This window comes from Bartonella sp. B35(2025) (genome assembly GCF_053794465.1).
In genome coordinates this window covers 230,686-288,356 of record NZ_CP200035.1, presented here as the reverse complement: position 1 = coordinate 288,356, position 57,671 = coordinate 230,686, and the positions used below count along the sequence as shown (strand labels likewise).

48 protein-coding genes and 1 pseudogene (2 of these 49 only partly in view) are annotated in these 57,671 nt (G+C 35.5%); 13 read left to right on the top strand and 36 right to left on the bottom strand.

Annotated elements, in window-relative coordinates:
• The 5 genes from V4P56_RS01150 to cyoE all read right to left on the bottom strand — a co-directional run.
• Positions 1-386, bottom strand: the 5' portion of a protein-coding gene (locus V4P56_RS01150; protein WP_455482268.1) for a YqgE/AlgH family protein. It extends 199 nt beyond the left edge of the window; 386 of the gene's 585 nt are visible here — the first part of the coding sequence; the start codon lies at positions 384-386; the stop codon falls past the left edge of the window.
• 895 nt (positions 387-1,281) lie between these two features.
• The gene (rnhA, locus tag V4P56_RS01145; protein ID WP_455482267.1) at positions 1,282-1,749 is read right to left on the bottom strand and encodes a ribonuclease HI; all 468 of its coding nucleotides are present in this window, start codon (positions 1,747-1,749) and stop codon (positions 1,282-1,284) included.
• A 5-nt stretch (positions 1,750-1,754) separates the two neighbouring features.
• Positions 1,755-2,714 (bottom strand): homoserine kinase, encoded by a 960-nt coding sequence (locus tag V4P56_RS01140; RefSeq protein ID WP_455482266.1) that lies wholly within the window; start codon positions 2,712-2,714, stop codon positions 1,755-1,757.
• Between the two features lie 23 nt (positions 2,715-2,737).
• Complete coding sequence (gene ispH / locus V4P56_RS01135) at positions 2,738-3,769, bottom strand: 4-hydroxy-3-methylbut-2-enyl diphosphate reductase (RefSeq protein WP_455482265.1); 1,032 nt, start codon at positions 3,767-3,769, stop codon at positions 2,738-2,740.
• A gap of 191 nt (positions 3,770-3,960) precedes the next feature.
• Positions 3,961-4,896: a heme o synthase gene (gene cyoE, locus V4P56_RS01130; protein ID WP_455482264.1), complete on the bottom strand. Its 936-nt coding sequence runs from the start codon at positions 4,894-4,896 to the stop codon at positions 3,961-3,963.
• Positions 4,897-5,271: 375 nt separating this feature from the next.
• Between cyoE and V4P56_RS01125 the strand changes: the two genes are divergently transcribed.
• Both V4P56_RS01125 and tldD read left to right on the top strand, forming a co-directional pair.
• Complete coding sequence (locus V4P56_RS01125) at positions 5,272-5,850, top strand: invasion associated locus B family protein (protein ID WP_455482263.1); 579 nt, start codon at positions 5,272-5,274, stop codon at positions 5,848-5,850.
• A 112-nt stretch (positions 5,851-5,962) separates the two neighbouring features.
• Positions 5,963-7,381 (top strand): metalloprotease TldD, encoded by a 1,419-nt coding sequence (tldD, locus tag V4P56_RS01120; protein ID WP_455482262.1) that lies wholly within the window; start codon positions 5,963-5,965, stop codon positions 7,379-7,381.
• 50 nt (positions 7,382-7,431) lie between these two features.
• On the opposite strand, the gene V4P56_RS01115 is transcribed toward tldD, so the two are convergent.
• From V4P56_RS01115 to V4P56_RS01080, 8 genes are all read right to left on the bottom strand, one after another.
• Positions 7,432-8,685, bottom strand: coding sequence for a class I SAM-dependent RNA methyltransferase (locus tag V4P56_RS01115; RefSeq protein WP_455482261.1), 1,254 nt, complete (start codon positions 8,683-8,685; stop codon positions 7,432-7,434).
• Positions 8,675-9,427: a TlyA family RNA methyltransferase gene (locus V4P56_RS01110; RefSeq protein ID WP_455482260.1), complete on the bottom strand. Its 753-nt coding sequence runs from the start codon at positions 9,425-9,427 to the stop codon at positions 8,675-8,677. The genes V4P56_RS01115 and V4P56_RS01110 overlap by 11 nt, the downstream gene beginning before the upstream one ends.
• A 1-nt stretch (position 9,428) precedes the next feature.
• Positions 9,429-11,351, bottom strand: coding sequence for a 1-deoxy-D-xylulose-5-phosphate synthase (gene dxs / locus V4P56_RS01105; protein WP_455482259.1), 1,923 nt, complete (start codon positions 11,349-11,351; stop codon positions 9,429-9,431).
• Positions 11,352-11,578: 227 nt separating this feature from the next.
• On the bottom strand, positions 11,579-11,833 hold the full coding sequence (locus V4P56_RS01100) for an exodeoxyribonuclease VII small subunit (RefSeq protein WP_455482258.1): 255 nt from the start codon (positions 11,831-11,833) through the stop codon (positions 11,579-11,581).
• A gap of 7 nt (positions 11,834-11,840) precedes the next feature.
• A complete protein-coding gene (gene ribB, locus V4P56_RS01095; RefSeq protein ID WP_455482257.1) occupies positions 11,841-12,953 on the bottom strand; it encodes a 3,4-dihydroxy-2-butanone-4-phosphate synthase in 1,113 nt (370 codons plus the stop codon).
• A 15-nt stretch (positions 12,954-12,968) separates the two neighbouring features.
• A complete protein-coding gene (aroC, locus tag V4P56_RS01090; RefSeq protein WP_455482256.1) occupies positions 12,969-14,057 on the bottom strand; it encodes a chorismate synthase in 1,089 nt (362 codons plus the stop codon).
• A gap of 143 nt (positions 14,058-14,200) precedes the next feature.
• The gene (gene fabI / locus V4P56_RS01085) at positions 14,201-15,019 is read right to left on the bottom strand and encodes an enoyl-ACP reductase FabI (protein WP_455482255.1); all 819 of its coding nucleotides are present in this window, start codon (positions 15,017-15,019) and stop codon (positions 14,201-14,203) included.
• 125 nt (positions 15,020-15,144) lie between these two features.
• Positions 15,145-16,047, bottom strand: coding sequence for a DnaJ C-terminal domain-containing protein (locus tag V4P56_RS01080; protein ID WP_455482254.1), 903 nt, complete (start codon positions 16,045-16,047; stop codon positions 15,145-15,147).
• Between the two features lie 321 nt (positions 16,048-16,368).
• Between V4P56_RS01080 and pdxH the strand changes: the two genes are divergently transcribed.
• Positions 16,369-16,992 carry a pyridoxamine 5'-phosphate oxidase gene (gene pdxH / locus V4P56_RS01075; protein ID WP_455482626.1) on the top strand — a complete coding sequence of 208 codons (624 nt, stop codon included), beginning with the start codon at positions 16,369-16,371 and terminating at the stop codon, positions 16,990-16,992.
• 491 nt (positions 16,993-17,483) lie between these two features.
• On the opposite strand, the gene ubiA is transcribed toward pdxH, so the two are convergent.
• A complete protein-coding gene (ubiA, locus tag V4P56_RS01070) occupies positions 17,484-18,488 on the bottom strand; it encodes a 4-hydroxybenzoate octaprenyltransferase (protein ID WP_455482253.1) in 1,005 nt (334 codons plus the stop codon).
• 91 nt (positions 18,489-18,579) lie between these two features.
• Here ubiA and purD point away from each other — a divergent pair, with 91 nt between their 5' ends.
• Positions 18,580-19,863: a phosphoribosylamine--glycine ligase gene (gene purD, locus V4P56_RS01065; protein ID WP_455482252.1), complete on the top strand. Its 1,284-nt coding sequence runs from the start codon at positions 18,580-18,582 to the stop codon at positions 19,861-19,863.
• Between the two features lie 439 nt (positions 19,864-20,302).
• Here purD and V4P56_RS01060 read toward each other — a convergent pair whose 3' ends face one another.
• From V4P56_RS01060 to V4P56_RS01030, 7 genes are all read right to left on the bottom strand, one after another.
• A complete protein-coding gene (locus tag V4P56_RS01060; protein WP_455482251.1) occupies positions 20,303-20,830 on the bottom strand; it encodes a DUF6101 family protein in 528 nt (175 codons plus the stop codon).
• Between the two features lie 152 nt (positions 20,831-20,982).
• Positions 20,983-22,392: an FAD-binding oxidoreductase gene (locus tag V4P56_RS01055; RefSeq protein ID WP_455482250.1), complete on the bottom strand. Its 1,410-nt coding sequence runs from the start codon at positions 22,390-22,392 to the stop codon at positions 20,983-20,985.
• A gap of 2 nt (positions 22,393-22,394) precedes the next feature.
• On the bottom strand, positions 22,395-23,357 hold the full coding sequence (locus V4P56_RS01050; protein WP_455482249.1) for an L-threonylcarbamoyladenylate synthase: 963 nt from the start codon (positions 23,355-23,357) through the stop codon (positions 22,395-22,397).
• The gene (locus tag V4P56_RS01045) at positions 23,354-24,025 is read right to left on the bottom strand and encodes a ribonuclease HII (protein ID WP_455482248.1); all 672 of its coding nucleotides are present in this window, start codon (positions 24,023-24,025) and stop codon (positions 23,354-23,356) included. Before V4P56_RS01045 ends, V4P56_RS01050 begins: the two co-directional genes overlap by 4 nt.
• A 264-nt stretch (positions 24,026-24,289) precedes the next feature.
• Complete coding sequence (locus V4P56_RS01040) at positions 24,290-25,156, bottom strand: 4-(cytidine 5'-diphospho)-2-C-methyl-D-erythritol kinase (RefSeq protein WP_455482247.1); 867 nt, start codon at positions 25,154-25,156, stop codon at positions 24,290-24,292.
• Positions 25,157-25,442: 286 nt separating this feature from the next.
• Entirely contained in the window at positions 25,443-26,291 is an 849-nt protein-coding gene (locus tag V4P56_RS01035) for a S49 family peptidase (RefSeq protein ID WP_455482625.1), read from the bottom strand.
• 198 nt (positions 26,292-26,489) lie between these two features.
• Complete coding sequence (locus tag V4P56_RS01030; RefSeq protein ID WP_455482246.1) at positions 26,490-27,281, bottom strand: tRNA1(Val) (adenine(37)-N6)-methyltransferase; 792 nt, start codon at positions 27,279-27,281, stop codon at positions 26,490-26,492.
• A 283-nt stretch (positions 27,282-27,564) separates the two neighbouring features.
• Between V4P56_RS01030 and V4P56_RS01025 the strand changes: the two genes are divergently transcribed.
• The 4 genes from V4P56_RS01025 to glyS all read left to right on the top strand — a co-directional run bounded on the left by V4P56_RS01025 (position 27,565) and on the right by glyS (position 33,638).
• Positions 27,565-28,581 carry a polyprenyl synthetase family protein gene (locus tag V4P56_RS01025; protein ID WP_455482245.1) on the top strand — a complete coding sequence of 339 codons (1,017 nt, stop codon included), beginning with the start codon at positions 27,565-27,567 and terminating at the stop codon, positions 28,579-28,581.
• 94 nt (positions 28,582-28,675) lie between these two features.
• Positions 28,676-30,370, top strand: coding sequence for a tetratricopeptide repeat protein (locus V4P56_RS01020; RefSeq protein WP_455482624.1), 1,695 nt, complete (start codon positions 28,676-28,678; stop codon positions 30,368-30,370).
• A 101-nt stretch (positions 30,371-30,471) separates the two neighbouring features.
• Positions 30,472-31,416 (top strand): glycine--tRNA ligase subunit alpha, encoded by a 945-nt coding sequence (locus tag V4P56_RS01015; RefSeq protein WP_455482244.1) that lies wholly within the window; start codon positions 30,472-30,474, stop codon positions 31,414-31,416.
• Positions 31,416-33,638 carry a glycine--tRNA ligase subunit beta gene (gene glyS, locus V4P56_RS01010; RefSeq protein WP_455482243.1) on the top strand — a complete coding sequence of 741 codons (2,223 nt, stop codon included), beginning with the start codon at positions 31,416-31,418 and terminating at the stop codon, positions 33,636-33,638. The genes V4P56_RS01015 and glyS overlap by 1 nt, the downstream gene beginning before the upstream one ends.
• A gap of 294 nt (positions 33,639-33,932) precedes the next feature.
• Here glyS and V4P56_RS01005 read toward each other — a convergent pair whose 3' ends face one another.
• The 8 genes from V4P56_RS01005 to V4P56_RS00970 form a co-directional block, all read right to left on the bottom strand.
• Positions 33,933-34,427 carry a F0F1 ATP synthase subunit B gene (locus tag V4P56_RS01005; protein ID WP_455482242.1) on the bottom strand — a complete coding sequence of 165 codons (495 nt, stop codon included), beginning with the start codon at positions 34,425-34,427 and terminating at the stop codon, positions 33,933-33,935.
• 11 nt (positions 34,428-34,438) lie between these two features.
• Entirely contained in the window at positions 34,439-35,005 is a 567-nt protein-coding gene (locus V4P56_RS01000; RefSeq protein WP_455482241.1) for a F0F1 ATP synthase subunit B, read from the bottom strand.
• 134 nt (positions 35,006-35,139) lie between these two features.
• On the bottom strand, positions 35,140-35,370 hold the full coding sequence (locus V4P56_RS00995) for a F0F1 ATP synthase subunit C (protein ID WP_004855165.1): 231 nt from the start codon (positions 35,368-35,370) through the stop codon (positions 35,140-35,142).
• A 54-nt stretch (positions 35,371-35,424) separates the two neighbouring features.
• On the bottom strand, positions 35,425-36,183 hold the full coding sequence (locus tag V4P56_RS00990) for a F0F1 ATP synthase subunit A (RefSeq protein ID WP_455482240.1): 759 nt from the start codon (positions 36,181-36,183) through the stop codon (positions 35,425-35,427).
• Between the two features lie 7 nt (positions 36,184-36,190).
• Positions 36,191-36,616 carry an AtpZ/AtpI family protein gene (locus tag V4P56_RS00985; protein WP_455482239.1) on the bottom strand — a complete coding sequence of 142 codons (426 nt, stop codon included), beginning with the start codon at positions 36,614-36,616 and terminating at the stop codon, positions 36,191-36,193.
• Positions 36,617-37,311: 695 nt separating this feature from the next.
• Positions 37,312-38,757: a ribosome biogenesis GTPase Der gene (gene der / locus V4P56_RS00980; RefSeq protein WP_455482238.1), complete on the bottom strand. Its 1,446-nt coding sequence runs from the start codon at positions 38,755-38,757 to the stop codon at positions 37,312-37,314.
• 4 nt (positions 38,758-38,761) lie between these two features.
• Positions 38,762-39,433: a DUF2659 family protein gene (locus V4P56_RS00975; protein WP_455482237.1), complete on the bottom strand. Its 672-nt coding sequence runs from the start codon at positions 39,431-39,433 to the stop codon at positions 38,762-38,764.
• Positions 39,434-40,052: 619 nt separating this feature from the next.
• Complete coding sequence (locus V4P56_RS00970; RefSeq protein ID WP_455482623.1) at positions 40,053-41,825, bottom strand: SLC13 family permease; 1,773 nt, start codon at positions 41,823-41,825, stop codon at positions 40,053-40,055.
• Positions 41,826-42,240: 415 nt separating this feature from the next.
• Between V4P56_RS00970 and V4P56_RS00965 the strand changes: the two genes are divergently transcribed.
• Together V4P56_RS00965 and nhaA are read left to right on the top strand one after the other, a co-directional pair.
• Positions 42,241-43,929 (top strand): hypothetical protein, encoded by a 1,689-nt coding sequence (locus V4P56_RS00965; RefSeq protein ID WP_455482622.1) that lies wholly within the window; start codon positions 42,241-42,243, stop codon positions 43,927-43,929.
• A 149-nt stretch (positions 43,930-44,078) separates the two neighbouring features.
• Positions 44,079-45,437 carry a Na+/H+ antiporter NhaA gene (gene nhaA / locus V4P56_RS00960; protein WP_455482236.1) on the top strand — a complete coding sequence of 453 codons (1,359 nt, stop codon included), beginning with the start codon at positions 44,079-44,081 and terminating at the stop codon, positions 45,435-45,437.
• Between the two features lie 868 nt (positions 45,438-46,305).
• Here nhaA and V4P56_RS00955 read toward each other — a convergent pair.
• On the bottom strand, positions 46,306-47,562 hold the full coding sequence (locus tag V4P56_RS00955) for an aspartate kinase (RefSeq protein WP_455482235.1): 1,257 nt from the start codon (positions 47,560-47,562) through the stop codon (positions 46,306-46,308).
• A 195-nt stretch (positions 47,563-47,757) separates the two neighbouring features.
• On the opposite strand from V4P56_RS00955, the gene ubiG reads away from it, so the two are divergent.
• Positions 47,758-48,501: a bifunctional 2-polyprenyl-6-hydroxyphenol methylase/3-demethylubiquinol 3-O-methyltransferase UbiG gene (gene ubiG, locus V4P56_RS00950; protein WP_455482234.1), complete on the top strand. Its 744-nt coding sequence runs from the start codon at positions 47,758-47,760 to the stop codon at positions 48,499-48,501.
• 25 nt (positions 48,502-48,526) lie between these two features.
• Here the strand turns inward: ubiG and grxC are convergent, their stop codons facing one another.
• Both grxC and V4P56_RS00940 read right to left on the bottom strand, forming a co-directional pair.
• A complete protein-coding gene (gene grxC, locus V4P56_RS00945) occupies positions 48,527-48,781 on the bottom strand; it encodes a glutaredoxin 3 (RefSeq protein WP_455482233.1) in 255 nt (84 codons plus the stop codon).
• A 49-nt stretch (positions 48,782-48,830) separates the two neighbouring features.
• Positions 48,831-49,618: pseudogene (locus V4P56_RS00940) on the bottom strand (ComF family protein).
• A 194-nt stretch (positions 49,619-49,812) separates the two neighbouring features.
• On the opposite strand from V4P56_RS00940, the gene V4P56_RS00935 reads away from it, so the two are divergent.
• Positions 49,813-50,682: a methyltransferase domain-containing protein gene (locus tag V4P56_RS00935; RefSeq protein WP_455482232.1), complete on the top strand. Its 870-nt coding sequence runs from the start codon at positions 49,813-49,815 to the stop codon at positions 50,680-50,682.
• A gap of 42 nt (positions 50,683-50,724) precedes the next feature.
• On the opposite strand, the gene V4P56_RS00930 is transcribed toward V4P56_RS00935, so the two are convergent.
• From V4P56_RS00930 to V4P56_RS00915, 4 genes are all read right to left on the bottom strand, one after another.
• The gene (locus V4P56_RS00930; protein WP_455482231.1) at positions 50,725-52,080 is read right to left on the bottom strand and encodes an L-cystine transporter; all 1,356 of its coding nucleotides are present in this window, start codon (positions 52,078-52,080) and stop codon (positions 50,725-50,727) included.
• A gap of 454 nt (positions 52,081-52,534) precedes the next feature.
• Positions 52,535-52,948 carry an 8-oxo-dGTP diphosphatase MutT gene (mutT, locus tag V4P56_RS00925; protein ID WP_455482230.1) on the bottom strand — a complete coding sequence of 138 codons (414 nt, stop codon included), beginning with the start codon at positions 52,946-52,948 and terminating at the stop codon, positions 52,535-52,537.
• A 133-nt stretch (positions 52,949-53,081) separates the two neighbouring features.
• Positions 53,082-54,320, bottom strand: coding sequence for a bifunctional glutamate N-acetyltransferase/amino-acid acetyltransferase ArgJ (gene argJ / locus V4P56_RS00920; RefSeq protein ID WP_455482229.1), 1,239 nt, complete (start codon positions 54,318-54,320; stop codon positions 53,082-53,084).
• A gap of 129 nt (positions 54,321-54,449) precedes the next feature.
• Positions 54,450-55,403, bottom strand: coding sequence for a peptidylprolyl isomerase (locus V4P56_RS00915; protein WP_455482228.1), 954 nt, complete (start codon positions 55,401-55,403; stop codon positions 54,450-54,452).
• 416 nt (positions 55,404-55,819) lie between these two features.
• Here V4P56_RS00915 and secA point away from each other — a divergent pair, with 416 nt between their 5' ends.
• Positions 55,820-57,671, top strand: partial view of a preprotein translocase subunit SecA gene (secA, locus tag V4P56_RS00910; protein ID WP_455482227.1) — the 5' portion only. 866 nt of this gene lie beyond the right edge of the window; 1,852 of the gene's 2,718 nt are visible here — the first part of the coding sequence; its start codon is at positions 55,820-55,822; the stop codon falls past the right edge of the window.

Sequence of the window (57,671 nt, the reverse complement as noted above, 5' to 3'; positions counted from 1 at the left end):
TGAGGGCCTTGCTCACAACTAATTGCTTTCAATATATCAATGGTTGCAGTAAAGTAGATTTTATCTGAAACGGGAACAGTCTCTTCACAGGTGTAATCATCTGAATGAAGTACAAAGCCGCGTGAAGGATCAACAGGTCCACCATAGCGTACAGGAAATTTTTTTATTGGATCAGAAAGATATTTTACCTGAGTATCGTTTATTACCCCAAGATGAAACAAAAGCTCTGGAAAATCAACATGATGTAATTGATTGAGAATAATTCCCATAGCACCAGCATCAGAATGTGCACAAATATAAATAACAGAACGAATAAATCGTTTATCATTCATTCCAGGCATTGCTATGAGCAACTGCCCATTTAAAAAGCCGTTACGCTCCTTCATAAGCCTGTTATTCTCCATTAGATGTTAAAATTTAATTTAATTAATACAAAAAGAAAATAAAACTCAAATAAAAAAATTCAAATCTTGACAAAGCTATAAGGCATCTAAATTGTCTTTCATAAAAAAATTTTATTCATTTTAGGCTTAATATTTATTTTTAGAATTATTTTACTTCTCAGTAAATACTCAAACAGAACAAAAATTATACCTTCTTGCAAAACCTTAATATAAATCAGATAGGTTAAATTAAATTAGCTATAAACCATCTCTTTTTAAAATAAGAAACGATCTTATTGAAATTATACTAGATTAAGTGGAAGTTACATTAGCGTAATCTAAAAAATTCAGGCATGGCACCATTTTTTAGCTTTAATCAACAGATTTTTTATAAAATTTTATTCCACATAACAGTTTTATAAAACTAAAAACAACTCGTCATTATGTTATAAAAGTAAAATTAGATTATTCTTTAATATCACTGATTTAAGCCAAAATTTAAATAGCTCTCTAAATTTTTTATTATGTAATAAATCTTGTATTCCATTTTCTGTTAATTTTAATTTTTCACCATCTTCTCCAAAAAAACAAACATTTTCCTATATTTTTCTTAAAGAATACCCCCACTATCCTACTCTATATAACATATTATAAATTTAAATTAGTACTGAAAAAGACAAAAATATTCTCTTTGCAAAAATACAAAGCAACAACAAATCATATCTTTATTTCTTTATTTTTAGATAGAGAAGAAATATAAATTGAGTCAGTAAAAGAAATTAAAAATTTTTTATACAGTTTCTGTTAAATGGTACACCTTAGGTAAAATATTCATATTCCACACGCAGCAAAACTGTATTGCAGCTTTGTAATAAAAAAGAAAATTTTTTCCCAAAAACTATACTGAAAAGTACCCATTTTTACGATATTCCGCAATTGCCTGACGTGCAAGCTCATCCGCACGCTCATTATCTGGATGGCCAGCATGCCCTTTTACCCAATGCCATCTGATGACATGATAAGAACAAGCACTCTCAAGAGCTTGCCATAACTCCATATTTTTAACAGGCTTTTTTGACGCAGTACGCCAATTATTTTTTTTCCAACCCTCAATCCACAAAGATATACCGTTACGCACATAAACTGAGTCTGTATAAAGATCGACTGAACAAGATTCTTTCAGTGCTTTTAATGCACAAATTGCTGCCATCAGTTCCATTTGATTGTTAGTCGTGTGTGCTTCTCCACCATAAATCTCACGTTCACGATTATTCCAACGTAAAATCGCTCCCCACCCCCCAATTCCAGGATTACCTGAGCAAGCACCATCCGTATAGATTTCAACTACTTTTTTTTGATTTAACATAAAATTTAAAAACCAAATTCACTTAGCGAATCTACATTACTGAAAAAACAAAGCTTGTGCCAATATTCCCATGGATCTTTCTTCACTACAAAACTATCTGATGGTGTATTGAACCAATCATAAAGGCGTGTAAGTAAAAAGCGTAAAGCTGCACCACGTGCCAACAAAACAATCATATTTAATTCTAAAGGTACCAATGGCCTAATTTTTTGATAATTTTCTAGCAACCTACGTGCTTTAATCAGATTATAAGAACAATCATATTCAAAACACCAAGCATTCAAGCAGATAGCTAAATCATAAGCCAAAAAATCATTACAAGCAAAATAAAAATCTATAATACCAGAAAGACGATGATTCAAAAAAAATACATTATCGGTAAATAAATCAGCATGAATAATACCCGTAGGTAAATTTGATGGCCAATTTTTTTCTAAAAAAACCAACTCTTTATCAATTTTTTTTCCAAATTCTTGCAATAAGGGATCTTTTTTTTCTTGGCAACGCATCCATAATGATTTCCACTCTACAATAGAAAGAGTATTTTTGCGGCTAAGTCCAAAATCTTGCCCTGCTAAATGCAGTTGTGCCAAACCAGTACCCACTTCGCAACAGTGATGTACATCTGGTTGGCGAATCCATACACCTTCAAGAAAAGTAATAATAGCGGCAGGACGTCCTGATAATTCACCAATTGTCGTACCATCATTTTGCATAACGGGCTGAGGACAAGAAATTCCCCGCTGTCCTAAATGCTGCATAAGTTTACAAAAAAAAGGTAAATCATTTTTTAAAATACGCTTTTCATAAAGTGTTAAAATAAATCTTCCTTCCGTTGTATGAAGCATAAAATTTGAATTTTCGATACCTTCGGCTATGCCTTGATAAGACAAAAGACAACCTATTGAATAATGTGTTAAAAACACCTTCAAATCATTCTGATTAATCTCGGTATAAACTGCCATTATTCTACTTTCATTTTAAGCATTTATGCATCATAATTTTTGCTTCCCGTTGTTTTAACTGTGCCATTAACAAAAGCCATATCTTGAGACGTTAAAACAGTATCACGTAATTCACGATTAACTAAAAACCTTTCTGTTTCTACTTCAGATTCAGCTAATTCGATCTTAACATCATAACGCTTACGAAAAGCTGTAATAATTTCATCAACGATAATTTCAGGAGCAGATGCCCCAGCTGAAAGACTAACAACTGAAATAGAACCCAAATGATCAAAATCAATTTCATTAACATGTTGAACTAAAATAGATCGACGTGCACCAAATTTTTTAGCAACCTCTACCAAACGTTGCGAATTGGACGAGTTTGGTGCACCAACAATCAAAAACAAATCACTTCCTAATGCCGCTGCTTTAACAGCATTTTGTCGGTTCGTAGTAGCATAGCAAATTGATTCGGCAGCAGGTGCTTTCAATGCAGGAAAGCGCCTTTGTAATACATCAAGAATCATTGCCGTATCTTCAATAGAAAGTGTTGTTTGGGTTACAAAGCCCAATTTATTGGGATCATCTGGCTGATAATGCAAAGCATCTTCTACCGTCTCAATCAACGTCACAGCCCCTTTTTCAAGCTGTCCCATTGTTCCTATCACTTCAGGATGACCAGAATGGCCAACCAATATAACATGACGATCATGGCGCCTATGCCGTATTGCTTGTTTATGAACCTTAGAAACCAGTGGGCATGTTGCATCAAGATAGAATAGATTATAACGATGCGCTTCTTCCTGTACAGATTTTGGTATACCATGAGCAGAAAATATAACAGGTTGACCACGATGCTCTTCTGGAATCTCATCAAGTTCTTCCACAAAAATGGCTCCACGCTGCTGCAATCCCTCAACCACATAGTGATTGTGTACAATTTCATGGCGCACGTATACTGGAGCACCATATTTTTTTAACGCAAGAAGAACAATCTGAATAGCACGATCGACTCCTGCACAAAATCCACGTGGGCTACAAAGACGCATTGTTAAAGGAGAAAGTACAGACATAAACTATCCTTAATATCTATAACTTTGATCACGTATTCAGGCAAACTACAGTTATGTACTACACAAGCAATGAAAAGGGAAAAAGCTGCAAATACCACTCACTTTTAGAATAACACTATATATATGACACACTGTTATGATATTTTGTGCAAGTAAAATTACTTTAAGTTTACTTTTCAAATTTTACTATACTAACGAACAATAAAATAGCAAACAAGGGATTCAATTAAAAGAACCCCGAATATAGCAGCCAAATAAAATAAAGAAAAGAAAAAAACCTTTTTTGCCATTAAAATAGTTACTTCATGCGTATCAGCTTTCCACAAACCATAAACAAAATAAGTAAAAATAATGCTCAAAATTGTCGAAAAAATACCATAAAAAATCCCTGCAAAGCCGGTAATATAAGGTCCAGCAGCACAAATTATCATAAGAATAGTATAGAATAAAATCTGTTTTTTTGTTGCACGTTCACCTCGCACATTAGGCATCATAGGAATACCTGCCGCACCATAATCAAGAGATGAAAATAAAGAAAGAGACCAAAAATGTGGCGGAGTCCACATAAAAATAATTAAAAATAATAAAAAGCTGTCAATACTCACTGTACCCGTTGCGGCAGACCACCCAATCATAGGTGGAAAAGCACCAGATGCACCACCAATTACAATATTTTGTGGTGTGATACGTTTTAGCCAAATTGTGTAAATAACCACATAAAAGAAAATCGTAAAAGCAAGAAAAAATGCTGAAAACCAATTAATAAAAATTCCCATAAACAAAACTGAAAGTAGAGAAAGAGCTAAACCAAAAACAAGTGCTCTACCACGACTAATTTTACCAGTAGGAATAGGACGATTTTTAGTACGTTCCATTACTGCATCAATGTCAGCATCATACCACATATTAAGTGCTCCCGCACTACCACCGCCAACAGCAATACACAGGATTGCTAAAAAAGCACAAAATGGATTCATGGAAATGGGTGATACAACCAATCCTACTAAAGCTGTAAATACAACAAGCGACATCACCCGTGGTTTTAATAGTATGATATAATCATAAATATTCGATTCTGGTGGGATAGATTTACCACGTGTAGTCGATGATTCTCTTGAAACAGACATTCCACTCAAAGACCTTTTCAATTTTTGTCATTCAAAAGTAGATACCATGCAGCATAAAAGAATGAAAAATTAATATTTCTGTGCTTTTGAGAACATATAGGATACCTCTCTCTTAATGTATCCACTAAAAATAGAGCGGTAGTATTTATAGCAAAAATATATTTTTTCAATATACATCGATTTCCTACATTTCAAATATTTTATAGAAAAATATACTCCATCCAACCTCATTAATGCATGTTAAAGGTTCTATATCCTATAAGATACTGTTTTTGCATTTTTCTTTTATTTCATTAATATATATTAATATATTTTAGTGGATACTAACTTTGTGTTATAATTTTAGGTCAAGAATTCACTTTTTAGGAAAAATTTATGTACAATAGCATTGTGCTGATTCAAATAGGAATTTCTTTGGTGCTTTATAAATTACTTAAAAAAACTTTCTTTGTTGGTACAATTATTTATATATCTTGTAACATTTTTACCAATCATGCTGTTGCACAAAAATCTGACATACAAAATATCCCCAACCAACAAACTTATGGTGCATGGATAAAAGTTTGTTCTCTACCACTGGGTACACCTAATATACAATGTGAAGCTGTACAAAACGTATATATACAAAATCGCCCTGATATTAACCTCCGCATTACGTTTTATAAATTACCTAAAAATCAAGGAGCTTTAATGCGTGTTATTGTTCCAATTCAAGTTGAACTGCGCCTTGGTGTTGGTATAAAAATTGATGGTAAAGATATGGAAAAAATAGAATATCGTCGTTGCCTTGGTGATAATTGTGTTGCTGAAGCTCTTCTTAAAGATGATGTTTTAAAGTTCTTCTTAGAAGGAAAAATGGCCACTTATTTTATCTTTACAACCCCCGAGCAAGGAATCGGAGGACTCGTTGATCTTCACGGTCTTAGGGATGCTTATGATGCTTTGCCACAATAATAAAAATTATTCACAAATATTGACTAATCCGTACATTAAATAGCTTTTTTATAACTTATTAAATAAAGTAAATGGAAAATTTTCGAGTATCGATGAGAATAGGATAATGACTATGAAATCGCTGATTGATCATTTTGATATCGCTTCCACAAAAGTGCAATCACTTGTAGAAGAAACTCTTCATAAAGCTGATGATGGTGAACTTTACCTCGAATATGTAGAAAGTGAAGCACTTTTATTTGATAATGGTCAGCTCAAAAATGGCTCATTTCATAAAGATATAGGATTTGGTCTACGCGTTGTTGCCGGAGAAGTGACAGGATATGCACACTCTGGAGAATTATCAGCTGCTGCACTCAAACATGCTAGTGAAGTCGCTAAAGCCGTTACCTATAATAATCATGTGGGATCTTATAGCACAGCACCAAAACAAACAAACAAAAAACTCTATCAACCAAATAATCCTCTCGATACTCCATCATTTGAAGAAAAAAGTATTCTTTTACAAAAAATTGACACTTATTTACGCAACAAAAATGATAAATTACATCAAGTAACCATTTCTCTTTCCGGTTCACTACAGCATGTTGAAATTTTACGTGCTGACGGGCGTTTTATCCGTGATATCCGTCCTCTTGTACAGCTTGCAATATCTGTAGTTGTAGCTGATGGTAATCGACGTGAAAATGGCTACTATGGATGTGGTGGACGACAAGTATTTAGCAAATTCATCAGCGAAGAAAATTGGAAAAAAGCTTCCGATGAAGCTCTACGTATGGCTTTGGTAAATTTAGAAGCAGAAGCTGCACCGGCGGGAACATTCGATGTAGTATTGGCTAATGGATGGCCTGGTATCATGCTTCATGAAGCTGTTGGACATGGTTTAGAAGGTGATTTCAATCGCAAAAAAACATCTGCTTTTTCTGAACTTCTGGGTCAACAAGTTGCAGCAAAAGGTGTGACAATCGTTGATGATGGTACTATTCCTGAATGTCGCGGTTCAATCACCATTGATGATGAAGGAACACCATCAGGTTGTAATATTCTTATTGAAGATGGGAAACTTGTTGGTTTTATGCAAGATAGGCTCAATGCTCGACTTATGGGTGTTCATCCAACTGGAAATGGACGACGTGAATCTTACGCACATATACCGATGCCACGGATGACTAATACAATAATGTTAGGAGGAGATAAAACTCCTGAAGAAATTTTATCCTCACTAAAAAATGGTATTTATGCTGTTTCATTTGGTGGAGGACAAGTTGATATCACTTCTGGAAAATTCGTATTTGAATGTACCGAAGCTTACCGAGTAGAAAATGGTAAAATTGTAGCACCAATTAAAGGTGCAACCCTTATAGGAAACGGACCAGAAGCGATGAAACGTATTACATTGATTGGTAATGACAGTAAACTCGATAATGGTGTAGGTATGTGTGGAAAAGCTGGGCAAAATGTCCCTGTTGGCGTAGGACAACCTCATCTACGAATCAATAATATGACGATTGGTGGAACAGAAATTTCATAAATCCTACTAGATGTGTTTAACTAAATAACTTTTAGTATCTTGTAAATAAGCTAGAATTTCCAGCCCATTTTTGTTGTACGCTTACTCAAAATAGCGATAATTTCAACATGCGGTGACCATAAAAATTGATCAATTGGTATAATTTTTTCTATTGTATAGCCACCAGCAACAAGAAGAGATACATCACGGGCGAACGTGACAGGATTGCATGAAATAGCTACTATACGCGGAATCGTTGTCTTAGCTAATTCATGTACCTGTTCTTTCGCACCAGCACGTGGAGGATCAAAAACAACGCTATCAAATCGCTCAAGTTCCTTTGTAGAAAGTGGACGACGAAAAAGATCACGTTTTTCACAAGTTACTGTTTTTAAATTAGTCGCAAAACGTGCTGCACAATCTAAATTTGCTAACGCTGCCCCATTACTCTCTATTGCATGAACATTCATCTTTTTAGCCATACGCAAAGTAAAAGTTCCCACGCCTGAAAATAAATCAACAGCATTCTTTGCTTTTTTTAAATGATTTAAAATAATATCACTCATGATATTTTCTGCTTCAACAGTCGCTTGAAGAAAACCACCAGGAGGAAGCTCAACACAGATATTCCCAAAATAAACCAATGGTTTTTCTTGTTCAACTAAAACTTCACCTTCAACGGATAAACGTGTGATTCCACGAGAAAGAGCTGTATAAATCACTTTTTGTCGAATAAATTCATCCCGTACAGCACAACCATTTAAAGCAACATCCAAGCCATTCTCAACAGACGTTATTGTAACATGAAAACGTTTAGTATCATTGCTTAAAAGAACGCAAAGCGCCCTAATATCATCTAATTTAGATATAATCTCTGGACGCGTAATTGGACATTCTTTAAGATTTACAACATCATGAGATAGATAATAATTAAAACCAAATCTATAGTTTTGCTGAATTAGTGATGATGTTAAAGTGATGCGTCGGCGATTATAATGTCCACAGTCAATTAAAGGAGAAACCATAACATCAAGCCCATACCTTTTCAGCATATCAATAACTAATTGTCGTTTCCAAGAACGATAAGCATCAGGATGCCAATGCTGAAGCATACATCCTCCACATTTCTCAAAATGCTGGCAAATAGCATCAATACGTTTTAATGATTTTTTTTTAAAGGCAATAAGTTTTCCATATTTTCCATGTAAAAAAATGTCAACAATTTCCCCTGGTAAGGTAAAAGGAATATAAACTAAACCATGCGAAGTTTTGGCAACACCATGACCGCTCGCTCCAATATGATCAATGATCACGCTACTCTTCACTCTTTTTTTCTCCGAACAACAAATATTCTAGGTTGCCATCACTACCAGCAATAGGTGAAGGAAGTAAATCTTTTGCAATCCAGCCTATTTGAGTATTTAGCCAGTCAAAAAGCTCTTCAGCTGTTTTTTTTGCTATTAATGGATCTTTCAATATCCCTCTTTTTCCTATACCTTCTCGACCAATTTCAAATTGAGGTTTTACTAATAAAACTGCTTGAGCTCCCTTTTTGGCAAGAGACAAAGCAGGAGGTAATGCAAGCTTGAGAGAAATAAAACTAACATCTGAAACTATTAGATTAATCTCTCGGCCACCTAAATGTTTCTGTTTCAAATCTCTAACATTCAAGCCTTCTAATAAAGTTACTGCACTGTTACCAGATAAGCACGCATCAAGTTGATTATGACCAACATCAACAGCAATAACATGTGCTACACCACGTTCCAAAAGGACTTGCGTAAAACCACCTGTTGATGCACCAATATCAAGAGCAGTTATTTTAGTTGTTATAATTGGAAATGAATCAAGCGCACTGATTAATTTTAACGCTGCTCGTGAAACATAGTTCTTTGCAGGATCACAAACTACAATTTTTGCATCATCAGAAATGAGTTGCCCAGCTTTACAAATTATTTTTCCATCGACATTAACTGTTTGCCGCACAATCGCATCTCGTGCCCGTGAACGCGTAGTAAAAAAAAATTTTTCAACTAGAAGAACATCTAGCCTTTTTTTAGCGGCCATTTCATACCCGCATTTTCCGCACTGTCCGAATTTTATATCCTAAAATATTAAAAACGGTGTTAACGATACTAGCTGCATCAAGCCCAATACGTGAAAGAACCTTTTTTGGTGAACCATGATTTAAATATTCATCGGGAAATTTTAATGTGCGAACTTTTAAACCATATTCTAAAAGCCCTTCTTGCGCTAAAAATTGTAGTAAATGCGCTCCAAACCCACCCATTGCACCTTCTTCAATTGTTACTAATACTTCGTGTTCACGTGCCAAACGACGCATCAAATCTTTATCTAAAGGTTTTGCAAACCGTGCATCTGAAACAGTTGTAGATATCCCCTCTTTCTCTAACACATCCGCTGCTACCAACACTTCAGACAACAGCGTTCCAAAACAAACTAAGGCAACCCTACTTCCCTCACATAAAATACGCCCTTTACCAATCTGAAGCACATCACCCCGCTGTGGTAAATGCATTCCAATACCTTCACCACGTGGATAACGAAAAGAAATAGGCCCTTCATCATAAGCTGCTGCCGTACGTACCATATGCATAAGTTCAACTTCATCAGAAGGAGCCATAACAACAAATCCAGGAAGAGTTGTCAAAAAAACAATATCAAAGCTTCCAGCATGTGTTGCACCATCTGCTCCAACAAAACCTGCCCGATCAATTGCAAAACGTACTGGTAATTTTTGAATTGATACATCATGAATAATCTGATCATAAGCACGCTGCAAAAAAGTGGAATAAATTGCAACAAAAGGTTTATACCCTTCACAAGCAAGACCTGCAGCAAAAGTTACAGCATGCTGCTCAGCAATGCCAACATCAAACATCCTATTGGGAAATTGTTTAACGAAAGAATCAAGTCCTGTTCCAGTTGGCATAGCCGCTGTTACACCAATAATTTTATTATCGTGCATAGCTTCTTCTATTAAAGCTTTAGAAAACACCTTTGTATAAGGAAGAACATTACTTTGTGCTTTAACTTGCTTGCCTGTCACAACATCAAAGCGATTAACACCATGGTATTTATCAGATGATGCTTCCGCCGGTGCATAACCTTTGCCTTTATGAGTTACTACATGCACTAAAACAGGACCGTTGGGATATTCACGAACATTTTTTAAAATAGGTAACAGATACTTTAGATTATGACCATCTATAGGCCCAACATAGTAAAAACCAAGCTCATCAAATAAGGTTCCTCCTACCAAAAGACCACGTGCAAATTCTTCTGAACGACGTGCTTTATCCAAAAAGAACTTTGGTAATTTCTGACTCAAAATCTTTATTTGTTCACGCAAACTTCGGTAAGAAGGACGGGAAACTAATCGTGCAAGATGAGCACTCATAGCACCAGTAGGAGGTGCAATAGACATATCGTTATCATTAAGAATCACAATCAAACGTGCATCCAAAGCACCAGCATTATTCATCGCTTCATAAGCCATACCTGCAGACATAGCACCATCACCAATCACAGAAATGATGTTACGTTTTGTTTCTGCTTTCAAAGCACTAGCTACTGCCATACCAAGACCTGCTGAAATAGAAGTAGAAGAATGACCTGCACCAAATGGATCATAAATACTTTCTGAACGCTTTGTAAAACCTGATAACCCCCCCTCTTGGCGCAATGTGCGAATTTTATCTCTACGACCAGTTAAAATCTTATGAGGATAAGTTTGATGCCCAACATCCCAAATAATCTTATCATCTGGTGTATTAAAAACATAATGCAAAGCAATTGTTAATTCGACAACACCAAGCCCAGCACCAAGATGCCCCCCTGTTATAGAAACAGCATCTATTGTTTCAGCTCGTAACTCATCAGCTAACCTTATCAAATCAGACTCAGGCAATGCCCGCAAATCTTGTGGTAAGCGAATACGATCAAGCAATGGCGTTAATGGCCGAGACAAAAAAAACCCCTCATACTATTAATACAGTGAAATAGCTGACACACACCTTATCTTATTTTGTCCAAAATGTAGTGTATTTTTCATTGAAGTTCTTATCTCTTTAAGATTATCTACAGCTTTCACCATTTTAAACCTATTTTATAAGAAAAAAACTGATAAAATCTAGTTTTACAAATGAAATTACCTTGTCCTCTCTTACACAATAAATATAAAAGAATTCCTTAATATTATTCAGGATCAAGTGGCTCTATACCTTCGGGGTTCCCCATATCTGAAAATTGAATTTTTTCAACTTTAGCTTCAGCTGCCTTTAATAGCCTATCACAATGTTTTTTAAGAGTCTCACCACGCTCATAAAGATCAATTGATTTTTCTAAAGGAACATCTCCACGTTCTAAATCTTCAACGATCCCCTCCAATTGCTTTAACGCCTCTTCAAAACTTAACTCAGCAATATCCCCCTTTTTAAACTCTTGCTTCATACTATCCTCACAAAATATCTGTTCTAGCTATACTAATGCCAAAACCTTCTAAACCAACATAATGACGCTCTTTTGAGGCATAAACAATAACAGAACTAATTCCTAAATGTTTTAAAATCTGTGCTCCCAAACCAATTTGGTGCCATTCTTCTTCCCGCTCAATCGCCTGCACATGATTTTCTAAACTTTCTATTGCCATTTTTTGACTACCAATAGATAATGGGAGACCAACACCAACAGATCCTTCACGCAAATAAACAAAAACCCCACGTTTCTCTTTTTCTACCATACGCTGCATGATAGTTATAATATCTGACGATTGACTAAAAACATCATTCATAATATTTTCACGATGCAAACGTACAGGAATATCCTCACCATCACGGATATCACCAAAGACGATTGCAACATGCTGAACTTCTTCCCAAGGTAGTTGATAACTTTGAACAACCGCAGGACCTACCGCTGTATTAATATGCATTTCCCCAACATGCCTAATCAACATCTCTTTACGCTGGCGGTAAGCAATAAGATCAGCAACTGTAATCATATGTAACCGGTGATCTTGTGCAAATTTTATAACCTCATCTCCATGCTTAACACTGCCATCATCATTGACCAACTCACCAATAACACCAACTGGCGGTAAACCAGATAATTTACATAAATCAACTGCTGCCTCAGTATGTCCAGAACGCATTAGCACCCCTCCCTCATGTGCAATTAAAGGGAAAACATGTCCTGGACGGATAAAATCATTAGCACTGGCATTTAAATTAGCAAGATTACGAACGGTTAATGTGCGATCATGTGCTGAAATCCCTGTTGTTATCCCATGTTTAAAATCAACAGTAATAGTAAATTGGGTACGGTGTGCTGAATTATTATCCAACACCATAGGAGAAAGATTAAATCGTTGTGCTTCTTCTTTTGGCATAGGTGCACAAACAATACCCGTTGTATGGCGAATAATAAATGCCATCTTTTCTTCTGTACAATGAACAGCTGCAACAATTAAATCACCCTCATTTTCACGGTCATAATCATCGGTAACTACAACAATTTCACCACGTTCAAAAGCCCGGATAGCAGAAACAATTTTTTTTTGATCATACACCATTACTTACCTTTTGAATCAACCAACCTGACCGCGATGTCTCAGATAATGATCAGCAATAGCACAAGCAACCATTGCTTCACCAACAGGAACAGCTCGGATCCCAACACACGGATCATGACGTCCTTTCGTTACAACATTCACATCATTGCCATCAGTATCAACTGAACGACGGGGAATCAAAATTGATGAAGTAGGCTTAACAGCAAAACGTGCAATAATTGGCTGTCCACTTGATATTCCACCTAAAATACCACCAGCGTGATTAGATAAAAAAAGTGGTTTCCCATCACTTCCTATCCGCATTTCATCCGCATTTTCTTCACCTACTAAGCGTGCAACTGCAAATCCATCACCAATTTCAACACCTTTAACTGCATTAATAGACATTAATAATGACGCAATATCCTGATCAAGTTTTGCGTAAATAGGTGCACCTAAGCCAGCTGGAACATTTTCTGCAACAATTTCAACAATAGCTCCAACTGATGATCCCGCTTTACGTACTTCATTAATATAATTAGAAAAAACAGGTACTGCTTCTGAATCAGGTGTAAAAAAAGGATTATTATCAACCTCTGCCCAATCCCAACGATTACGATCAATATTATGAGGACCAATCGCTATCACAGCTCCTCGTACAATCAAACCAGGGACAATTTTACGTGCAATAGCACCTGCTGCAACACGCACAGCTGTCTCACGTGCTGAAGAACGTCCCCCTCCACGATAATCACGAATACCATATTTTATATTATAAGTGTAATCCGCATGTCCTGGGCGATATTGACCAGCAATCGTATTATAATCTTTAGAACGTTGATCTGTGTTTCGAATCAACATTGAAATTGGCGTTCCTGTTGTTACAAATGTTGTTTCATCATTTTGAAATATAGCACCAGAGAGCACCTCTACTTGATCTAATTCTTGGCGCTGTGTCGTATATTTTGACTGCCCTGGTTTCCGTTTATCAAGATAAGCTTGAATTTCTGCAAGAGTAAAAACAATTCCTGGAGGGCAACCATCAATAACACAACCAAGAGCAACACCATGGCTCTCCCCCCACGTCGTTACACGAAACAAATGACCAAATGTATTATGCGACATAAAAAACGACCTGTTTTTTCTTCAAATACACGCGATTATAGTATGTACAAAGCTACGCGTAATACAATTTATTCAAAGCTACTATTGACTATTTCAACGTTAATCAAATTACTATGAATAAGCAAAATCTTACAAACTAAACCCTATTCTTTAACGACAGAAATGTCTGGCGCATCAACAGCTTTCATACCTATGATATTATAACCTGAATCTACATGATGTACTTCACCTGTAACAGAGCGAGATAAATCCGAAAGAAAATAAAGAGCGGAATCACCTACCTCTTCAATTGTTACTGTACGCCGTAAAGGAGCATTATATTCATTCCATTTTAAAATATAACGAAAATCACCAATACCAGAAGCGGCTAATGTTTTTATTGGTCCTGCTGATATAGCATTAACACGAATATTTTTTGGTCCCAAATCCACGGCTAAATACTTTACGCTAGCCTCAAGAGCCGCCTTAGCAACACCCATCACATTATAATTAGGCACCACTTTTTCTGCACCATAATAGGTTAAGGTTAAAATTGAACCACCATCTGGCATTAACTTCTCTGCACGCTGAGTAACAGCTGTAAATGAATAAACAGAAATATTCATCGTCATCATGAAATTTGATTCACTGATATCAACATAGCGACCACTCAACTCATCTTTATCAGAAAAACCAATAGCATGAACTAAAAAATCAAGCTTTCCCCATTTTTTCTCTATTGTATTAAAAACTGCATCAATAGATGCACTATCGGAGACATCACAATGACCACAAACAATACCGTTTACTTCCTCAGCTAAAGGCTCAACACGTCTCTTCATTGCCTCACCTTGATAAGTAAAAGCAAGCTCTGCTCCTGCAGTACTAGCTGCCTTAGCTATTCCCCAAGCGATAGAGCGATTATTCGCTAACCCCAAAATTAAACCACGCTTGCTGCATAACAAACCATTACCATTAGCCATTAGCACTGCCTCATTGCTATTAGAAATCAATATTACTTACCTGCCTATGACATAGGTTAACTTTTTCTTCAAGTAATTGGTTCTAAATCGAGCCAAAACTACACTTTTTTATAATCAAAAATATGCTAACCTTTCTGCATTTGCAAAAATTGCTCTAATGCAGCATCACCACCTTCCGGTAACATAATACGAACATGTACATAAAGATCATCTCTTTTACCGTTTTTTAAACGAAGCCCTTTTCCTTTCAGCCGTAAAACACGATCAGAACTTGACCATGCAGGAATAGTTAAAACTACACGCCCCTCCAAAGTCTCAATCTCTTCTTTCGCTCCCAGAACAGCATGCTTAAGGGAAACCGGTAAATCAAGATGAAGCTCTCTTCCTTCAACCCGTAACCGAGGGTGCTTCTGAATGTGAATAGTTACCAATGCATCTCCCGCTTTTCCGTAAGCCACCTCTTCTCCCTGACCTTTTAAACGAATGGTTTGTCCATCTTCAACATAATCCGGGAGCTTAATTTTTAATTTTTTTCCATTTGGAAAAGAAGCTTCCACCTTTTCTGCACCAATTATTTGCTCCAATGTTACCGTAAGATTGGCACGAACATGAGCTCCTTGTTGGGGATGACTGTATTGCGCAGAATTTGAAAAGCTCCCTCCTCTCCCAAACAGATCACGAAAAATATCACTCGCATCAAAACTTGTATCACCTGATGAACCAAAATCAAATCCCTTTGCTTCTCCTGAAAAGGGATTATATTTATTTCTAAAATTTCCACCAGTACTATAAGATTGATAAAGCGGTTTTCCTTCCATATCAATTTCACCGCGGTCAAATTGTGCCCTTTTATCTTTATCGCCTATAATTTCATAAGCTTGATTAATTTCAGAAAACCTTTCTTTAGCTTTTACATCATCCATATTGTGGTCTGGATGATACTTCTTCGCTAATCTTCTGAATGCAGATTTAATCTCTTGCGGTTTCGCGGTGCGATCCACACCTAGAACCGTATAGGGATCACGCATATTATCCTCTTTTCAATCTTTTCGTTTTCAAGATAATCAATTGATACGTTTTTCAATATTCTTTACAACTTTATTAATTATTTCGTAGAATAATTTTTCCTTTATGTTATATGTCCACAAAGAAACTAAAATACCAGATACAATAGATATTTTTATATCTAATATAGTTCATTGCATTTTATGCTCAAGATAAATTAAAATACCATAAAAATACATGACGACATTACCTTTTTGAAATAAGAAAGTACCAGTACTTTATTTCTTCATGACGAAGTTAATCAAAGAATGCCTCACTCATACTCACTGACATTTGGAAAAATTATGAGCAATAAAGCACAAACAGATGATGATTTTATGAAAATGAAAGAACCTTTTACACTTTTCACAAATTGGTTTGAAAAAGCAAAAAAGAGCGAAATTAATGATCCTAATGCTATGGCATTAGCAACAGTTGATGAAACAGGCTTACCTAATGTTCGTATGGTTCTTTTAAAAGATTTCAGTTCCCAAGGCTTCGTCTTTTATACTAACTATGAAAGCTGCAAAGGACAAGAAATTTTAAAATCAATGAAAGCATCTTTAGGTTTTCACTGGAAATCACTACGCCGTCAAGTTAGAATTAGAGGCATTGTTGAAAAGGTTAATACCAAAGAAGCAGATGTATATTTTCAATCACGTCCACGTAATAGTCAAATTGGTGCATGGGCATCCAAACAATCTCAGCCATTAGAAAACGATTTTATCCTCGAAAAAGCAGTTGCTAAATATACTACACGTTATGCAGTAGGAAATATTCCACGCCCACCCCATTGGTCCGGCTTCCGAGTTCAGCCTCTTTCGATCGAATTTTGGTGTGATCGCCCATTCCGTTTACATGATCGCCTACTTTTTACACGTAATTCTATTGAACACGTTGAATGGAAAAAACAAAAACTTTACCCTTAATCCTCCCAATTTTATAATGTGAAACATTTTCCTCCATAACAACTAAACAGTCATGTGCAAAATAAGATTAGGTATTGATTTTAGTATAAACCGGAAAAATGTATCCCTTGTATAACACAGCATTTAGCAAAAATTTCCTGACAACTATATGATTTAGATAAAATCTATAATTATAGGATCATGCAAATAAAAATAAAGTCTTCAGTAAGAGTTCAGCAAATCAAGAGCAAAACATAGAAAATTGAAATATATCCTATACACTCTGTATCCTACTAAAGTAAGTAGCAATTAATGCTATAGCAATTTATTAAAATATTATAATAATAGTTTGTTTTAATTCATTTTTGTAAATTAATAAAATCTAATAAAATAGTAATATTGTATAAACAAAAACTTAAAGTTAGAATAAAAAAATTCTGGTCATAGGACACCAACAGATCTTTCTGTTCTACCACCACATAACACATAATTTTATTTTTATGTTATTATTCCTAAATTACAGGGTGAAGTGCTATCCATATACCACCGCATACCAAACCAGCAAAGATTAAAAACCCAACAAATGAATTTGATTTAAAAAGCTTTAAGCATTGCAAACTGTTATCTATATCAATAACTTTAATTTGAATAAACATGTGGATACTTGCAACAAAAAGCCCCAAAAAGCTAAGAATGGGAACTTGTGCCAAATAAAATGCCAAACTAACTAAGACCACAAAACCACTATACAAAAATATTAGGGCACGCTTAGTACCTTTACCAAAGAGAAGTGCCGTTGAACGTACACCAACAGTGGCATCATCTTCTTTATCTTGGTGCGCATAAATTGTATCATATCCCATCGTCCACAAGACTGACCCCAGATAAAGTAAGACAGGTGCCCAACTCAAACTTCCATGCACAACTGCCCATCCCATTAATGCCCCCCAATTAAATGCTATACCTAAAAAAAATTGTGGCCAATATGTCACACGCTTCATAAAAGGGTAAACTGCAACCGCCACCAATGACGAAATACCTAGAAAAAAACTAAACATATTAAATTGCGATAAAATGCCTAAACCAACCAAGCATTGTATCAATATAAAAACTTTTGCCTGAAACCGACTCACATGACCTGTTGGCAATGGACGAGAACGTGTCCGTTCTACCTGAGAATCAATTTTATGATCAATGAGATCATTCCAAGTACACCCTGCACCCCGCATAGCTATGGATCCTAGAAAAAAAAGAAAGAGATACCAAAACCAATTAACTAATTCTGATAAAAAAGATAATTGAAGCATTTCATAAGAAAGAAAAGCCATGGTTGTCGACCAAAAACAAGGCCACATCAATAACTGCCATCCTATAGGCCTATCCCAGCGTGCTAATTGAGCATAAAACCACAAAGAGCATGGAAGAAAATAGTAGACCCATTGTCTAGAAGATGCATCCATAACCCTTCCTTGATTCTCACAGGATTGAATACGTGCAATATTTTTACTTTTTTTCATCAAATGGTTTCACCTTTAGTCTTGCGATAAAAGTATTTCATTCTTATGACAAGAAAACTGTTTTAATCATCTTTCGTAGTAGGAACAAACAATGAATATTCTTCTTATCGGCTCAGGTGGACGAGAACATGCTTTAGCATGGAAGATAGCAGCATCACCACTACTAACAAAATTATATTGTGCTCCTGGAAATCCTGCAACAATGGAATTTGGTGAAAATATTGATTTGAACATTGATAACCATTCTCTTATAATTGATTTTTGTAAAGCATATTCTATTGACTTAGTGATTATTGGTCCAGAAGCACCATTGGTTGCGGGTATAACAGACTCTCTTAACAGTGCTAACATCTGTGTATTTGGCCCCACTCAAAAAGCTGCTCAATTAGAAGGTTCAAAAGCCTTTACAAAAGATTTATGCCATAAAAATAACATTCCCACAGGAGCTTACCAATGCTTTAACGATGCTTTAAAAGCTAAATCCTATATTCGTCGACAAGGTGTTCCTATTGTTATTAAAGCTGATGGTTTAGCTGCCGGTAAAGGCGTTGTTGTTGCAGTAACAATGGAAGAAGCATTTAATGCAGTTGATGCTTGCTTTAAAAATATGTCCGGTAATGCTGAAGGAAAAATTGTTGTAGAATCTTTTCTTGAAGGTGAAGAAGTAAGCTTTTTCTGTCTTTGTGATGGTAAAATTGCTATTCCTTTTGGATCTGCACAAGATCACAAGCGTGTTGGTGATGGTGATACTGGAGCTAATACCGGCGGCATGGGAGCTTATTCACCAGCTCCCATTATGACTCAAGAAATGATTAATCGCACTTTAAAAGAAATTGTTGAACCAGTTCTATATAACATGGATAAAATGGGAGCCCCTTTTAAAGGCATTCTCTTTGTTGGATTAATGATAACACAGAAAGGACCTGAATTAATTGAATTTAACGTACGATTTGGTGATCCTGAATGTCAAGTTTTAATGATGCGCCTAAAAGATGACATTCTTCCAATTCTCTTTGCAGCAGCTCAAGGAAATCTTGAAAAAAAACCTATTCAGTGGTCTGAAAAAACTGCTTTAACTGTTGTTATGGCTGCTAAAGGTTACCCAGATTCTCCTCAAAAGGGCACAATTATTCGCAATATTGATAAAGCAAACGCTCTCCCCAATGTAAAAGTTTTTCAAGCTGGCACAGCATTACGCAATGGAGAAATAATTGCTAATGGTGGACGTGTCTTAAATATAACAGCAACAGGAAAAACCGTTACGCATGCACAAAAACGTGCCTATGAAGCTGTCGATTGTATAGACTGGCCAGAAGGTTTTGTTCGCTATGATATTGGATGGCGAGCTATTGCGCGAGAAAAATCAACCCTTTAAGCTTTCTTTTTCATAATTTTATAATTTTGCGTAATAGAATCATGTACAAATCTATTGACCATTTTGTATTTCTAATAAATCTTAAAAAGATGTTAATTTTTTCCTTAAATAATAAAATACCATGAAACTATACTATTCATAGCAATCATAAAATAAATAAAAAAGTAAGCTTTCTGAGCATGAAATTGTGAAATTCACCTGCTTAATCATTTATTACTATTTTTATTTAAGATTTATGTACTTGATTACTTTTCATAAATGATCTTTTTTTACCAAGCTTAAAGATAAGTGCAATACACTGTCATTGTTTTTGCGTGAAATAGATCATAATTTTCTTTTTATTGTTGTCGAATACAACTTTAATTACAGTCAATAAAAACGCAGAAAATAGCTCAGTAAACCATCTATCCGTACAATGAAAAAATTGATGATATTAATATTATTGTAGTACAATTTTATTAGCAATTACCAGACGTAAACCCAATGAATTACTGTAACGAAGCAAAAAATGTTTTTGTTTAGAGTGCAGTGCCGTACAAAAAAAACGACGTAAATCAGAACGATCTTTTACAACTATAACACTATTATCTTCATTGACCATAAGCATAGGAAGTCCATAAATATCCGCCCATAATCGCCAATCTAAAAGAACATTATTCAAATCTCTAGAAACTAAAAGCGGGATACAAGCTTCTTCATCTCCATGAAGCAACTCTAATGAAACAGCTCTTTCTCCTGCAAGAGTTTTCACTGTACGCGCTGCAATTCCTTTAAAATGGTAAGCCGGCACTAAATGTGATAAGCTTGAAAGAGTATCCGTTTTCAAAAAAACACCACGCTCACTTAACAAACAAATCACCTGATTTCCTGTTTTTGATGAAATATACGTCGTTGCGTGTGGCAGATGACACGGATCTAACCGAAATTCAAGCCTCACTTTTGCCTGATTAAAGCATTGATTAGCCATATGTATAGTGTCCCAATTTTATTTTAACAACATATACCCTCTGATAGTTTCTCTTCATTGGATTATTAAAAGATTGAATAAAAAACAACTAGTTTCTTTTTTGATTATTAAAATCTAAACAAAAATACGTAAAAAAGTTTATTATTCTTGAGTTATAATATTTTACCAGGGTTCATAATTCCTAAAGGATCAAGCATTTTCTTAATTCCTTGCATAATATCTAACGCAACAGGTGATTTGAAAATACGAAGTTCCTCACGCTTAAGCTGGCCAATTCCATGCTCCGCAGAAAATGTTCCCTGATAACGCATTACTAAACTATGAATATGGTGATTCATTTGTGACCATAGCTGTAAAAATTCTACAGCATCCACTCCAACGGGCTGTATAACATTATAATGCAAATTACCATCACCCATGTGCCCAAAACAAACCACCCGTGCACCCGGAGCAATATCTTCAACGATAAGAGCCGCTTCAGAGATAAAATCGGGAATGGAAGCAACAGGCACTGCAATATCATGCTTAATAGATACTCCTAATAACTTTTGTGCATATGACATACTTTCACGCAATTGCCAAAAAAACTCTTGTTGACTTAATGATTGAGCAATGACTGCATCTTCTATCACAGCATTCTTTAAAGATTCTTCTAAAATAATATTTAATACTGATAATGCCTCATCATCGCCCTGCAATGATGAAATATTAATTAATGCATACCATTCATGCTCATGTTCAAAAAAGAATCTTTCACACATCTTATAATCTAAAGCTATCTGTAAGCTTAGTTTTCCCATAATCTCAAAACCAGTCAACGTCTTCTCGCCATAGCATTGAGCAAGAGATAAAAACTCTAGAGCTTTAGCTGGGCTGCGTAAACCTACAAAAGCAATCGCTCTTCCTTTGAATTTTGGAAAAAGCTTTAAAACTGCTGCGGTTATAACTCCTAAAGTGCCTTCTGCACCAATGAAAAGATTTTTTAAATCATAACCGCTATTGTCTTTCTTCACAAAACGCAAATCATCCAAAATACGACCATCAGGTAAAACAACTTCTAAACCAAGACAAAGATCACGCATATTGCCATAAGCTAAAACAGCTGTACCTCCAGCATTAGATGACAGATTTCCTCCTATCTGACACGAACCTTCCGATCCCAAAGAAAGAGGAAAAAAACGACCTGATTCATCTACCTTTTTCTGTAAATTATGTAAAATAACGCCAGCCTCCACCACAGCAAAATTCCCTTCAAGATTAATACATTTAATCTTATTTAATCGTTCCATGGATAAAATAACGCTGTTCCCATTTTCATCAGGTTGTTGTCCCCCCACAAGACCTGTATTTCCTCCCTGAGGTACAATTGGTGTGCGCGTTTGGCTAGCTAATTGCATAATTGATGATACTTCTGCGGTGGAAGATGGTCGTAAAAGCAACGGTGTTTTTCCATGAAAAAGTCCACGCTCTTCAAGTAGATATGGTGCAATCGATATTTGATCCGTTATAGCATGTGCAGCACCGACAATATTTTTAAAGCACTCAATCAAATCCTGCTCCATATTTATTTCTCCTTTGGAGCCGCAGCTCGTATTAAACGATCATTAATAGCCTCACCTAGTCCATAAGAAGGAATAGGTTCTACCGCAATACAATTCACTTTAAGTGAATCCAATTTCTGCATATATTCAAATAAATGAGATGCTGCCTCTTGCAATTGCCCACTTTCACTAAGATTTAGAACAGAAACAGCATTTTCAACACCCATAATACGTTTGGGCCCAAATGCTAAAAGTGCTTCTCCATTTTCTACCTTTTTCACATTCAAACGAATCTCAGTATTGGGTGCATAATGCGACTTTAACATACCTGGTGCCTCAATTGCTGCTTGCTGATCTTGCCGTTTCAGTAATTTTCCTGTAGTTTCTTCAATTTTTTCGGCAGCGAGTCCCCCAGGACGCAAAAGATAAATATTGTCACCAAAAACCTTTATAATTGTTGATTCAAGACCTATTTCAGGAAACCCTCCATCGATAATTAAAGGAACAGATTCTCCCAAAGATGCGAAAACAGCTTTGGCTGAAGTAGGGCTAAGGCACCCTGATCGATTTGCACTAGGCGCAGCTAAAGGTCGACCTAAATACTGTACAATTTCTGCAAAAATACTACTTGGAAAACGAACAGCTAGTGTATTAAGACCAGAAGTAGTTAAAGAATGAATATTATGATTTTCCTTTAAAGGTAAGACTAATGTTAAGGGACCTGGCCAAAATGCTTCCATTAATCGGCGTGAAAGATCATCAATTTCAACATAACATTCTGCCATAGTGATACTGCTGACATGCACAATAAGAGGATTAAATTGTGGTCGTCTCTTTGTAGAAAAGATAGAAGCTACCGCCTTCCCATTGGTCGCATCACCGGCCAATCCATAGACAGTTTCTGTTGGTAGAGCTACTAACTTTCCCTTTTTAAGAAGTGTAACTGCCTTTTTTATCGAAGCACTATTGAGAGGCAGAATTGTCATGACATATCATTCCTGTGACGTTCTTTGATCGGTGCAAAACTATAACGATGTAATCCTACAACTGGTCCATATTTATTAAGAGCAACACGATGTGCTAGAGTTGCATAACCTACGTGCTTCTCTAAACCATAAGCTTTATAAGTCTGCCCAGCGCATTCCATCATCCGATCACGCGTTACTTTAGCAATAATAGATGCTGCTGCAATTGAAACTGAACGCTGATCACCTTTAATCAAAGCAATTGCAGGACATGACAAATGAGAGGGAAGATCGCGTCCATCAACTAGTGCATATTGAGCTGGAACTGCTAATCCTTTAATACAGCGACACATTGCTTCTAAAGTTGCTTTTCTGATATCAGACTGATCAATCGTACGAGCACAAAGACTAGCAATCGAAATTGCTAATGCACTTTGCAAAATTTCATAATAAAGTTCGTTGCGTTGTCGTACAGAAAGTTTTTTTGAATCATTCAACCTATCCGGAATATGGTCTTTATCCAAAATAACTGCAGCTGTGACTACAGGTCCAGCTAAAGGACCACGTCCAACTTCATCAACACCTGCTATATGAAAAAATCCCTGTTTCTGTAAATCTAATTCATATAAAAAATTTGGTTTAGGTGGCAAATTAAATACATTTAATAAATTATCGATATAATGAGACATATATATATTGTTGCACCACCGCCCATTTTTCGCAAGCTCTACAGCAAAAATAGCTTACCTAAAGTGTCTCCATGACCTTCATGAAAACACAAAAGGAAAAGACTATATTCATGAAGTATCTAGCAGAAATTGATTCCTTTAAATATTATCCATTGCATCTTCTATACCTCTGGGTAAATTTGAAAAATAAATTTTATTAACTACCGATCGTAATATGTAGTATTACCATTACCAAGAAAAATCTCTTATTTTATATTCCCTGCTTTAAGATCTTCCTAAAGTTACGATAGGTTTAACAAACCAATCTGGATGCATTGATTTAATAAAAAAAGCTGCCTGCTGTGCTGCTTGCTTATCTTTAAAAATACCAAAGCAAGTTGCACCCGTCCCAGACATACGAGAAAAAAGAGAACCACTCTCATCTAACGCATGTAAAACATCAGATAATTGAGGTGCAATTTTTAATGCAGGAGCAAAAAGATCATTACGCGTTTCTTGTAAAGCTTCAACCAATGAATAAACTGTCCTTAAAGCTGCTGGATCAATTTTCAAAAAAGAACAATCACGTTTCTCTAAAGTCTCAAAAACGGATTTTGTTTCAATATGCTGACCATGATTAACCAATACCATTGCAAGAGAACAAACCTTTTCTAGCCGTGTTATGTCTTGCCCAATTCCTTTAACAAAAAGCGGTTGCTGATATTCCAATGCAATAAGGCACATTGGCACATCGGCACCAAGCACTAAGCTCATTTCTGCTAATTTCTCACAAGAACAATCAAGACTCCATTGCTGACGCAACATGCTTAAAACACCAGCAGCATTACCCGAACCACCACCTATTCCTGAAGCAACAGGTAACACTTTAACAAGCTGAAAAAAGGTAGATTGAGCATGTTTAGGAAATGTCCTACACATAAAATCGTATGCACGAATAACCAAATTACTTGTATTAGAATCTAGCTTATCTGCAAAAGGACCTGTTAAAACAAAACGATCACTTCCAAAGGGCATACAGCTCAAATAATCACCGTTAAGACTAAAATAGACCAAACTTTCTATTAAATGATAACCATCGCTACGCTGCCCCACAACGTGCAAAGCCAAATTCAACTTGATAGGTGTAAACACATAATAACAACCTTTGAACACAGCTTATGTATCCAACATCATTTGATGTAATATTCACCGGTGTGAGGATCTCTTACCAATGTACCTCTCGGATCTACATGCGGCTTAGCTTTTACATGATAAACATGCTTTAATCGCTTCTTAACCAAATAGCAAATGTGAAGAATTATAATAAAAATTAAACTAGATACAATCGTTCGTATCATCTTAAGTCTTTTTCCTTCTAACAGTCATTCTTAAGTAAAATTATCAACTAAATCTAGTATAGATCGAATCACTCTTCCAATCATAAACCATAACGCTGCCAAAGCGCTCGCTCTTCTGCTGCCATCAATGCATTATTGACAGTTACATAAGCTGCATTAGCAACAACTCCTGAAGGAATTTTTGGTCCTAAAAGACTCTTTGGAGGAGAAATTAAGCGAAGTTTTGTATCACGACCAAATCGCTCTTTAATAACAGAGCGTATATCATTTAATCCATCAATTAAACCAAGTTCAACGCCTTTCTTTCCACTCCAAAACATTCCTGTAAAAATATCTGGATCATCTAATAACTTCTCTGCACGCCGCTCCTTAACCAAATTGATAAAAGTTTGGTGGACTTCGAGTTGCAGAGATTTTAAATGTTCAATACCCATCTTTTTTTCTGGCTGAAATGGATCTAACACCACTTTGTTTTTTCCAGCCGTGTAGACACGACGTTCCACACCAATTTTTTTCAAAAGCTCAGGAAAACCAAAAGAAGCTGAAACAACCCCTATAGAACCGACAATTGAAGCAGGATCAGCAAAAATTTCATCCCCTGCACAAGCAATCATATATCCCCCTGATGCAGCTACATCTTCAATAAAAACAAGAACCTGTTTCTTTTTTTCTTCTGCTAAATCACGAATACGCTTGAATATAAAATGTGATTGCACAGGTGAACCACCAGGAGAATTAACAATAATAGCAACAGCCGGTGCTTTTTTGTAAGAAAAAGCTTTGTCTAAAAGGCTCGCACACCTACCTAATGAAAGTGTACGCGTTATCGATGATGCTGAATCCATAATCGCACCGTGAAGACGTACCACTGGAATCTCAAGTTTACTGGAATAAAAAGAGTGTGGAATAAGATTTTTGATAGCGTTAATCAAAATGAAATTTCCTTATACGTTGGGTAAAATCTAATAAGTAAGGGAAACAAAAAAGAAAAGCATAACTGTATAAAAAAGCACCAATAAAAGCCAAAACCGTAAATCCTAACCCGAATTCACCCCAAATTAAAATCCCCTTTAAAAAAATTAAAGGCTTAAGCTGAATTTAAATAATAAACTGGAAAACACAAGACATCATTTTAAAAGTTCCCACAAACTTATACGCCCATTATTAATTGCATCAATCTGCGGAGAAAAAGCATGACCATCACTATCATGCATAACCAGCCGTGGCAACATGGATAAGACTGCTCGACTTCCCCGTTTTGCATAAAATAAAATACGTATTGCAGCTGTTGCAGCACGTGCATGTATAGGAATTATACAAATACCACCAAAGCGCCCTTCCAAAGCATGCAATATATCAGTCAGTGATTGTGGACGTGCAATTAACCCCAAATATCCACCTGGCTTAACAATTGCTGCCGCGCTTCGTAACCAATTGTCAAACATCGCTTCAGGCATAACATGCGCCTCAAATTTTTGTTCATCAGGTGTTTTGCGATCCGTAGGATTATTAAAAGGCGGATTCATAATCGCAAAATCAAAAGTATTATCTACTAAACCTGATTCTAAGCGAATCTTACCTCTAGAAGTAACATCTGCTTTTAATAAACAAATTCGATCAGAAATTCTTTCATTTTGTTTTAGCATAAGCGTTTTCTGAGCATAAGATACCATAAAATCTGACCGCTCAACTAATGTTACACGAACATCCAAACAACGTGAGGCAACTGCCAATCCTGCAGCACCAGCACCAGCACCTAAGTCAACAACCTTGCCCTTAAAATTACTAGGAACTAAACCCGCTAATAACATAGCGTCCATACCAGAACGATGGCCACGCAAACGTGGTTGAACTAAATAAAACTTCCCGTGATGAAACCCATCTATCGTTTCATCATTATGATTCGCCATTTTATCCATTTAAAAGAAGCTTAAGAAGCATTTCTATAATCCAAACTTATACTTTTCAATTATTATTTAAACAAAGCTTATTGTTTAAACAAAGCTGTTTTAAATTTCTCTCATCATTTTATAACAATTATATTATCCAAGTACAAAAACATTTGTTACAGATATCATTCAAGATTCATATTTTAAAATGGTATCAAGGCTTGAGTCAAAGCAAGACCCCCTTTATGCTATGGCAAAAAATAGAATTTATATTTATATATGTATTTATTGCAATACTCTAGGAGTCAATATATTGAGTGCTGCCACAAAATCAGATCAAATAAGAAATAATCAAATTTCTCTTCAATCCCTCATTAATCTTACTAAAAATGACATGGAGCGTGTAAATCAACTTATTCTCTCTATGGCACAATCAGATGTTGTAATGATCCCTGAAATTTCCAACCATCTTATTTCATCAGGTGGAAAACGATTACGTCCAATGATCACGTTAGCTTCTGCTCACATGTTTGGCTACCAAAATGATGGACATATAAAGCTCGCCACAGCAGTTGAATTTATGCATACAGCAACTTTATTACATGATGACGTGATCGATGAAAGTGATTTACGGCGTGGAAAATCGACTGTACGAATGATTTGGGGAAACCAAGCAAGTGTACTTGTTGGTGACTTCTTGTTGGGGCAAGCATTTAAAATGATGGTTGATGTTGGTTCTATAGAAGCACTTTCTATTTTAGCAAACGCTGCAGCAATTATTGCTGAGGGAGAAGTCATGCAACTTGCTGCCACAAAAAATATAGAAACCAACATTTCAGATTATCTCAAAATCATCAACGCAAAAACAGCCGCACTTTTTTCAGCTGCTGCTGAAGTTGGACCAATTATTGCTGGTTATGAACATAGAGAACGTTCTGCATTACGTGAATATGGAACTTTGTTAGGTTTAGCTTTCCAGTTAATTGATGATGCACTTGATTATGGTGGAACTGCCAAACATTTGGGAAAAAATATCGGTGATGATTTCCGAGAAGGTAAAATAACGATGCCTGTTATCCTCGCATATACAAGGGGTAATGCTGTGGAAAAAGCATTCTGGAAACAAGCTCTTGAAAACGGCAATAACAATGATGAAGCGTTCACATACGCACAACAATTGATAGAAAAATATGAAAGTCTCACAGACACAATAGAGCAAGCACGTATCTATGGAAAGCGTGCAACTGATGCTCTTTCTTCAATGAACAAAAACCCCGCTTATAATGCCCTAGTCGAAACTGTTAATTTTTGTATTGATCGTGTAAATTGATCATTTACAAAAATAACAATATTTTTCAAAAAAGTAACTGGATATGATTTATAAACTATACAGTCAATTAATTATCTTAAGAAAGATTAGCTTTATATATAGTGCAGTAATATCCTACTTTTTTACTCTCTTTATCGCGGGTATCATGCTGATATTATCGCTTACCTACAGCAAAATTTATGCCGCTATCAGTACAAATTCATTTACAGGTGCTTACTTGGCTGGAAGAGTTGCAAATCATGAAAACAAAACAGATCTTGCCATCGATTATTTTAAAAAAGCACTCACTTATAAACCTGATAACATTGAAACACAAACAGAAATCCTTGAGGCAATGCTGTCTACAGGTGCCTTTAAAGAAGCTGCTAAACAAGCTCAAAAACTCAAAGAACAAGGTATTATAACTCCCTTTGTTTCTTTAACGTTATCGGTAGACAATCTCATCAAAAAAGACTACGAAAATGTCAGGCCTCTTCTACAATTAAAAGCACCTCCCACTGCTAATAACCCAGTACCTGAATTAATCGGTGCTTGGGCCATGTTCGGATCCGGATATCAATCTCAAGCAATCGCTGATCTTGAAAAAATCCAAGGGCCTGCTTGGTATAGATTTTTTTTATGTTACCATCTTGCACTCATGAGCGACCTGGCAGAGCGTACACAGGATGCACAAAAATATTTTACTCAAGCACTCAATAATCAACAAGGTGCTCTTATAGCTCCTAATACCTATGAACATATTATTATAGCCTATGCCTCATTTCAATTACGTCATAAAATGCGTAATCAAGCAATTCAGACTCTCAAGCATGGCGAACGGATGTTATCAAACCGAGATCTACTCAAAAATATCCAGAAAAAAATCGAAAAAGGTGCTTCCCTAAAAAGGATGGTTCAAACACCTCAACAAGGAGTAGGGGAAGTATTGTATAATTTTGGAACAGCCCTTAACCACAACAACTCAGAACGAATTGCACGCATTTTCAACCAATTATCTTTAATCTTGTATCCTCAAAATGACGCAATACTGTTTCACTTAGCAAATATTTCTGCTAAACTAAATGATCTCAATAGAGCAATTAAGTTTTATCGTGCTTTACCGTCCAGCTCCTCTTATTATAAAAGTGGGCAGCTGCGTCTTGCACTCATTTTTGCAAATAACAATAATCACAATGAAGCCATCAAATTACTTACATTACTAAAGAAAAAATTCCCGAGTGATCGTGATATTTTTATGACACTAGCTGCTATTTATATGCAGGAAAATAAATTTGCTGATGCTGCAAAAATTATGGATCATGCTATCAAACAGATAAAAAATTTTCAACAAGATGATTGGCAACTCTTTTATCAACGCGGTATTGCTTTCGAACGTTTAAAGCAATGGCCAAAAGCTGAAGTTGACTTAAGAAAAGCACTTGAGTTTTTTCCTGATCAACCACAAGTACTTAATTATCTAGGCTATTCACTTGTTGATCGCAATCAAAAACTTGAAGAATCGCTTCATTTCTTACAAAAAGCTTCTGCATTACAATCGAAAGAGAGCCATATTTTAGACTCTCTAGGGTGGGCTTATTATAAACTTAAGCAATATGACCAAGCTGTTCAAATATTAGAAACTGCTGTCAAATTACAACCTGAGGATCCAATATTAAATGATCATTTAGGTGATGCCTATTGGAAAGTTGGGCGAAAACGTGAAGCAATATTTCAATGGAATCACGCAATTAATGAAAAATCAGAAAATTCTAAAAAAATCCAAGAAAAATTAAAATTTGGCTTGCAATAAATAACAATGCTTAACAATAATCATACGAAACAATAGATATTAATGAAGTATAAAATTCTCTAAATCTCTATCTATTCATCAAACATTAAAGAGTATAAAGTGTGACACTGCCTAAATATCTCAACCCTATATGTTCTTTTCAAGGACTTATTTTAACTTTGCAAAATTATTGGGCTCACTATGGGTGTGCCATTCTGCAACCTTATGATATGGAAGTTGGAGCTGGAACTTTTCATCCAGCAACAACACTGCGTTCGTTAGGTCAAAATTCTTGGAAAGCAGCTTATGTACAACCATCTCGTCGGCCAATAGATGGACGATATGGTAAAAATCCGAATCGTTTACAGCACTATTATCAATTCCAAGTACTTCTCAAACCTTCTCCTCCAAATTTACAAGAACTTTACATCGAATCACTACAAGCTATCGGACTTGATACAAAACTTCATGATATTCGCTTTGTTGAAGATGATTGGGAAAGCCCAACACTTGGTGCTTGGGGACTTGGATGGGAATGCTGGTGTGATGGAATGGAGATCTCTCAATTCACCTATTTTCAACAGGTTTGTGGTATTGAATGTGCACCAGTTTCAGGAGAAATTACCTATGGACTTGAGCGTCTAGCAATGTACATTCAAGGTGTTGATAATGTCTATGATCTTAACTTTAATGGTTTGGATGGAGAAAACAAAATAAGTTATGGAGACATTTTTTTACAAGCAGAACAAGAATATTCATACTACAATTTTGAATTTGCTGATACCAAACTACTGCATCAACATTTTATTGATGCAGAACGCGAATGTATTGCACTTCTTGAAGCTGGTAAGCCAAATAAAAAAAACAGCTTACATCTTTGTGTTTTTCCAGCTTATGACCAATGTATTAAAGCTAGCCATATCTTTAATCTTTTGCAAGCACGTGGCGTTATTTCTGTTACTGAACGACAAAGTTATATTCTTCGTATTCGTGATCTGGCACGCCGCTGTGGGGAAGCCTTCTTACTTACTGAAATTGGTCAAACTCACACTAAAGGAGAATCCTAATGTCTGATCTTCTTCTTGAACTTTTCAGCGAAGAGATCCCTGCTCGTATACAAAAAAAGGCTGCCGCCGACCTAAAAAAATATATTACGGATCAACTTGTGAATGCAGGCCTGACTTATGAAGCTGCTCGTGAATATTGGACACCCCGTCGTCTAACATTAGATTTACGCGGTCTTCCTATGCGCTCAAAAGATATCTATGAAGAACGTAAAGGCCCCAGTACAAAATCACCACAGCACGTAATTAATGGCTTTTTACGTACAACAGGACTCAGTGATATTTCTGAAGCTCATATTGGTCATGATAAAAAAAAGGGCGATTTTTATATCGCTAAAATTACTAAAAAAGGCCGGAATACAGAAGAAATTATTACTGAAATTGTACCGAATATTATTCGCAACTTTCCATGGCCAAAATCTATGCGTTGGGGCAAAGATTCAGCAAAAAGCGGGTCACTAAAGTGGATTCGACCTTTACAAAACATTCTTTGTATCTTCGGACCAGAAATTGGTGAGACACATGTTATTCCATTTACAGTTGGTTCCCTTAAAAGCAATAATCTGACTTATGGTCACCGTTTCTTAAGTGATGGGAAACCTATACAAATCCGCCGCTTTGACGATTATATCACCCATCTTGAAACCAATAAAGTCATTCTGGATGCGGAAAGACGAAAAAACATTATCTTAGCAGATGCTCAAAATCTCTGCTTTGCAAACGGCCTAGAACTGGTTCAAGATGATGCTCTTTTAGAAGAAGTTGCAGGACTTGTTGAATGGCCAGTTGTTCTTATGAGCCATTTTGATAAATCCTTCCTCGATATTCCTCCAGAAATTATTCGCTTAACTATCCGAGCTAATCAAAAATGCTTTGTAACCCGCAAACAAAGTGAAAAAGTTAAACTTTCTCATCATTTTATTCTTGTCTCTAATATTCTTGCAAGTGATGAAGGTAAAGAAATTTCTAAGGGAAATAGCAAAGTTGTATGTGCACGTCTTTCTGATGCACTCTATTTTTGGCAGACAGATCAACGTGATTTGCCCAATATAAAACATTTAAAACCCTCTGCTAAAAAATTTGATCTTGATTTGAATAAACCTCTTGATCAAAGAATGGCGCAACTTGATCACTTAAATGTAATTTTCCATGCAAAATTAGGTACACAAGGTGCAAGAATAGAACGAATTGCCTCTCTGTCACAAAAGATTGCACCTCTTGTACAAGCAGATCCTCTATTAGCCAAACGTGCAGCAGTACTTGCAAAAGCCGATTTACAAACAGAAATTGTCGGAGAATTTCCTGAACTGCAAGGATTAATGGGATGTAAATATGCACTTCTTCAAGGAGAAAATCTTCACGTAGCTGAAGCAATCGAAGGCCATTACAAACCTCAAGGGCCAACAGATCATACTCCACAAGAACCTATTGCTATAACAGTCGCATTGGCTGATAAAATCGATACACTTGTTGGTTTTTGGCTTATTAATGAAAAACCAACTGGCTCAAAAGATCCCTATGCATTAAGACGAGCAGCATTAGGAATTATTAGGCTTGTGCTGTTACGTGACTGGAAAATTAATCTTATGCCAATTTTAAATTTGGCAATGAATCTTTTTTTACAGCAAAAAATTAAAGATATGGCATTCTTAACAGAATCAACAAAATCGCAAGATATGCTTCCAGAAAAAATAGAAAATATTTTATCAGATCTGTTATTCTTTTTTCATGAACGCCTGAAAATCTACCTAAAAGAACAAGGTGCTCGTTATGATGCTATCGAAGCGATCTTAAGCAAAGATTCTGATAATTTTTTATTAGTTGCACGCCATGTCGAGGCACTTATCGCCTTCATAAATACAAACGATGGAAACAATTTTCTTTCTGCGATAAAACGTACTGTTAACATTCTTGAAAATGAATTCCAAAAAGGTACAATAATAGCGAATAAAATTAACCCTGAATTTTTTATAAAAATAGAGGAAAAACAACTCTATCAAGAAATCATTAAAATAGAAAAAGAGATTTGTAACAATACTAATACAGAAGATCTATCACTTGCACTCAGTACGCTAGCACCGCTTGGAAAAAGTATCGATATATTTTTCAAAAAAGTACTAGTAAATGATGAAAATTCCAATATTCGCGCTAATCGTCTTGCTCTTCTTAAGCATGTTTCTACTGTAGCACAAACAGTTGTAGATTTTTCAAAAATTGTAGTCTAGAATTTTACTTTTTATAAAATAAAAACAACAAAGGCCAAAAATCACACTTTGTTATTTTTAGTGCTCTTATCATTAAATATCTTTAAAATATTATAAAATAACTTCATCGTAATTCTTAGATAATTTCAAAAAATTACATAACTGTAATGTAAATGGCACTTCAACAACACTGATCAAAAATTGAGTAAATTGCCAGAAACAAAAGCTAAAATAGATAAAGATAAGAAAATTTTATCTGCCTTAAAAAAGAATTGTGTTACCTAAAATCAGCTTTTTAAATTTATAAAATGACTATTAATTAAGGTACGCTTTCATTTTAGTAAGAGATTCTTCAACAAGAGATTCCTTAATGAGCTCATGAGCTTTTTTAGAATTGAGTTCCTTTGCGATAAGTGTGCATGCAGCAGAAACCGCTAAATCAATAGCAGATGAAGAAACCATACGTACAGCATCAATTTCTGCTTGAGCGATCTTTTGCTCTGCCAACTTATTGCGATTTTTTACATACTCTTCTGCTTTTCTACGAGCCTCAGCAACAACAGCCTCAACCTCACGCTTAGCTGCAGCAATAATCTCTTGCGCATCTTTCTCCGCTTCTGCATGCTTACGCTGATATTCAGCTAGCACCTCCTGTGCCTCTTCACGAAGACGCAGAGCCTCATCAAGCTCATCCTTTATACGCTTTGCTCGCGCATCAAGATGGTGTACAATCATCTTTGGAATTTTAAAATAAACTAAAAGAGCTACAAAAATAACTAACCCAATAAAAGCCCAAAAAGTATCAGTCATTCCTTTAATCCTCAGTAACCTGCAGCTTTAACAGCTGACTTAACAGATTCTTCACTGACATCAACATCGATTAATTTTTTCACAATTTCAAGAGCTACTTCTTCAGCAATTGAACCAATATTATACATAGCTTTATCTCTAATTTTTGCTATCTGCTTTTCGGCATCCGTTAATTTTTTCTCTAGACTTGCTTCAATTTCTTTTCGCTCAAACTCAGCTTTTTCTTTTATTTGCTCACCAGCCACCCTCGCTATACTATGAGCTTGTAAACGAGCTTCTGCTAATTTCCGCTCATAAGTTTCAACCACAATATCTGCTTCTTGCTTCATGCGCATTGCTTGATCCAAATCAGATGCAATGCGATCTCGGCGTGTTTCAATAATATTACCAATACGTGGTGCAATCACACGAGAGATAAAGAAATAGAAAAACCCAAAAGAAATTGCCAACCAAAAGAGGTGCGAACTGAAATACACAAAATCAAAAGGTGGAAATACACGATCCACAACCCCTGACACGTTCTCGATATGCTCTATCATTGTTTCAGTGGCCTTTGCATAAGCGCTGGAAATAAACATTCTCTTTTATCCTTCAAACAACTTATTAAGATCTTTTATTACTCAATGGCAACTGACTAATATTCTTTCCATAAAAAATTAAAAGGGTAAATCTGCTTCTCATGTAGAGAACAAATATACCCTTTTTAAAACACTTAAACCGCAAAAAGAAGTAATAAAGCAACAAGTAATGAAAAAATACCTAAGGCTTCCGTCACAGCAAAACCAAAGACCAAACGACCAAACTGGCTATCTGCCGCTGATGGATTCCGTAATGCACCAGAAAGATAGCTACCAAAAATATTTCCAAGACCCAAAGCTGTCCCAGCCATACCAAAGCAAGCAAGACCAGCGCCAATATATTTTGCTGCAAGCACTAATTCCATATTATTCTCCTTTGAAGCGAAATTGTATTATTTGACGAGAAACTGCCAATTTTATTAATGTCCCGGATGAACTGCATCATTAAGATACATACAAGTTAAAACTGTAAATACGTAAGCCTGAAGGAATGCAACCAAAAATTCAAGAGCAGTAATCGCTACAGTCATGATCAGCGGCAAAATTGAACCACCAACACCCATAATTCCTACTCCAATCATTGAGACAATAAAACCAGAAAATACTTTGAGGGTAATATGACCAGCAAGCATATTAGCAAAAAGACGAAGTGAAAGGCTGATAGGACGAGAAAAGAAAGAAATCACCTCAATCATTGTAACAAGAGGTAAAATCACAACAGGCACACCACTGGGAACAAATAATTTCAAAAAACTAACTCCATGTTTATAAAAGCCATAGCCAATCACCGTCAAAATCACTAACATTGCTAATGAAAAAGTAATCATAATCTGAGAGGTAATCGTATAAAAATAAGGGAAAAGACCAATAAAATTAGCAACCAGAATAAAAGTAAACAGGGAAAAAACCAAGGGGAAAAATTGCATTCCTTGTGCGCCAGATGATTCTCTCAAAGTTGATGCTACAAATTCATATGCCATCTCCGAAATGGACTGCATCCGTGTTGGAACTAACCCACGGCTTGATGATGAAATAAAAAGAAAAACTGAAGTTATAACAACAGTAGCTACTATGAAAAATGATACATTTGTAAACGAAAAATCTATATTTCCTACAGAAATATTAATCAGCCTTGAAACCTCAAACTGATGGATAGGATCTGGAGCGTGTGATGTCACTTCAACCTCATTTATCGGACCTCTTATCGTCCCTTTTATTCTGGCGCAATGCGCTGCTTTGTCCTAATTTACTGGAGGCGATATACCCCACAGACCGAAGAATACTCAATACACCAGCAGCAAATCCAAGAAAAAGAAAAAACACTAATCCCCATGGTAATGAACCTACTAGCTTATCAAATCCTAAGCCCAACACAACACCAACAACAATATTCGCTAGAAATTCACTAGAAAGCTTAATAGCACGCGCTATTCCCCCTTGTAATTCTTCTTTATTTTTCTCAAATCCCTGCTTCTCTAATGCCTCCTTACGCATTAAAGCTAAACCTAAATTCTGGCTACGACATTCCAAATCCTCTGAATGAGGACAGTTCTCCTGCCTTTTTCCTCCAGTTTTTTTTTGTGGCACTATGGATTCGTCTTCCCTCGCCATAATTAGTTCCTTAATCAAAAAGCAAAGTCAAAACGTATCTCGAAAACCACGCATAGCATATTGTTACCGAATTTATTCGTCAAGTCACCAAAAGAAATCTATCACAATTTATCGCATAAAAATCCATATTATGATTTTATTAACTTTTACTATTAACATATCCAAAATGATCAATATAACCTGCAAACACTGTGTTATTGCTCAATCTTTTAAAAATTATATCTGTTCCCATATTATAGCTCTAATAATAACATTTACTAAAATAAATCAATTATCGCACGTTTTATCCATTGTTGATAAACAAAACAGATCTTAATGAATCTCATTCGCCTTTTAATTTATGATGTTACAAATCAAACCACATGAGTGAAACTGCACATACAATCAATATATCCTTGTATAACTATATCCAGCTTTTTACCTCCCTTCCCTGAATTTTAAAATTCACAACTTCAGTAAATATTTCTGTTCTTTGTTTTAAATAAACAATCACAAACAGCGATATTTTTATCTATAAAATATTTCCTGTAATTTAAGATGGTAAAAAGACTCTTTTATATAATTTAAGAAGGAATAATTTCCTCAATTTTTTATTGACGACAATGTCATCACCTGTTGAGTTGATCAATAATTTTGGGAATTGAAACTTGATAATTTATAAAAAACTAACTTTATTAACCTTTAAAATAGGAAAATTATCTCTTTTTAGAGTGTGCTACAAAAGGATTATCAGCTGTTCGTAATGATATGCGAATTGGTACACCTAACATATCAAACGTATCACGTAATTCATTAGAAAGATAACGTAAATACGACTGAGGTATTGCTTTTGACCTTGAGCAAGAAATCACAAACCCAGGAGGACGTGTCTTAACCTGTGTCACATACTTAATCTTAAGTCGACGCCCCGCAATTACAGGTGGTGGATGATGTGTAATCACAGTTTCAAGCCATCGATTCAATTTACCCGTAGAAATACGACAATTCCATACATGGTGCATCATCATGACATTTTTCATAAGTTTATCAATACCTTGACCGTATTGACCCGATAAAGAGACAGCTCTTAAACCACGAACCTGAGGAAGAAGACGAGCACATTTTTCATGTAAATCAGCTAATTTTGTTTGATAATTTTCCACAAGATCCCACTTATTAAAAGCAATAATAGGAACTCGTCCCTCACGAATCACGAGATCAGCAATTTGTAAATCTTGCTTTTCAAAAGGTGCAGTCGCATCAAAAATAATTATTACTACTTCTGCAAAACGAATTGCACGTAAAGTGTCTGCAACAGAAAGTTTTTCCAACTTCTCTTTAATTTTCGATTTTTTACGCAAACCAGCAGTATCAAAAAGTTTAATATGACGACCGTGCCACTCCCAATCAACAGAAATAGAATCACGTGTAAGCCCTGCTTCAGATCCTGTTAATAAGCGATCTTGTCCCAACATTGTATTGATGAGGGTCGATTTTCCTGTATTTGGGCGACCAGCAATCGCAATTCGAATAGGCTTACTTTCATCGTAAATAAGACTCTCTTCTTCCAAATTATCTATATCGTCACCAATAGATGCATCATTACCAATAGATACAAGCTGCATTACAGCATATTTTTCTTCATTTTTATTTTCAAGGATTTGATCTCTGGCAATAACATTTAGAATCGCATCATGAAGATCTGTAAGACCTAAACCATGTTCAGCAGATATTAAACAAGGCTTACCTAAACCTAACGACCATGCTTCATATTCTCCCCCTGTTGCTGCTTTTGATTCAGATTTATTGGCAACAAGTACAATTGGTTTTCCTGATTTACGAATCAATGAAGCAAAATTTAAATCACTCGGTATTATTCCGATCTTCGCATCAAAAACGAATAAAATAAGATCCGCTTCATCGATGGCAGCTTTTGTTTGAGAAAGCATACGACCTTCAAGTGTATGATCCCCTGCTTCTTCTAATCCAGCTGTATCAATCACATTAAACTGTAAATCTTGAAGCTTAGCCATATGGATACGTCGATCACGTGTCACACCTGGTTTATTGTCAACTAAAGCTAATTTTTGCCCAACCAAACGATTAAATAGCGTTGACTTCCCGACATTAGGGCGACCAACTATAGCAATGGTAAGGCTCATAAATTCATTCCTTATTTGCCTTGCCCTCAGCTTGAATAAGTTCAAGCATAATTTGTGCGCGATCTGTTATTTTTGATCCTAGAGTGCTTTCTTCAGAAATCTTCTTAAAATAATAAACCGCATCATCCATCTTATCCGCTTTATAAGCAGCTAAACCCAAAGCCTCTCTTGCAGACATACGCATAGGACTCATATCATGAGCTATATCTTCAACACGTTTTTTGACATCTTCTAATGTCCCTGTATCAACCAAAATATAAGCTGCTCGAATTTTTGCGACTTTCTGCAAGATTTGTGGTGCTTTTTTATCAGCTGCAACAGAGTCAAAAATCTCTATCGATTTAACAGCATCACCTTGTTCCATTAACAAAGAAGCTTCACGCAAACGAGCAAGAAAAGGATATCCTCCAAAGTTGGTTGCTTTAATATTCTCTAATTGCTCCATTGCTTTATCAAAATGGCGCGTATCTGCAAAATCAAGGCCTTTTATAAATATATCACCGATATGGCTAGCTTTCTTTATTTGTTCATGGTGGTAAATTTGATAAACAGCAATCATTAATACAAAAGTAACAGCTGCAAAAATAATCAAAAGACCATAACGTTTCCAAAAAGCAAGAGCTTTTTCTTGACGAAACTCTGCATTAACTTCAGCGATAAAACTATCATACGACATATATCATACCTTAGAAAAAATTTAACTTCTTATGTTTTTACGCATAAATGAGCAAAGATGGTAGCTCTAATTAACTGAAGATCTTCAAATTGCCAGCCTATTAATTTAAAATCAATATGTGTCTATATTAATTGGATTTTTACAATTATATCAATTTAAAATAATGTAACCGTCTTTTGATTCACATCGTAACTTTTACATATCTTTAATTTCGTATAAATGGAAGTCATAACTACTTTAACTTTTGACATACGTTTATTGATAATTTTGATAATGCTGTCCGTTGTTCTACAAAAATATGTACATATATCGTACAATCTTAAGAAACTATTATATTACATTTTTCAAAACTTTCTGTTGTAAAATTACCATAAAAAACCAATTTTAAAAATGCTTTAACAGAAAAATATAGCTATTTTTTTATGATTGAAAATAACCAAAATCAAATAAATCAGGCATTACTAACCAACATAAAAAATACAGAAGCTATATAATAAAATAATAGAGCTCAATATATAAAATCAAACTCCTAATAGAACTTTATATAAAGCACATTTTTAACTTACTTTCATCTAATTAACAACTTATTACACTTTGCATTCAAAGATTTTGAATATGTTTATTGTAATGGCCAAATCCACATGAGCATTGGAACCGCAACAATTGCCGTCAATAATGCCAATGGAGCACCAAAGCGTGGATAATCACTAAAGCGGTACCCCCCTGGCGCCATCACAAGCATATTACTTTGATGTCCAATAGGTGTAAGAAACTCACACCCAGCACCAATTGCAACAGCCATCAGAAAAGCTTCAGGCTTATAATGGAGAGAATGGGCAAAACTCGACGCGATTGGTGCCACCATCATCACTGTTGCTGCATTATTCAAAAATGGTGTTACCAACATTGCTGTAACCAACATAAGTGCTAATGTACCAAATGGTGGCAAAAATACTGCTAATTGGCTAAGCCAATAACCTATAAGATCTGTACATCCTGTCTTCTCTAGTGCTTCACTCACTGGAATAAGAGCTGCTAACAATATTAATATTTGCCCATCTAATGCCTGATATAAATCACGTGCGGGCAAAACCCGAAAAATAACCATCGCAGCAGCTGCAAAAAAGAAAGAAAATGCAACTGGAATAACCTGAAAAGCCGTAAAAATGATAGCTACAAATAAAATAGCTAAAGATACGAGACCATGTCGTAAATTACCAAACATAATACTGCGTTTTGCTAAAGGAAGACATTTCAATTCTCGTAACAAATTCGGAATAACCATATCCTGTCCCTGCAAGACAATTACATCTCCAAGACGGAAAATAATATCACCAAGTCTCCCCCTTACTCTTTCATGCTGGCGACTTAATGCAAGTAAATTCACATCATAGCGATCAAATAACAAAAGTCCTTTTGCACTAATACCAATAAGAGGAGAATTATGGGTGATAACTGCCTCAATAATATCAATATCACTGTCTTTATCACCTGGAGAAATCGTTCGACCAGTAGAAAATTCTAAACGAGCTGAATTAATGACACTATCCAACCCTGTATGTGAACCTTCCAGCAAAACAATATCATTTTCAGAAAAAACAAAATCCGGTAGTGGTGAAATAGATACTTTATTTCTTATGATTTGAATCACCATAACCTCACCACCTGATGGTTTAACGAGATCAATAATGGTTTTTCCCACAATCGGCGAATTTATTGGAATACGCACTTCCGAAACGTAATTACGAACATCAATAGCATCATTAAACGATGCACCTGAACATACACGCACAGGTAATCGCCAAGAAAAAAAGACTAAATAAAATATACCAGCAGCAGCAACTGCTGCACCAACTGGTGTAAAATCAAACATAGTAAATGGAGTTCCTGTTAGACGTTCCTGCATAGCAGAAATAACAACGTTAGGAGAAGTTCCTATCTGTGTCATAAGACCACCCAACAAAGAACTAAATGCCATTGGCATTAAAAAAACAGAAGGAGAAACCTGTGAGCGACGAGCAAATTGAAAAGCAATTGGAAGCATGATAGCCAAAGCACCAATATTTTTAACAAACATTGATAAAAATACTACAGAAATAACTAAAAAGGCTAATTGAAGGCGCACTGATTTCACATCTGGCCATATCCGTTGGATAATAAATTCCATTATACCAGTGCGTGATACAGCTGTACTGACAATAAACACACTTCCCACAATAATAACGATATCGTTGCTAAAACCATTAAATGCTTCTTTTGGACTGACAAGACCAACGGTGCAAGCAATCAACAATGTACAAACAGCAACAAGATCATAACGGTATCGATCCCAAATGAAAACAACCATCATAAGACCAATGATAGAAAAAGCCATTATTTGATCTTCTGTCATAATACCCATCTCTCCCCATTGCTACAGATTCAATGAACAACAACACATCTGTTTTTAAACTGTTCCTACAAATAGCAACAAAGTAAAAGCGAACTTAGATACATTTGTAAAAGCAATTTAAAGTGGTAAACAAAATCATAATTAGATCCTACTTCTCTATCGACCATAGTAACTTTGGTAACTTTTTTATAAAATACTAAAATCAAAGAAAATTGGTGACTGTTGATAAAAGCATATTGAAAAAAAGATTAAAATGACTTTATGATAAGAACTCTTACATGTAGGAGGAATAAGTAATTTCTAAAGCGATATGTGTTATATCTAAACCTTTGTTGTTTCTTAAAGAAACTGGTTTATATCCCTATATAATTAGTTTATATCTCTATATAAAATGATAAAAATGAAAGAGAAAATGATGGTCAAATTTAATAGTATATGCCAATGTAATGTGAAGCGTTGGTTAATGTATGCTATAGGATTTATTGCTATCTTGGCAGCCATAATAGTCAGCAGCTTTTATATAGCAGAACCCTATCTTAATGATTGGGTAAAACGGAGGATGGCAAGTCGTTCCATAACAGCAGAGGAATTTGAAATCAGCATTCTAGGTAAGATTAACTTGAAGAATGTTACTGCACCAGTCCCCGCTGGTGTATCATTGAATATCGGTGCCATTTCACTTCGTCCTCCTATCTCTTTTATTCCCTCCACTTTTATACTTTATGATGTTGATTTAAAATACAATAATAATCATATACAAATCCCAAAAGTTTCTATTAATAATATAACCTTTAAAGAAAAAGATGCTACGATTGCATCTCCCCTTTTGCGATCTATTATGCGGCTTGAATTTTCATCAATTTTTGCGCCAAATATAATGATTTCTAAAGAAAATGAGAATGGGATAACCGAAAAAGTTAATATAAAAGATTTTCAACTTTCTGGTTTTAAACGTGGCTATATTCGCTCTGTTGGTATCAAAAGCATGGATCTTGCAACAGTTATAAATGGGACCAAGCAGCTGCATCTAGTCACCAAAAGCAATGCAATAAAAGCTCGTAATATTGATACCTTTTACGCCTATTCTATTATTGCTGGAAAAAGCAAAGCAACCAACCAAGGGGAACCTATTGCTGATTTTATTTCTCTAAATGACGTTATAATTGATGTTTTTAAACAAGCAGAAAAAATTTCCTCTTTTTCTCTTGGTGCATTTAAAGCATATGACCTAAAAATGAAACCACTCAAACAAATACCTGAGAAACTAATAAAGGCTTATCTTAATGCAAAAAAAGAAAATAATCAAGTAACCGAAAAAGCGGCACGAAATGCTATTCTCATAAACACTTTACTCGCCATTACTTCAATTGAAGCTGAAGTTGATCAAGTTACTGTTGATGCACCACAGCTAAACGCAACACTTGATTCATTGCAATTCAAACCAAGCCAATGGGATCAGCCTATACCAAAAAAAATTCTGCTCTCTCTTGATGGTTTTTCAGTTTTGCCCAAAAAAATAGACAAGGAAGATTTAGATTTTCTCAAAAATATAAATCTTGAGCGCTTTGATCTTTCAGGAAAATTTAATCTTTCTTACGATGAAAAAAAGTGTATGCTTTTTCTTAATGCGATGGCTTTCAATATAAAAGATATTGGTTCTGGAGAAATATCAGCTGAGGCTGTTAATGTTGATAAAAAACTCTTCTCTGGTCAAAAGGATGGAATGACCGCTGCTTTGCATGATCTTGGCGTAACTAAAATTGGTATACGCTATACAGATACTGGATTCATTGATAAGCTTTTTTCTTATCTCGCACAAAAGCTTGACGATGGAAAGCATGATCTTAAAAAAGAGCTTTATAACAATTTATATCTAATGATGACAAAAAGCCCCGAAATTTTACTAAAAAATTATGCTAAAGCTGAAAGTATTTCAAAATACTTTGGTGATTTTTCTAAAAATCCACAAACATTAATAATTGAAATAATGGCAAAAGATCGTAAAGGTCTTACAATCGATGATTTTAAAACTACTTTACAAAATAATCTTCCTGCTGTTCTGAATAAAGTAAATATAACAGTAAAAAATAAATCATCACCATAGAAAATATCTTTATTTCTCAATAATGATGATTCTATTCATAAATTTAAAAATCTTACTCTATTTTTTGTATACGATATGATAGAGTGTTATATGTAGTATTTTATACATAAAGACATATACTAAAAAATTATCGATACTTGGGATTGTTCATGTCTGATTTATCTTCAAATCGCTCTCCTAATCGTGTTTCTCGTGCTACAAATCGAGCACTCTCTGCCATTGAGGGTTTTCTTCATATCGAAGCTCTTAGCGGTGTTGTTCTTCTATTGGCAGCTGCTACTGCACTCATCTTTGCTAATTCTCAATATTCTTCTCTTTATGAAGCTTTTTGGCATACACCTCTTGGCTTTAATTTTGGTCACTTTACGCTTTCATGGGATTTGCATTTTTGGGTTAATGATGTTCTCATGACTGTTTTCTTTCTTGTAGCAGGCATGGAAATTCGGCGTGAAATTCACGAAGGCGCTCTTTCTAGCTTTAAACAAGCAATTTTACCAATTGTTGCAGCAATAGGTGGAGTTTGTCTTCCTGCGATTATTTACCTCGGTCTCAACTTAAACAGTGGACATACTTATGGTTGGGCTGTACCAACAGCTACAGATATTGCCTTTGCTTTAGGTATTCTTGCTCTTCTCGGAAAAAAAATTCCTTCTAACCTTCATATAATTCTCTTATCCTTAGCAATTATTGATGATATCATTGCTGTTCTTATTATTGCTTTTTTTTATTCGACAAACTTTGATCCTAGTGGATTAACTATAGCAACATCAGGTGTTGTATTAGTGTTATTTTTTCAATGGATTGGACTTGCGTCAGCATGGCTTTACATTATACCTGGTGCAATCATCTGGTGGGGCTTAATGATAACAGGCGCTCATCCATCACTTGCTGGCGTAATTTTAGGTATGATGACTCCAGTTTTTCCTACCCGTACTCTTGTAGCTCCATTAACGGTATTAAGCAATGCAATGCAAATTCTTCAAGAAAATAATCCAAAAGCAGATCTACATCATGTCTCAACTGCATTAAAAAAAATGCGTAGAGGACAACGTGATATGATTGCACCAGTAATACGCGTTCAAAAAGCATTACATCCATGGGTTGCATATGTTGTGATGCCAATTTTTGCCTTTGCAAATGCCGGCGTTAGTTTTGCAAACTTTGATCTTTCCTCTGACCAATCACTCTTGATTGTTCTCGGTATTATAATTGGTCTATTTGTTGGTAAGCCTTTAGGTATTATCACTGCAAGTTATCTGGCAGTAAAATCAGGGTTATGTCGCTTACCTCCTAATACAACATGGGCAGGTGTATTGCTGATTGGACTTTTAGCAGGTATTGGCTTTACAATGTCTATCTTTGTTTCGATGCTTGCTTTTAAAGACATTATTCTACTTGATTCGGCAAAAATTGGTGTACTTGGCGGATCTGGATTATCTGCTCTTATCGGCCTTGGATATGGGTTTATTTACATAAAATGCAATAAAAAGGTACAGTCTAGTTCTTAATAATCTAAGGATAAACGCACTGTATTGTACCTGTTAGAAAGTGATTTTGCTATTTATTGTGTTATCATTACAGAAATAAATACAAAAGATATTTTTATTCTTTCATTAACAGACAAACGGAAAAAGCTTAATACCTTTAAAAAATCTGTTTAACTCTTCTGATAACTTTATAAAGGAAGTTAGTTCAAGTAATGCGTAATTTGCATAAAATTGTATTATCTACATATGCTTATATTATCTGGATTCTAATTAATAAATACAAATGGATAGTGTATACTAGAACAATTAATTAAGCAAAAAATACATAACCAATTGCCTATTAATAACCGTTGCTAACACAGTTAAAGCTGCAGTCTCGAGTACCTTTACCTCATCATCACTACAACTATATGAACTATAGTCTTCATAAATAAAAATTCCTGAAATTTGTCTTTCCTATAAAATCAGTACGCCAAGAAAAAAGAAACCTTTTGTGTATTCCTTTAAGTGAGCATATTTTTACTGGTAATTGTTGCGTAAGCCTTACTCTATATACTCTTATTTTACTTGATAAAAAGAATAAACCTAAACTCGTAGAATCTAAAAAGTTTTAAGCAACAATTCAGAATGAAAAATATCAAAGAAAAAAAATACCTCTTATAATTCCATTTTATGCAATTGTGCAAATAATTCAATAAAATCAAATAAATATGCATTTAAAGTTCAGATTCTACATTCACAAAGATATCCCTAAGTAACAGGTATATCTAAATAAACATAATACACTCTTCTTCGCCTACTCAATATTCATTAAATGGAATTCTTTACTCTCCTACATACATATATGAGTACCCTATATTGTTTAGAAGTTCTTTAGATTAAAAAATACTTATCCCTTATCAAGTCCATAAACGGCATGTAATGTCCTTACCGCAAGTTCCGTGTAAGCGCTATCAATTAAAATAGAAATCTTAATTTCTGAAGTCGTGATTGCCTGAATATTAATACCCTTTTCAGCTAAAGCCTTAAATGCTGTAGCTGCAACACCTGCATGGCTACGCATCCCAATACCAATAACAGAAATCTTTGCAAGACCACTTTCAGACTGAATAACATCAAAACCAATTGCTTTATGATTTTTTTTAAGAAGCGTAACAGCTTTGTCTACATCAGCTGACGGTACAGTAAAAGTCATATCAGTTTTTGAACCATCTTCAGACATACTTTGTACAATCATATCAACATTGATGCACTCTTCAGCCAAAGGGCCAAAAACTGCTGCTGAAATACCTGGACGATCTGAAAGTCGCCGTAACGAAATTTGTGCTTCATCTTTGGCAAAAGCAATACCAGTAACATTCTGTTGTTCCACAATTTCATCCTCATCACAAATAAGTGTTCCAGAAGAACCAATTGAATCGCCCGCACTTAAAGTATTGGGATCCTCAAAACTTGAGCGTACACAAGTACGAACTTTATGAACCATAGCTAGTTCGACAGAACGAACCTGTAAAACTTTAGCCCCAAGAGAAGCCATTTCAAGCATTTCTTCAAAAGCCACTTTTGGTAAACGACGTGCCTTAGGCTCTATACGCGGATCAGTTGTATAAACACCATCTACATCTGTATAAATATCACAGCGATCCGCCTGTATAGCTGCTGCTACTGCAACAGCACTTGTATCCGATCCGCCACGTCCTAAAGTAGAAATCCGATTATCTGGAGCTAATCCCTGAAAACCAGCAATAACAGCTACCTGTCCCTTCTGAAAATGCTGTATTAAAAGAGATCCATTAATATCCATGATTCGAGCAACGCTATGTGCATTATCAGTACGAATAGGAATCTGCCAACCAAGCCATGAACGAGCATTTATGCTCATTGCTTTAAGTGTGAGAGCTAACAAACCTGCTGTTACCTGCTCGCCAGAAGCAACAACTATATCATATTCATAAGCATCTTTATATATTGGTGAAGCATCACGTATCCACTGAACAAGTTCATCAGTTTTACCAGCCATCGCTGATACAACAACTGCAACCTCATTACCTGCATCTACTTCTCGTTTTACATGCTGCGCAACATTATGAATACATTCAATATTCGCTACAGATGTACCACCAAATTTCATGACAATACGTGCCATTAATAATACTCTTATCTTTACATTTCTTATCTCAAACAACAGTGAGAATAGAGCTTTACTACTATATCAACCAACTGCCTTGTCGACATACCTAATATCTATCATTTTCGCAAGTCCAGTATATCCATCTTAATTTACTCTTGACTTTAGAAAAATTTGCCTGACTTGATAGTTGAAAGATAAAAGGAGAGCTGCATGATGAATGGAATGCATACCACCATTGATCAAAGTGAAATTGATCGTTTTTCCCGTATTGCTGCTGAGTGGTGGAATCCACAGGGTAAATTTCGACCACTTCATAAATTCAATCCAACACGTATTGCCTATATTAAAGAAAAAATCTGTCTAATATTCAACCGTAATCCTGTTGCATCTATGCCTTTTGAAGGCTTAAAGCTACTTGATATTGGCTGTGGGGGTGGTTTACTGTGCGAACCAATGGCACGTCTTGGTGCTACAGTCATAGGAGCTGACGCTGCGCAAACCAACATTGAAGTTGCAAAAATCCACGCAGCCCAAAACGGTCTTTCAATTGATTACCGTACAACCACTGCAGAAATATTAGCTGATGAAGGCGAACAGTTTGATGTTATCCTTAATATGGAAGTTGTTGAACATGTTGCCGATATTCATCTGTTTATGACAGCCACAGCAAAAATGCTCAAACCACAAGGATTAATGTTTGTTTCAACACTTAATCGAACATGGAAAGCATGGGGACTAGCCATCATAGGTGCTGAATATATCTTACATTGGCTTCCTAAAGGAACTCATGACTATAAAAAATTCCTAAAACCTCAAGAACTTAAAACCTTCTTATCAAAAAATACTCTGACTGTCATTGATGAGATCGGTATTACTTATAATCCATTAAATGACAGCTGGAATCGTTCAAAAAACATGGATATTAACTATATGCTTCTTGCAAAACGATCTTAATAGAATATATCATACCCCACAGTTATTACACACCTTGCAGCAAAGAATCGAGCTTACCCTCAGTATTTAAAGTGTAGAGGTCATCGCAGCCTCCAACATGATAATCACCTATAAAAATTTGTGGAAATGTATTACGCCCATTCGCTCGCTGCACCATTTCTTGGCGAAGAGAAGTTGACGCATCAATATCTGTATATTTTACACCTTTTTTATCCAACAAATCACGTGCTTTCTTGCAATAAGGACAGTTAGGACGTGTATAAAGTATTATCTCTTTCATAATATTACCCTCCAACGTTTTTTTAAATATAGTCAATTTTAAGAACTCCTCAAGTACCAGGAAAAACAGAAACTTCCTCTAAAGCTCGCGAAAATGTTAAAACATCAACCTGTAGCGCACCTGCATATTTTAATGTTGCAGCCGCCGCTGTAACTGTTGCACCTGTTGTAAATACATCATCAACTAACAAAATAGAACATCCTTTTAAATATTTTTTAACTTTATAAGGCACCTCAAAAGCATTCTGCATATTAAGTTTTCGTTCCCTAGCAGATAAACTAACCTGTGGACACGTATGTCGGCAACGCACAAGCCAACTAGGCTTGAATTTCTTTTTCTGTGTTGCAGCAATATAACGAGCAAGTTCAGCAGACTGATTATAACGCCGTCCCCAAAAACGACGAAAATGTAAAGGAACAGGAATAATTACATCACAATCATTAATAATCTCATGCCCAGCAAATACCATCCAATTAGCCATAAAAGATGCCAGTTCGGTATGATCACCATATTTCAATCGTGCCACCAAAACTTGTGCCACCCCTTTATGAACAATAGCTGAACGAACACGTGAAAAAGGAGGAGAAGTCTGCAAAGCTTCACCGCTAAGAAAACCATCTCCCATATCATAAACAAAAGGAATTCCCATAATAGGGCAATAAGGTTTTGTAATAAATTGAAGGCTTTCCCAACACCTAGAACAAACTGTACCATAGGCAGAAACCATTTGTTTACATCCAGGGCAAATCGATGGATAAAAAGCTTCTATCAAATACTTAATGAATTTACTCAATATATCTCGCCATTTAAAGCTATTTTTTGCAAATATAAAATCATTAATTTAAGTTTTTATAGCTTTCCTGTATAAGAAAATTTCTTTCACATTTTTAAATTCATAAAATTTAATTCCTTTAAAAATTCTTACCTTTTACAAATATATTTTTCTTGTACATCATAAGCTTGACATCGCTTACGCAAAAAATGAACTTTTTCAAAATATATTATATCATAAATCGAAAGTATTCAACAACATGTCGTATCCTTTAATTTTTGATTATGACCGTATTGAACAATTCCGCAAACGTGCTTTCCAAAAAGAAAAAAAGGGGCATGATTTTCTATTGTCCCATATGGCTGAAGATCTCTACAAACGTCTAAGTACTGTGAATCGTCGATTCACATTAGGTTTAGATTTACACGGTCATACAGGACTTGCTACGCAGGCTTTGATAAAATCTGGTAAAGTCCGTTCCGTAGAACGTGTTGAAACAGATATACTTTATCAGAATTGTGGTGAAAAATTTCACTTATGTCATCGAGAATTTCTCGACTTTCCTCAACACTATTGTGATCTAATCGTTTCGCTTCTTTCATTACAGTTAACAAACGATACTCCCGGTATTCTCAGTCAAATAAAAAATATCCTTAAACCAGATGGTTTATTCCTTGCCGTTATGACAGGAGCTGGCACATTAAGAGAACTACGCGAAAGTTTACTACAAGCTGAAAACGAAATTTATGATGGAGCTAGCCCAAGAGTTTATCCCTTCGCTGATATTCGTGATGTCGGTGCTCTTTTACAGCGTGCTGGTTTTGCTCTACCCGTAGCAGATGTTGAAGAAATTACTATCCGCTACAACACAATGTTTGATCTTATACATGATCTTAAAGCTATGGGAATGCAAAACGCGCTCATTAATCGTTCACGACGTCCCGTATCTAAACGCTTTTTTCTCCGTGCAGCTGAAATCTACGCAAAAAAATTTAGCGATCTTGACGGTCGTATTCGTGCACATTTCTCTTTTATCTGGCTATCTGGTTGGGCTCCTGATAAAAATCAACAAAAACCCATACCACCAGGCTCTGCTCAAATATCTCTTGCAGATGTTTTAGAAAAATAACCAGAGTAAAAATGAAAAAGCTGTAGAGCCTCAACAGGTAAATCATCTCTTAAAAATATTTTTATCTGTTGTACGTAACATCTGACTCGTCATAGTTCCAGCCAACATTGTGCCGCTTACGTTCAAAGCTGTACGTCCCATATCAATTAAAGGCTCAACAGAAATGAGTACAGCAACCAAAGAAACAGGGAGTCCCATGATTGGTAATACAAGCAATGCTGCAAAAATAGCACCACCACCAACACCAGCAACGCCAATAGAACTCAATGTTACGACACCAACAAGAGTAGCAATCCAAATAAAATCAAGAGGATTAATCCCCATAGAGGGTGCTATCATGGCAGCAAGCATTGCTGGATAAAGACCTGCACAACCATTTTGTCCAATTGTTACACCAAAAGAGGCTGCAAAACTTGCAATTGATTGTGGAACACCAATCCACTGTGTTTGTGCTTCAATATTCAAAGGAATACTTGCAGCACTTGAACGACTACTAAAGGCAAATGTTAAAACAGGTAAGACTTTTTTGAAAAAGCGAAACGGATTGATTCCTGATAAGCTTAATAATATACTATGAATACAAAAAATAAGGAGAATACCAACATAAGAAGCAATAACAAAAATCAATAATTTTAAAATATCTTCAACTTTTGAGGTTGCTCCTATTTTCGTCATAAGTGCAAAAATACCATAAGGTGTCAAAGCAATAACAAGACGTACTAACCGCATAATCCAAGCTTGCATAACCTCAATAAATGACAGAGCTTGATCTCCTTTATCTGGATCATCTTTCTTTAAAAGAGTAACTGCGGCTCCTAAAAATACCGAAAAAATAACAACACCAATAACTGATGTCCGCTTAACTCCACTTAACTCAGCAAATGGATTTTGAGGAATAAATGATAAAATTATCTTTGGAATACTCATATCCTCAAGCTGAGAAAAACGATCTCCAAGAATAGCAGACACATCTTCTCCTCCATGCACCAAACCACTCGCTGTTAATCCAAACCAGTTAACTACTAAAACACCAATCAATGCTGAAAGAGAAGTTGTAAAGAGCAATATTGAAATTGTCATAACACTAATTTTGCCAACAGCATAAACAGAATGCAAATGAGCTACTGCTGAAACGATAGAGATAAACACCAATGGTATAACAACCATTTGCAATAATAATATATAACCATCTCCAACAATGTTAAACCATTCAACAGATTTTAAAAGAATGAGTTCACCCTCTCCATAAATAACCTGCAAAATACTCCCAAAAATAAAACCAAGAATAAGGCCTAACATAACACGTAGTGAGAAATTCCATTTCATTTTCTTACTTTGAGCAAGCCATAACAAAAAAATAACAAATAAAAATAAATTGATAAGAAAATTAAATGCCATTGTTTATGCCTAATATTGTTTTGTTTGATATAACAAAAATAATGCATCACTTAAAATCAATGCATAACATCTGAAAATACAATATAAAGTTTCTACACTTTTAAAAAATTATTATTTTCTCAAATTATAAGCTAAAATGAAATTTTTTATACACTAATAATCATTTAAAGAAAATAAAAGCTAAAATAGAATTATCTTCATAATTATTTATAAAATAAAATGTTTCTAATAGGAAATTAAGTATAATTAATTCCCATCGATTCTAATGCAAATTGATACAATAAAAATACATCCCAATAATGATTAAGTAATTGGCTATACAAGAATAGGAAAATCTCCAACGATAGCACAAAGATTCTTCTTTGAAAAAAATTGTCTAAAACTCTTCCTAATATAAATGTTTTATGAAACACCCCCTGTTATTTATTAGTGGTATCTTCCTTTCACCAAAATATTAAAGAAGAAGATCTTTCAATACTTGAACTAATGGCTTATCTGCATCAGGCATAGGATATTTATCAAGATCACCAATAAAAACCCACTTTAAATTTTGCCCTTCTTTTCCTTGTGCAATACCCCCATAATGGTAACAAAGATATAATGGCATTAAAAGATGAAATGTTTCATAACTATGACTCGCGAATGTTAAGGGCAATAAATTATTTGGCTGAACATGAATACCAAGTTCCTCCTCTAATTCACGAATCAATGATGCTTCTGGAGTTTCACCTTGCTCAATCTTCCCACCGGGAAATTCCCATAAACCAGCCAACGATTTTCCTTTAGGCCGTTCTGTAAGCAAAACATGATTATCTTGATCTAACAGTGCACATGCAACAACAAGAAGAAGTGAGCTTTTTATACACATATTGCTCTCCAAAAAGAGTAATAACGACAATCATTCCTTATATCATAACGTCTTATTCCAAGACAAAAACGTTTAAATATCTACCCTAAAAAAGAATATATAAGTGTTCGATATCAAACCTATGGTACATCAGTTAACTTCTGTAATCACCATTGATCATAACGTACTCCTTTGTCAAATCACAAGACCAGACTGTCGCTTTACCACAACCCAAACCGATATCAACACGAATTGTGATATGTTCTCCTTGCATATAAGTGCTAATTTCCTCTTCATTATATTCAGGATCACGCTCACCATTTATAGCCAAACGGTGTTCACCAAACCAAATCGTTAACAAATCGCGATCTACTTCAACACCTGCTTTACCAACTGCCATAACTACCCTCCCCCAATTAGCATCTTCACCAGCAATAGCTGTTTTTACAAGCGGTGAATTTGCAATTGATTGGGCAATAATCTTCGCAGCATTATCTGTTGTAGCGCCAATTACATTAACCTCAATTAAATGACGAGCACCTTCACCATCACAAACAACTTGTAACGCAAGCTCGTGTAAAAGTTCACTCAATTGCTTTAAAAACACCTCATAACGTAAATCATCTTTACTTGTAAGGCAGGGAAAATTCCCTTCTACTTTTCCTGTCGCAAACATCATTAGTGTATCTGATGTTGAAGTATCACTATCTACAGTAATTGAATTGAAAGAACCCTGAACTGCCTCTGATAACATAGATTGAAGCATATCTGAAGAAATTGCTGCATTGCTTACTACAAAGGATAACATTGTTGCCATATCTGGTGCAATCATACCAGCACCTTTTGCAATCCCGTTAATGGTAACAATCACCCCCCCACAATCAAATTCACGCGTAGCAAATTTTGGAAATGTATCAGTTGTCATAATAGCTTTTGCAGCCTCCAACCAATTCCCTTCATCTGCTGTCTTCGCCATACTTGGCAAAAGATTTACAACACAGGCTGCATCCATCGGCTCACCAATGACTCCTGTAGAAGCTATGAAAATTTCATCTTCTTTAACCTTTAAAATGCCTGCCGCAGCATGTATTATTGCATCTGTTGTTTGCTTACCTTTTCTTCCCGTAAAAGCATTTGCATTTCCAGAATTAACAATAACACCTCTAGCAATTCCACGAGAAAGTGATGTACGACAATGATCCACAGGAGCAGAAGGACATTTTGAGCGTGTAAAAACACCTGCCACACTCGCTGGCTCATCAAATACAATGAAAAGAAGATCTGTACGACCTTTATATTTAATCCCAGCTTCAGCTGTTGCTAACCGTACACCAGATAATGGTGGGAGTTTTTGTATTTTTGAGGGAAACAAAGGAAATATTTTTAAAGCCACAGTATGCTTTCTATAAAAATAAATAAAAGGTTCATCCAGTTAAATGATTACCGATAAATGGCCTTTAGTAAACAATTTCTGGGCTTTTTGAATAAATTAACATATCAAATCGCCCAGCTTTAAAAAGTGCTACTCTGTTTCTTCTTCACTAGATGTATCACCTGGAAGCAGCATCTCATTTTTACCAAGTGATTGCATGAGTTTTTCAACGCTAGGATCAGGATATTTTATATCTATTTTACTACGCAAATCTACAATAAGTGTTTGGTAACGCTCTTTTATAAGTTGTGTACGCAACATTTCTTTCACATCATCAAACACAGGAGGTTGTTTCAAACGGCGATCTTCTACCTTAATAACATGCCAACCAAAAGGACTTTCGACAGGCTTCTTAGTGTATTCTCCGACTTTCAGACTAAACGCAGCATCTTCAAACGGCTTAACCATTTGACCATGGCTAAAATAACCAAGATCACCCCCAACAGCAGCAGAACCATCTGTTGAATTCTTTTTTGCAATCTCTTCAAATTTCTCCCCCTTATTTAGATTCTTAATAATAGCTTCTGCTTCTTTTTTTGTTTTAACCAAGATATGACGTGCTTTAATTTCATCTTCTTTGGGTAAAGCAGCCACTTCTTTATCATAAAGAGCTACCAAATCAGTATCTAAAATCTGATCAACAATCATCTGTTTAAAATAAAGCTGCTGAAGAACATTATCACGCATAACCGCCATACGTTTATCATAAGCTTTGGTTTTATCGATGCCTTTACCAATTGCTGCTTTAGCAAGTGCTTGCATGTCTAAGTAGGCTTTTAAAACTGTTATACGACGTTGTTCATCAGAAATACGCGCTAAATTAGGATTTATTTCAAGTGCTAACTCATCTAACTGTCCTGCTGTAATATCTTTTCCATCAACAACTGCCATAACATGAGAAGGAGAAACTGTTTTTTCAGAAGTTTTTTCTAAAGTCTTTAAATCATTCGATGCAGGCTTCACGCTTTCTTGAGCCACCACCCCTAAACTCGTGCTCGCTAATAAAGTTAATGTTAAAAACAGCGTGATAAAGTTGAATTTCATAAATATACTCCTTAAAAATGAACTTATGTTCAAGATTCTAATTTTCTTTACCATAACACTTTAATTTTTAAACATAGATAAATAATTTGGTAATTTTATTAAAAAAAATATAAACTTTTCCTTTTATCTTAGCCTATCTTATTTTATCTTATGCTGCTGAAAAACATGGTTAATAATGTCATACTATACCCTAAATTACTCTATAATATGCTTACTAAACAATATTATGCAAGTTGACACAACGCACTTAGCTTCTTATCTCTACTTTAACAATTAAAGTAAAAAATTGTGCACCAACAGGTGTAATGATGTTGTTTGCATCTTAATTATATTAGACACCTTTGGGAATGCGGAACATGGGGACAACATATGAAGCACCCAACTTTAGTAACAACAAATAAAAGAAAGGACCAGAAATGGTCAGCTTAGGTGTTTTTGTACGTAAATTTTTTGGTTCAGCTCATGAGCGTCGCCTCAAATCTTTTCACCAAAAAGTTTTACAAATTAATGCTTTAGAAGAACAATTTCAAAAATTAAGTGATGAACAGCTCTATCAAAAAGCTGATGAATTTCGTAAACGAATAACTGAAGGTGAAACTACTGACTTGCTCCTGCCAGAAGCTTTTGCGACTGTCCGTGAAGCGGCAAAGCGTGTTTATGATATGCGTCTTTTTGATGTACAGCTCATTGGTGGAATGGTACTTCATGATCGAGGTATCGCTGAAATGCGTACTGGTGAAGGTAAAACATTAATGGCAACTCTACCAGTTTACCTCAACGCCTTAGAAGGAAAAGGTGTTCATGTTGTTACAGTAAACGATTATCTTGCCAGTCGTGATGCTGAAACTATGGGGAAAATTTATAGTTTTCTAGGGTTAACAACCGGTGTGATTCTGCATAATCTCGATAATGATGCCCGCCGAGCAGCCTATGCATGTGACATTACTTATGCAACAAATAATGAATTGGGTTTTGATTATCTACGCGATAATATGGCTTTTGACCATCATCACATGGTTCAGCGTGGACATCATTACGCAATTGTCGACGAAGTTGATTCGATCCTCATTGATGAAGCACGTACCCCCCTTATTATTTCTGGTCCATTAGAAGATCGTACGGACTTTTATAACCTTATTGATACATTTATTCCCGTCTTAACTCCGGAAGATTATGAAATTGATGAAAAACAAAAAACAACCACTTTTACTGAAGTCGGTACTGAAAAAATTGAAAAAATGCTTGAACAGGCCGGACACCTTAAAGGCGAAAGCCTTTATGACATAGAAAATGTTACTGTTGTCCATCATATTAATAATGCTCTAAAAGCGCATAAAATGTTCGTTCGTGACAAAGACTACATTGTCCGAAATGGTGAAATTGTTATCATCGATGAATTTACAGGGCGCATGATGCCAGGACGGCGTTATTCTGAAGGACTTCATCAAGCACTAGAAGCCAAAGAACATGTTGCTATTCAACCAGAAAATCAGACATTAGCTTCTATTACTTTCCAAAATTATTTTCGCATGTATAAAAAGTTATCTGGTATGACTGGTACTGCTGTAACAGAAGCTGAAGAATTTAGCAATATTTATGATCTTGACGTTATTGAAGTCCCTACAAATTTACCAATACAACGTTATGATGAAGATGATGAAATTTATCGAACAACAGAAGAGAAATATCGTGCTATTGTGCGTGATATTCGTCAAGCACACGAAAAAGGACAGCCTATTCTTGTAGGAACAACCTCTATTGAAAAATCAGAACAATTGGCAGAACGTTTACGAAAAGAAGGTATTACTGATTTTAGAGTTCTAAATGCTCGTTATCATGAGCAAGAAGCATATATTATTGCACAGGCAGGGATTCCTGGAGCTTTAACTATTGCGACCAATATGGCTGGTCGTGGTACTGATATACAGCTCGGTGGTAATGTCGAAATGCGTATTCGACAAGAATTACAAGATATACCTGAAGGGGCGGAACGAATTGCTAGAATTGAAGAAATTAAAAAAGATGTTCAACATCTTAAAGAAAAAGCATTAGCGGTTGGTGGTCTTTACGTCATTGCTACTGAACGTCATGAAAGCCGCCGTATTGATAACCAACTCCGAGGCCGCTCTGGTCGCCAAGGTGATCCTGGTCGCTCAAAATTCTTTCTCTCTTTGCAAGATGATCTTATGCGTATTTTCGGCTCCAATCGTATGGATAGCGTACTACAAAAACTTGGATTGAAAGAAAATGAAGCCATTATTCATCCAT

What these genes read in the sequence shown, in the direction of transcription:
- rnhA (WP_455482267.1), bottom strand. Translation starts at nt 1,749, where the DNA reads ATGTTAAATCAAAAAAAAGTAGTTGAAATCTATACGGATGGTGCTTGC.
- V4P56_RS01140 (WP_455482266.1), bottom strand. Translation starts at nt 2,714, where the DNA reads ATGGCAGTTTATACCGAGATTAATCAGAATGATTTGAAGGTGTTTTTA.
- ispH (WP_455482265.1), bottom strand. Translation starts at nt 3,769, where the DNA reads ATGTCTGTACTTTCTCCTTTAACAATGCGTCTTTGTAGCCCACGTGGA.
- cyoE (WP_455482264.1), bottom strand. Translation starts at nt 4,896, where the DNA reads ATGTCTGTTTCAAGAGAATCATCGACTACACGTGGTAAATCTATCCCA.
- V4P56_RS01125 (WP_455482263.1), top strand. Translation starts at nt 5,272, where the DNA reads ATGTACAATAGCATTGTGCTGATTCAAATAGGAATTTCTTTGGTGCTT.
- tldD (WP_455482262.1), top strand. Translation starts at nt 5,963, where the DNA reads ATGAAATCGCTGATTGATCATTTTGATATCGCTTCCACAAAAGTGCAA.
- V4P56_RS01110 (WP_455482260.1), bottom strand. Translation starts at nt 9,427, where the DNA reads ATGGCCGCTAAAAAAAGGCTAGATGTTCTTCTAGTTGAAAAATTTTTT.
- V4P56_RS01100 (WP_455482258.1), bottom strand. Translation starts at nt 11,833, where the DNA reads ATGAAGCAAGAGTTTAAAAAGGGGGATATTGCTGAGTTAAGTTTTGAA.
- ribB (WP_455482257.1), bottom strand. Translation starts at nt 12,953, where the DNA reads ATGGTGTATGATCAAAAAAAAATTGTTTCTGCTATCCGGGCTTTTGAA.
- aroC (WP_455482256.1), bottom strand. Translation starts at nt 14,057, where the DNA reads ATGTCGCATAATACATTTGGTCATTTGTTTCGTGTAACGACGTGGGGG.
- fabI (WP_455482255.1), bottom strand. Translation starts at nt 15,019, where the DNA reads ATGGCTAATGGTAATGGTTTGTTATGCAGCAAGCGTGGTTTAATTTTG.
- V4P56_RS01080 (WP_455482254.1), bottom strand. Translation starts at nt 16,047, where the DNA reads ATGCGTGATCCCTATACGGTTCTAGGTGTGGATCGCACCGCGAAACCG.
- pdxH (WP_455482626.1), top strand. Translation starts at nt 16,369, where the DNA reads ATGAGCAATAAAGCACAAACAGATGATGATTTTATGAAAATGAAAGAA.
- ubiA (WP_455482253.1), bottom strand. Translation starts at nt 18,488, where the DNA reads ATGAAAAAAAGTAAAAATATTGCACGTATTCAATCCTGTGAGAATCAA.
- purD (WP_455482252.1), top strand. Translation starts at nt 18,580, where the DNA reads ATGAATATTCTTCTTATCGGCTCAGGTGGACGAGAACATGCTTTAGCA.
- V4P56_RS01060 (WP_455482251.1), bottom strand. Translation starts at nt 20,830, where the DNA reads ATGGCTAATCAATGCTTTAATCAGGCAAAAGTGAGGCTTGAATTTCGG.
- V4P56_RS01055 (WP_455482250.1), bottom strand. Translation starts at nt 22,392, where the DNA reads ATGGAGCAGGATTTGATTGAGTGCTTTAAAAATATTGTCGGTGCTGCA.
- V4P56_RS01050 (WP_455482249.1), bottom strand. Translation starts at nt 23,357, where the DNA reads ATGACAATTCTGCCTCTCAATAGTGCTTCGATAAAAAAGGCAGTTACA.
- V4P56_RS01045 (WP_455482248.1), bottom strand. Translation starts at nt 24,025, where the DNA reads ATGTCTCATTATATCGATAATTTATTAAATGTATTTAATTTGCCACCT.
- V4P56_RS01030 (WP_455482246.1), bottom strand. Translation starts at nt 27,281, where the DNA reads ATGGATAAAATGGCGAATCATAATGATGAAACGATAGATGGGTTTCAT.
- glyS (WP_455482243.1), top strand. Translation starts at nt 31,416, where the DNA reads ATGTCTGATCTTCTTCTTGAACTTTTCAGCGAAGAGATCCCTGCTCGT.
- V4P56_RS01005 (WP_455482242.1), bottom strand. Translation starts at nt 34,427, where the DNA reads ATGACTGATACTTTTTGGGCTTTTATTGGGTTAGTTATTTTTGTAGCT.
- V4P56_RS01000 (WP_455482241.1), bottom strand. Translation starts at nt 35,005, where the DNA reads ATGTTTATTTCCAGCGCTTATGCAAAGGCCACTGAAACAATGATAGAG.
- V4P56_RS00995 (WP_004855165.1), bottom strand. Translation starts at nt 35,370, where the DNA reads ATGGAATTAGTGCTTGCAGCAAAATATATTGGCGCTGGTCTTGCTTGC.
- V4P56_RS00985 (WP_455482239.1), bottom strand. Translation starts at nt 36,616, where the DNA reads ATGGCGAGGGAAGACGAATCCATAGTGCCACAAAAAAAAACTGGAGGA.
- der (WP_455482238.1), bottom strand. Translation starts at nt 38,757, where the DNA reads ATGAGCCTTACCATTGCTATAGTTGGTCGCCCTAATGTCGGGAAGTCA.
- V4P56_RS00975 (WP_455482237.1), bottom strand. Translation starts at nt 39,433, where the DNA reads ATGTCGTATGATAGTTTTATCGCTGAAGTTAATGCAGAGTTTCGTCAA.
- V4P56_RS00970 (WP_455482623.1), bottom strand. Translation starts at nt 41,825, where the DNA reads ATGACAGAAGATCAAATAATGGCTTTTTCTATCATTGGTCTTATGATG.
- V4P56_RS00965 (WP_455482622.1), top strand. Translation starts at nt 42,241, where the DNA reads ATGGTCAAATTTAATAGTATATGCCAATGTAATGTGAAGCGTTGGTTA.
- nhaA (WP_455482236.1), top strand. Translation starts at nt 44,079, where the DNA reads ATGTCTGATTTATCTTCAAATCGCTCTCCTAATCGTGTTTCTCGTGCT.
- V4P56_RS00955 (WP_455482235.1), bottom strand. Translation starts at nt 47,562, where the DNA reads ATGGCACGTATTGTCATGAAATTTGGTGGTACATCTGTAGCGAATATT.
- ubiG (WP_455482234.1), top strand. Translation starts at nt 47,758, where the DNA reads ATGATGAATGGAATGCATACCACCATTGATCAAAGTGAAATTGATCGT.
- grxC (WP_455482233.1), bottom strand. Translation starts at nt 48,781, where the DNA reads ATGAAAGAGATAATACTTTATACACGTCCTAACTGTCCTTATTGCAAG.
- V4P56_RS00935 (WP_455482232.1), top strand. Translation starts at nt 49,813, where the DNA reads ATGTCGTATCCTTTAATTTTTGATTATGACCGTATTGAACAATTCCGC.
- V4P56_RS00930 (WP_455482231.1), bottom strand. Translation starts at nt 52,080, where the DNA reads ATGGCATTTAATTTTCTTATCAATTTATTTTTATTTGTTATTTTTTTG.
- mutT (WP_455482230.1), bottom strand. Translation starts at nt 52,948, where the DNA reads ATGTGTATAAAAAGCTCACTTCTTCTTGTTGTTGCATGTGCACTGTTA.
- V4P56_RS00915 (WP_455482228.1), bottom strand. Translation starts at nt 55,403, where the DNA reads ATGAAATTCAACTTTATCACGCTGTTTTTAACATTAACTTTATTAGCG.